The 57671-nt window shown below is 50.5% G+C and carries 50 protein-coding genes (2 of these 50 only partly in view); 15 read left to right on the plus strand and 35 right to left on the minus strand.

The genetic code is table 11. The annotated features are described in order from the left end of the window. The 3 genes in view from guaA to guaB are tightly spaced (at most 53 nt apart) and all read right to left on the minus strand, a layout consistent with a single transcriptional unit that may run on beyond the window. Positions 1–248 carry the start of a glutamine-hydrolyzing GMP synthase gene (gene guaA / locus AC07N2_RS15230; RefSeq protein ID WP_494779014.1) on the minus strand. It extends 1372 nt beyond the left edge of the window, so only the first 248 of its 1620 coding nucleotides appear in the window; it begins with the start codon at positions 246–248; the stop codon falls past the left edge of the window. 53 nt (positions 249–301) lie between these two features. Continuing rightward, the gene (locus AC07N2_RS15235; RefSeq protein WP_494779015.1) at positions 302–772 is read right to left on the minus strand and encodes a GAF domain-containing protein; all 471 of its coding nucleotides are present in this window, start codon (positions 770–772) and stop codon (positions 302–304) included. A gap of 11 nt (positions 773–783) precedes the next feature. Beyond that, positions 784–2244 carry an IMP dehydrogenase gene (gene guaB / locus AC07N2_RS15240; protein ID WP_076591083.1) on the minus strand — a complete coding sequence of 487 codons (1461 nt, stop codon included), beginning with the start codon at positions 2242–2244 and terminating at the stop codon, positions 784–786. Positions 2245–2406: 162 nt separating this feature from the next. On the opposite strand from guaB, the gene AC07N2_RS15245 reads away from it, so the two are divergent. After that, positions 2407–2904, plus strand: coding sequence for a DUF4124 domain-containing protein (locus AC07N2_RS15245; RefSeq protein ID WP_494779016.1), 498 nt, complete (start codon positions 2407–2409; stop codon positions 2902–2904). Between the two features lie 30 nt (positions 2905–2934). Here AC07N2_RS15245 and AC07N2_RS15250 read toward each other — a convergent pair whose 3' ends face one another. Both AC07N2_RS15250 and AC07N2_RS15255 read right to left on the minus strand, forming a co-directional pair. Continuing rightward, positions 2935–3243: an RnfH family protein gene (locus AC07N2_RS15250; RefSeq protein ID WP_494779017.1), complete on the minus strand. Its 309-nt coding sequence runs from the start codon at positions 3241–3243 to the stop codon at positions 2935–2937. After that, the gene (locus tag AC07N2_RS15255; RefSeq protein ID WP_076591080.1) at positions 3236–3667 is read right to left on the minus strand and encodes a type II toxin-antitoxin system RatA family toxin; all 432 of its coding nucleotides are present in this window, start codon (positions 3665–3667) and stop codon (positions 3236–3238) included. The genes AC07N2_RS15250 and AC07N2_RS15255 overlap by 8 nt, the downstream gene beginning before the upstream one ends. Positions 3668–3703: 36 nt before the next feature. Here AC07N2_RS15255 and smpB point away from each other — a divergent pair, with 36 nt between their 5' ends. Further along, positions 3704–4180 carry an SsrA-binding protein SmpB gene (gene smpB, locus AC07N2_RS15260; RefSeq protein WP_269457251.1) on the plus strand — a complete coding sequence of 159 codons (477 nt, stop codon included), beginning with the start codon at positions 3704–3706 and terminating at the stop codon, positions 4178–4180. A 46-nt stretch (positions 4181–4226) separates the two neighbouring features. On the opposite strand, the gene AC07N2_RS15265 is transcribed toward smpB, so the two are convergent. The 3 genes from AC07N2_RS15265 to ppsA form a co-directional block, all read right to left on the minus strand. After that, entirely contained in the window at positions 4227–5159 is a 933-nt protein-coding gene (locus AC07N2_RS15265) for an SPFH domain-containing protein (RefSeq protein ID WP_494779018.1), read from the minus strand. Between the two features lie 10 nt (positions 5160–5169). Further along, positions 5170–5628: an NfeD family protein gene (locus AC07N2_RS15270; protein ID WP_494779019.1), complete on the minus strand. Its 459-nt coding sequence runs from the start codon at positions 5626–5628 to the stop codon at positions 5170–5172. A 172-nt stretch (positions 5629–5800) separates the two neighbouring features. Continuing rightward, positions 5801–8239, minus strand: coding sequence for a phosphoenolpyruvate synthase (gene ppsA / locus AC07N2_RS15275; protein ID WP_494779020.1), 2439 nt, complete (start codon positions 8237–8239; stop codon positions 5801–5803). 191 nt (positions 8240–8430) lie between these two features. Here ppsA and ppsR point away from each other — a divergent pair, with 191 nt between their 5' ends. Then, on the plus strand, positions 8431–9276 hold the full coding sequence (gene ppsR, locus AC07N2_RS15280) for a posphoenolpyruvate synthetase regulatory kinase/phosphorylase PpsR (RefSeq protein WP_494779021.1): 846 nt from the start codon (positions 8431–8433) through the stop codon (positions 9274–9276). On the opposite strand, the gene AC07N2_RS15285 is transcribed toward ppsR, so the two are convergent. From AC07N2_RS15285 to rpsB, 16 genes are all read right to left on the minus strand, one after another. After that, complete coding sequence (locus AC07N2_RS15285; RefSeq protein WP_494779022.1) at positions 9273–10073, minus strand: TrmH family RNA methyltransferase; 801 nt, start codon at positions 10071–10073, stop codon at positions 9273–9275. The genes ppsR and AC07N2_RS15285 overlap by 4 nt on opposite strands. A gap of 17 nt (positions 10074–10090) precedes the next feature. Further along, positions 10091–10723, minus strand: coding sequence for a ribonuclease HII (gene rnhB / locus AC07N2_RS15290; protein WP_494779023.1), 633 nt, complete (start codon positions 10721–10723; stop codon positions 10091–10093). Positions 10724–10751: 28 nt separating this feature from the next. Then, positions 10752–11930, minus strand: a complete 1179-nt coding sequence (gene lpxB, locus AC07N2_RS15295) for a lipid-A-disaccharide synthase (protein WP_494779024.1) — start codon at positions 11928–11930, stop codon at positions 10752–10754. Beyond that, positions 11914–12702, minus strand: a complete 789-nt coding sequence (gene lpxA / locus AC07N2_RS15300) for an acyl-ACP--UDP-N-acetylglucosamine O-acyltransferase (protein WP_494779025.1) — start codon at positions 12700–12702, stop codon at positions 11914–11916. The genes lpxB and lpxA overlap by 17 nt, the downstream gene beginning before the upstream one ends. Next, complete coding sequence (gene fabZ, locus AC07N2_RS15305; RefSeq protein WP_076593882.1) at positions 12702–13172, minus strand: 3-hydroxyacyl-ACP dehydratase FabZ; 471 nt, start codon at positions 13170–13172, stop codon at positions 12702–12704. Before fabZ ends, lpxA begins: the two co-directional genes overlap by 1 nt. 8 nt (positions 13173–13180) lie before the next feature. Continuing rightward, the gene (gene lpxD, locus AC07N2_RS15310; RefSeq protein WP_494779026.1) at positions 13181–14233 is read right to left on the minus strand and encodes a UDP-3-O-(3-hydroxymyristoyl)glucosamine N-acyltransferase; all 1053 of its coding nucleotides are present in this window, start codon (positions 14231–14233) and stop codon (positions 13181–13183) included. A gap of 15 nt (positions 14234–14248) precedes the next feature. Beyond that, positions 14249–14767: an OmpH/Skp family outer membrane protein gene (locus tag AC07N2_RS15315; protein ID WP_494779027.1), complete on the minus strand. Its 519-nt coding sequence runs from the start codon at positions 14765–14767 to the stop codon at positions 14249–14251. A gap of 56 nt (positions 14768–14823) precedes the next feature. Then, positions 14824–17232: an outer membrane protein assembly factor BamA gene (gene bamA / locus AC07N2_RS15320; RefSeq protein WP_494779028.1), complete on the minus strand. Its 2409-nt coding sequence runs from the start codon at positions 17230–17232 to the stop codon at positions 14824–14826. 56 nt (positions 17233–17288) lie between these two features. Beyond that, positions 17289–18653, minus strand: coding sequence for an RIP metalloprotease RseP (gene rseP / locus AC07N2_RS15325; RefSeq protein ID WP_494779029.1), 1365 nt, complete (start codon positions 18651–18653; stop codon positions 17289–17291). Further along, positions 18650–19822 carry a 1-deoxy-D-xylulose-5-phosphate reductoisomerase gene (ispC, locus tag AC07N2_RS15330; protein WP_494779030.1) on the minus strand — a complete coding sequence of 391 codons (1173 nt, stop codon included), beginning with the start codon at positions 19820–19822 and terminating at the stop codon, positions 18650–18652. The genes rseP and ispC overlap by 4 nt, the downstream gene beginning before the upstream one ends. Before the next feature lie 7 nt (positions 19823–19829). After that, positions 19830–20648: a phosphatidate cytidylyltransferase gene (locus AC07N2_RS15335; RefSeq protein WP_494779031.1), complete on the minus strand. Its 819-nt coding sequence runs from the start codon at positions 20646–20648 to the stop codon at positions 19830–19832. Continuing rightward, on the minus strand, positions 20642–21406 hold the full coding sequence (uppS, locus tag AC07N2_RS15340; protein ID WP_494779032.1) for a polyprenyl diphosphate synthase: 765 nt from the start codon (positions 21404–21406) through the stop codon (positions 20642–20644). The genes AC07N2_RS15335 and uppS overlap by 7 nt, the downstream gene beginning before the upstream one ends. A 49-nt stretch (positions 21407–21455) precedes the next feature. Then, the gene (gene frr / locus AC07N2_RS15345) at positions 21456–22016 is read right to left on the minus strand and encodes a ribosome recycling factor (RefSeq protein ID WP_076591063.1); all 561 of its coding nucleotides are present in this window, start codon (positions 22014–22016) and stop codon (positions 21456–21458) included. Between the two features lie 53 nt (positions 22017–22069). Further along, positions 22070–22786: a UMP kinase gene (pyrH, locus tag AC07N2_RS15350; RefSeq protein ID WP_076591062.1), complete on the minus strand. Its 717-nt coding sequence runs from the start codon at positions 22784–22786 to the stop codon at positions 22070–22072. 171 nt (positions 22787–22957) lie between these two features. Continuing rightward, entirely contained in the window at positions 22958–23839 is an 882-nt protein-coding gene (gene tsf / locus AC07N2_RS15355) for a translation elongation factor Ts (RefSeq protein WP_494779033.1), read from the minus strand. 129 nt (positions 23840–23968) lie between these two features. Beyond that, positions 23969–24715, minus strand: a complete 747-nt coding sequence (gene rpsB / locus AC07N2_RS15360) for a 30S ribosomal protein S2 (RefSeq protein WP_076591060.1) — start codon at positions 24713–24715, stop codon at positions 23969–23971. Positions 24716–24986: 271 nt separating this feature from the next. Between rpsB and map the strand changes: the two genes are divergently transcribed. The 4 genes from map to AC07N2_RS15380 all read left to right on the plus strand — a co-directional run bounded on the left by map (position 24987) and on the right by AC07N2_RS15380 (position 30443). After that, positions 24987–25820 carry a type I methionyl aminopeptidase gene (gene map / locus AC07N2_RS15365; RefSeq protein WP_494779034.1) on the plus strand — a complete coding sequence of 278 codons (834 nt, stop codon included), beginning with the start codon at positions 24987–24989 and terminating at the stop codon, positions 25818–25820. A gap of 6 nt (positions 25821–25826) precedes the next feature. Further along, positions 25827–28379, plus strand: coding sequence for a [protein-PII] uridylyltransferase (locus AC07N2_RS15370; protein ID WP_494779035.1), 2553 nt, complete (start codon positions 25827–25829; stop codon positions 28377–28379). A 65-nt stretch (positions 28380–28444) separates the two neighbouring features. After that, positions 28445–29191, plus strand: coding sequence for a pseudouridine synthase (locus tag AC07N2_RS15375; protein WP_494779036.1), 747 nt, complete (start codon positions 28445–28447; stop codon positions 29189–29191). Positions 29192–29459: 268 nt separating this feature from the next. Beyond that, positions 29460–30443 carry a porin gene (locus AC07N2_RS15380; RefSeq protein WP_494779037.1) on the plus strand — a complete coding sequence of 328 codons (984 nt, stop codon included), beginning with the start codon at positions 29460–29462 and terminating at the stop codon, positions 30441–30443. Positions 30444–30519: 76 nt separating this feature from the next. Here AC07N2_RS15380 and def read toward each other — a convergent pair whose 3' ends face one another. From def to smc, 5 genes are all read right to left on the minus strand, one after another. Further along, positions 30520–31056 (minus strand): peptide deformylase, encoded by a 537-nt coding sequence (def, locus tag AC07N2_RS15385; protein ID WP_076591055.1) that lies wholly within the window; start codon positions 31054–31056, stop codon positions 30520–30522. Further along, positions 31053–31928, minus strand: coding sequence for a UTP--glucose-1-phosphate uridylyltransferase GalU (galU, locus tag AC07N2_RS15390; RefSeq protein WP_494779038.1), 876 nt, complete (start codon positions 31926–31928; stop codon positions 31053–31055). Before galU ends, def begins: the two co-directional genes overlap by 4 nt. Beyond that, positions 31915–34002, minus strand: coding sequence for an NAD-dependent DNA ligase LigA (gene ligA, locus AC07N2_RS15395; RefSeq protein ID WP_494779039.1), 2088 nt, complete (start codon positions 34000–34002; stop codon positions 31915–31917). The genes galU and ligA overlap by 14 nt, the downstream gene beginning before the upstream one ends. A gap of 2 nt (positions 34003–34004) precedes the next feature. Next, a complete protein-coding gene (locus AC07N2_RS15400; protein WP_494779040.1) occupies positions 34005–35102 on the minus strand; it encodes a cell division protein ZipA C-terminal FtsZ-binding domain-containing protein in 1098 nt (365 codons plus the stop codon). A 350-nt stretch (positions 35103–35452) separates the two neighbouring features. Continuing rightward, positions 35453–38980 carry a chromosome segregation protein SMC gene (gene smc, locus AC07N2_RS15405; RefSeq protein WP_494779041.1) on the minus strand — a complete coding sequence of 1176 codons (3528 nt, stop codon included), beginning with the start codon at positions 38978–38980 and terminating at the stop codon, positions 35453–35455. A 229-nt stretch (positions 38981–39209) separates the two neighbouring features. On the opposite strand from smc, the gene dapC reads away from it, so the two are divergent. The 8 genes from dapC to AC07N2_RS15445 all read left to right on the plus strand — a co-directional run bounded on the left by dapC (position 39210) and on the right by AC07N2_RS15445 (position 48051). Then, positions 39210–40436 carry a succinyldiaminopimelate transaminase gene (gene dapC, locus AC07N2_RS15410; protein WP_494779042.1) on the plus strand — a complete coding sequence of 409 codons (1227 nt, stop codon included), beginning with the start codon at positions 39210–39212 and terminating at the stop codon, positions 40434–40436. 41 nt (positions 40437–40477) lie between these two features. Next, complete coding sequence (gene dapD, locus AC07N2_RS15415; protein ID WP_076591049.1) at positions 40478–41302, plus strand: 2,3,4,5-tetrahydropyridine-2,6-dicarboxylate N-succinyltransferase; 825 nt, start codon at positions 40478–40480, stop codon at positions 41300–41302. Positions 41303–41351: 49 nt separating this feature from the next. Further along, complete coding sequence (locus AC07N2_RS15420) at positions 41352–42479, plus strand: PilT/PilU family type 4a pilus ATPase (protein WP_494779043.1); 1128 nt, start codon at positions 41352–41354, stop codon at positions 42477–42479. Between the two features lie 2 nt (positions 42480–42481). Then, a complete protein-coding gene (locus AC07N2_RS15425) occupies positions 42482–42835 on the plus strand; it encodes an ArsC family reductase (RefSeq protein WP_494779044.1) in 354 nt (117 codons plus the stop codon). Between the two features lie 3 nt (positions 42836–42838). Next, positions 42839–43966: a succinyl-diaminopimelate desuccinylase gene (dapE, locus tag AC07N2_RS15430; protein ID WP_494779045.1), complete on the plus strand. Its 1128-nt coding sequence runs from the start codon at positions 42839–42841 to the stop codon at positions 43964–43966. Positions 43967–44080: 114 nt separating this feature from the next. Further along, a complete protein-coding gene (prmB, locus tag AC07N2_RS15435; protein ID WP_494779046.1) occupies positions 44081–44971 on the plus strand; it encodes a 50S ribosomal protein L3 N(5)-glutamine methyltransferase in 891 nt (296 codons plus the stop codon). A 257-nt stretch (positions 44972–45228) separates the two neighbouring features. Next, positions 45229–47199: an ATP-binding cassette domain-containing protein gene (locus AC07N2_RS15440; protein ID WP_494779264.1), complete on the plus strand. Its 1971-nt coding sequence runs from the start codon at positions 45229–45231 to the stop codon at positions 47197–47199. 18 nt (positions 47200–47217) lie between these two features. Further along, a complete protein-coding gene (locus AC07N2_RS15445; protein ID WP_494779047.1) occupies positions 47218–48051 on the plus strand; it encodes a Rossmann-like and DUF2520 domain-containing protein in 834 nt (277 codons plus the stop codon). 23 nt (positions 48052–48074) lie between these two features. Here the strand turns inward: AC07N2_RS15445 and AC07N2_RS15450 are convergent, their stop codons facing one another. The 6 genes from AC07N2_RS15450 to AC07N2_RS15475 all read right to left on the minus strand — a co-directional run. Then, positions 48075–48731, minus strand: a complete 657-nt coding sequence (locus AC07N2_RS15450; RefSeq protein WP_494779048.1) for a DUF1345 domain-containing protein — start codon at positions 48729–48731, stop codon at positions 48075–48077. Positions 48732–48852: 121 nt separating this feature from the next. After that, entirely contained in the window at positions 48853–49419 is a 567-nt protein-coding gene (locus AC07N2_RS15455; protein WP_494779049.1) for a hypothetical protein, read from the minus strand. A gap of 15 nt (positions 49420–49434) precedes the next feature. Beyond that, entirely contained in the window at positions 49435–49890 is a 456-nt protein-coding gene (locus AC07N2_RS15460; protein WP_494779050.1) for a hypothetical protein, read from the minus strand. Positions 49891–49942: 52 nt separating this feature from the next. Then, positions 49943–50329: a hypothetical protein gene (locus AC07N2_RS15465; protein ID WP_494779051.1), complete on the minus strand. Its 387-nt coding sequence runs from the start codon at positions 50327–50329 to the stop codon at positions 49943–49945. Beyond that, the gene (locus AC07N2_RS15470) at positions 50326–57126 is read right to left on the minus strand and encodes a hemagglutinin repeat-containing protein (RefSeq protein WP_494779052.1); all 6801 of its coding nucleotides are present in this window, start codon (positions 57124–57126) and stop codon (positions 50326–50328) included. The genes AC07N2_RS15465 and AC07N2_RS15470 overlap by 4 nt, the downstream gene beginning before the upstream one ends. 63 nt (positions 57127–57189) lie before the next feature. After that, a protein-coding gene (locus AC07N2_RS15475; RefSeq protein WP_494779053.1) for a ShlB/FhaC/HecB family hemolysin secretion/activation protein crosses the window boundary here: on the minus strand, positions 57190–57671 show its 3' portion. 1267 nt of this gene lie beyond the right edge of the window; only the last 482 of its 1749 coding nucleotides appear in the window; the start codon falls outside the window, past its right edge — the gene reads right to left on this strand; its stop codon occupies positions 57190–57192.

Consider the following 57671-nt stretch of genomic DNA (forward strand, 5'->3'; position numbering starts at 1 on the left):
TAGCAAATGCCCAGTACTGGCACGCCCAGTTCAAATACTGCTTGTGGCACACGTGGCGTATCGTCACCTTCGATGACTGAATTCGGGCCACCGGACAAAATCACACCAGCCGCGCCGTAATTGCGCACGAACTCATCGCTGACATCGTATGGATAGACTTCAGAGAAAACACCCGAATCACGCACACGACGTGCGATCAGTTGGGTGACTTGTGAACCGAAATCGAGGATGAGAATTTTCGAGTGCATGAGATTAAATGGCTGAGAACTTCAAATAATGAGTCAATGTGGAATAACAATTTTTAGCTAAGCGGCGTTACATCCGAATGCGCTGGCAATGAAGATGTGCGGAAATGCAATTCTCGCTCGAACAATGCGACCAGATCGACTAAACAATGTTTATCGCCATCGGTGAACATACGCGACCGCTCATGGATCAACGCCATTCTGCCAACGATTTTTCCAGTGCTATCGCGTAGTGGCTGCAAGGCATAAAAGCGCACTTCAACATTATCAAACTTGCCCAAGGCAGCCTGGAATGGTGATGACTTGTCCGGCACCACCTGCAAATCATCAGTCAACGATAACTGTGCGCAAAATTGATGTGCTTCCGATGCTACCAGCAATTCTTTTTCCGTATGCAAGCAGACAACGCAGGCCGATACGCCGAACAGATGTTTCCCAAGCCGCTCGATGCGTGCAACCGCTTGAGAAAAATCTTCTTGTCCGCTCACCGTTGGGCTATTGCAGACAAGGTTCGGAGATAAGGCCATTACAAACGACCTTATTCAGCGCGATAGTTCGGCGCTTCCTTGGTGATTTGCACATCATGAACGTGCGACTCACGCATACCGGCCGACGTGATTTCCACAAATTCAGCCTGCTCGCGGAACTCGTCGATGGTTGCGCAACCGCAGTAACCCATCGAGGAACGTACGCCACCGACCAGCTGATACAGAATCGCGACCATGCTGCCTTTGTAAGCAACACGACCTTCGATACCTTCCGGCACAAACTTGTCGACGTTATTCGCTGGGTCCTGGAAGTAACGATCAGCTGAACCATCCGCCATCGCACCCAAGCTACCCATACCGCGATAAGCTTTGTAGCTGCGGCCTTGGAACAGAATCACTTCACCCGGCGCCTCATCGGTACCGGCAAACATGCTGCCCATCATGACGCTGGAAGCACCAGCTGCCAACGCCTTGGAAATATCACCGGAGAAGCGTATGCCGCCGTCAGCGATACATGGAACGCCTGTACCCTTGAGTGCTTGCGCCACGTTGGAAATCGCGGTGATTTGCGGTACACCAACACCAGCGACGATACGTGTGGTGCAAATCGAGCCTGGGCCGATACCGACCTTGACACCGTCTGCGCCGTGCTCAACCAATGCCAGTGCAGCTGCTGCGGTAGCAATATTGCCGCCGATGACATCTACACCCTTGTAGTTATCCTTGATCCAGCGCACGCGATCCAGCACGCCTTGGGAATGGCCATGCGCAGTATCAACCACGATCACGTCCACACCTGCCTTGACCAGCAAGTCAACGCGTTCGTCGTTATCTGCACCAACGCCAACTGCAGCGCCTACGCGCAATTTACCCTGGCTATCTTTGGATGCCAGTGGATGTTCAGTCGCTTTTTGAATATCTTTGGCAGTAATCAAGCCACGCAGTTCGAATGCATCATTGACAACCAATACGCGTTCCAAACGATGCTTGTTCATCAAGCGCTTGGCCTCAACCAGATCCGCACCGTCCGGCACGTAAACCAGCTTTTCCTTAGGCGTCATCTTGCTGCTGACAGGCGCATCCAATTCGTTTTCGAAACGCAAATCGCGGTTAGTGATAATACCGACAACTTTTTTGCCTTCGACCACAGGGAAGCCGCTAATGCCATGTTGTTGCGACAAAGCGATGACATCGCGAATCTTGGTGGTTGGTGGAATCGTAATTGGGTCACGAACCACACCGGATTCGAAACGTTTGACTTTGGCAACTTCGCGCGCCTGCTCGGCGGCAGTCAGATTCTTGTGAATAATACCGATACCGCCCTCTTGGGCCATCGCAATCGCGAGTCGTCCTTCTGTCACGGTATCCATCGCTGCGGACAGCAAAGGGATATTCAACGTGATATTGCGGGATAAGCGCGTAACGAGTGAAGTATCTTTAGGGAGAAGATTGGAGTAAGCCGGAACCAGCAGCACGTCATCGAATGTGAGTGCTTTTTGTAATAGACGCATAGCATTTTCCTAGTGGCGCAAAAGCGAATTATACAGAAATCCGTTTCTTGCGTCCTGACCTTGCGAAAAAGGTTTCTGCAAAATCCTCGTATTGATTGACATCAAGCAGGAAGCATGGCGAAATCGCACAACTGTTTGCCGTCTTTCTCACAAGGATTTTCCATGCGCTCCACTGGTTTGAAACGTCTTGCCGCCGTACTCGCATTATCCTGCTGTGCCTCTGCCGCTTACGCACAATATGTCTGGCTGGATGGAAAAGGCGTCAAACAATATTCCGACGTGCCGCCGCCAGCATCAGTGCCGAACAGCAAAATCCTGAAATCGCCCGGCATGACATTGCGCGCGGTACCAGAACAAGCATCCGAAAACACGGGAAAAGATAGCGATACGACAAGGCCGCAAACCATAACGGAGAAAAACGCAGATTTCCAGAAGCGCCGCATGCAACAAGCGGAAAAAGACAAGGAATCTGAGCAAAAAGCCAAGCAGGCAGTAGACAAGAAGAATAGCTGCGATCGTGCAACTGCCTACAATCGCGTGCTGGAATCCGGTCAGCGAGTCAGTCGCATGGATCAATCCGGCGAACGTGCGTATTTGAGCGATGAAGAGCGCGCGCAGGAAATCCGTGAAAACAAACGCACCTTGGATGACTGCAGATAGAATCCAACGCCCGAATAAGCAAGCGCCGTATTAATCTGTTTTCTTGGCGTTTTTATGATCTGCGCGCTTGCGGCGTGAATCTTTGGGATCGGCGATCAAGGGTCTGTAGATTTCCACCCTATCATGTTCGCGTAATACCGTATCCAGCGTTTTAATCTTGCCGTAAATACCGACACGCCAGACGCTCACGTCAATTTCCGGCGCTTGCTGAATAATTCCGCTATTCTGGATCGCTTGCTGTATGGTGGTGCCGCTGGCGACCGTCTGATCCAGCAAAAACTGCTGATCCGGCCGAGCGTAGCAAATTTGAATGTGGATAGTGGAAGCTGTATCAGCCATAGACTGCATCCGCTCTTTTGCTGAATGAATCGACAAAACTGCTCGCAATCATATTGAATACCGGTCCGATGATCGATTCGATCAAGCGATTGGAAAATTCATACTGCAGATCAAAGTCAATTTTGCAGGCATCTTCCCGCAGCGGCTTGAACGTCCAGGTACCATGCAATTGCTTGAATGGTCCTTCCAGCAAACGCATGGTCATGGAGACGGGACGCACATTGGTATTCTCAGTCGTGAAGCTTTGCTTGACGCCGTGATAATTGATCATGATGCTCGCCACGAGCCGATCTGCATCCCGCTGTTTGACATCAACACCGCCGCACCATGGCAAAAATTGAGGATAATCCTCAACTCGGTCTACCAGCGCAAACATTTGTTCAGCGCTGTAACCCAACAAGACTGATTTATGTACTACCGCCATCGAATATGAACCGTTTGATAGAATCGCGAAGTTCCCATTTTAACCGACCACCAGCCGAAACTCATGAGCATTATTGATAACAGAAAAGCGTTCCACGATTACTTTGTCGAGGAGCGCTTCGAGGCCGGCATTGTTTTGCAAGGTTGGGAAGCCAAGGCTATCCGCGCCGGACGCGCTCAATTGAAGGAAGCCTACGTCATCGTGCGCAATGATGAGGTGTTCCTGTTCGGCTCGCATATCAGCCCGCTGGCGACCGCTTCCACCCACATCACGCCTGATCCGGTACGCACACGCAAATTGCTGCTGAAATCCGAAGAGATCAAGAAACTCGTCGCCAAAGTCGAGCGTGCCGGCTACACGCTGGTACCGCTCAATCTGCACTATAAAGAAGGCTATATCAAATGCGAGATTGGTCTGGCCAAAGGTAAAAAACAACACGATAAACGCGATACTGAAAAACAACGCGATACCCAACGTGAAATTCAGTCGGTCATGAAACAGAATCGACGATAAAAAAACGGCGCTCTTAAGCGCCGTTTTTTATTGCCTGCAAATCAGATTACGATTTGGCAGACGTTCCTTGCGACTTCACAACTTGCATCGCCGTTGCGATCAAGCCGCTCATATCGCCCAGATTGGCTGGGATAATGATCGAGTTATTCGTCTTCGCCAGTTTGCTGAAAGCCTCGACGTATTGCTCAGCCACTTTCAAATTCACCGCATCCGAGCCGCCTGGCTCACGAATCGCTGATGCCGTTTTACGGATCGCTTCGGCAGTTGCTTCTGCAATCGACAGAATGGCCGATGCTTCACCTTGCGCACGATTGATCGCTGCCTGCTTCTCGCCTTCCGAACGCGCAATCGATGCTTCACGCTCACCAGTTGCAATATTGATCTGCTCCTGCTTGCGCCCTTCTGATGCAGCAATCAGCGCACGCTTTTCACGTTCAGCCGTGATCTGCGATTGCATCGCATGCAGAATTTCTTTTGGTGGTGTCAGGTCCTTGATCTCATAGCGCAAAACTTTAACGCCCCAGTTCGCTGCCGATTCGTCGACTGCGCCAACCACACTGTGATTGATCAGATCACGTTCTTCAAAAGTTTTGTCCAGCTCCATCCGGCCGATCACGGAACGTAAAGTGGTTTGCGCCAATTGCGAAATCGCAGAAATGTAATTAGATGAGCCATACGATGCACGCATAGGATCGGTCACCTGGAAATACAAAATACCGTCAACTTCCAGTTGCGTATTGTCCTTGGTGATACAAACCTGCATAGGCACGTCGAGCGGGATTTCTTTCAACGAGTGTTTGTATGCAATGCGGTCTATGAATGGCAAGACAATCTTCAAGCCTGGGCCAAGCGTCGCGTGATATTTACCAAGACGTTCAACCACCCACGCGTGCTGCTGCGGCACGACATTGATAGTCTTGACGACAAAAACAATGGCGACGAAAAGAATGATGATGGTGGTACTTGTAGCATCGAACATAGAAGCTCCCTTATTGTGCGTGACCAGTTGCGTCACTGTTGATGACGATTAAACGGCTGCCATGTACTTCCTGTATGACGAATTTTCCCGGTGTCGCGGCTTCCCCCTCTGCCAGCTCAACATCCCACAAGGCTCCGCGATACATCACGCGCGCTGTATAGAAAGTGCCGGCTGCATTGCGCCATTCAGCGACTTCCAGCGTTTGTCCGATATCGAGATTGACATTGGGATCGCGCGCAGCATTTGTATTGTCTGGCCGGCCGAACTTACTCCGACGTAATGCATAGGTAGCCAGCGCGGCAACCGCTGCCGCAATAATGCATTGCCATGTACCTGCCACGCCACTCAAGGCTGCGACACCGCCAGCCGCCGTACCGATGGCAATCATTAGCAAGTAAAAGGTACCCGTTACCATTTCCAATATGACCAGCACGCACGCCACCGCAAACCAAATCATCCAGTCCGTCATGTGCATTCCTTTCTGCTCAAAAACAAAAACCCTCGGGTCCGATGGACAACGAGGGTTAAGAAACCACGATAAGACTTGTTCAGTTTTATCCAGTCGGGTGCACACAGTCTAGACTAAAAAACTGTATGGGAAAATAATTTCACACACCCGACTGTTTTACAGCTTTAAAACATTACAGACGTTTGGCCAGATTCTGCCATGTCTCGATCACTGAATCAGGATTGAGTGAAAGCGATGTAATGCCTTCCTTCATCAACCATTCGGCAAAGTCAGGATGATCCGATGGACCTTGGCCGCAGATACCGACGTACTTGCCTTGCTTGCGACATGCAGCAATCGCACGCGAGAACAAAGCCAACACTGCAGGATCACGTTCGTCGAAATCGGCAGCCAGAATTTCCATGCCGGAATCGCGATCGAGGCCCAAGGTCAACTGCGTCAAATCGTTGGAACCGATAGAGAAACCATCAAAGTAATTCAGGAACTCTTCCGCCAGAATTGCGTTCGATGGGACTTCACACATCATGATGATGCGCAAGCCGTTTTCGCCGCGCTTCAAACCGTTTTTCGCCAGCAGATTGATGACTTTTTCAGCTTGGCCCAGTGTACGAACGAAAGGCACCATGATTTCGACGTTGGTCAAACCCATCTCGTCACGCACGCGCTTCATCGCCTTGCATTCCATCTCGAACGATTCAGCAAAATCCGGTGCCAGGTAACGTGCAACACCACGGAAGCCCAACATTGGATTTTCTTCATCCGGTTCGTAACGGGAACCACCGATCAGCTTTTTGTATTCATTCGATTTGAAATCGGACAAACGCACGATCACAGGCTTGGGCCAGAATGCAGCACCGATGGTGGCAATACCTTCCGCCAGCTTGTCGATATAAAACGCTTTCGGCGATGCATGGCCGCGTGCAACCGATTCCACCGCTGTTTTCAGATCAGCATCGATATGCGGGTATTCCAGAATTGCTTTTGGATGGACACCGATATTGTTGTTGATGATGAATTCCAGACGTGCCAGACCGACGCCTGCATTTGGAATCGATTGGAAATCGAAAGCCAATTGCGGATTACCGACGTTCAAAGTGATCTTCAACGGCAGGTCAGGCAAGTCGCCACGTGCGAACTCGGTGACTTCAGTTTCCAGCAAGCCGTCATAGACTTTGCCTTCGTCGCCTTCGGCACAAGACACTGTTACCAAAGTCCCATCAGTCAGCAACTCAGTCGCATCACCACAACCAACCACAGCAGGCACGCCCAGTTCACGCGCAATAATCGCTGCGTGGCAAGTACGGCCACCGCGGTTAGTCACGATAGCGGAAGCACGCTTCATGACCGGCTCCCAGTTTGGATCGGTCATGTCGGCGACCAATACATCACCTGGTTGTACACGTTCCATGTCGGCTGCATCAAGAATGACGCGCACTGGACCAGCACCGATCTTTTGGCCGATTGCACGACCGACTGTCAAGACAGAGCCGCTACCTTTGAGCTTGAAGCGCTGCTGTACATCTGTTGCTTTTTGTTGCGACTTTACGGTTTCCGGACGTGCTTGCAAGATGTAGAGCTTGCCATCAATGCCATCCTTGCCCCATTCGATGTCCATCGGACGACCGTAGTGCTTTTCAATGATGACAGCATACTTGGCCAGTTCGACGATTTCATCATCCGTCAATGAATAGCGATTGCGCATGCCGATAGGGACATCGACGGTGCGTACTGAACGTCCGGCTTTCGCTTCATCGGTGAATTCCATCTTGATCAGCTTGGAACCGATGTTGCGGCGAATGATAGGCAGTTTGCCGAGTTCCAGCATAGGCTTGTGCACATAGAACTCATCCGGATTGACCGCGCCCTGCACCACTGTTTCGCCCAGACCATAGCTGGAAGTGATGAAGACAACATCCTTGAAGCCTGATTCTGTATCCAGCGTAAACATCACACCAGCCGCGCCCAAATCGGAACGTACCATGCGCTGCACGCCAGCCGACAAGGCAACCTCAGCATGCGTAAAACCTTTGTGTACGCGATAAGAGATAGCGCGATCGTTGTACAGCGAAGCGAAGACGTGCTTGATCGCTTCGAGCACATTATCGATGCCGACGACGTTGAGGAAGGTTTCTTGCTGGCCGGCAAACGACGCATCCGGCAAATCTTCTGCAGTCGCAGAGGAACGCACGGCAAACGACATTTCCTTGGAGGAATCTGCGGCCAGATCTTTGTAGTACTGCTTGATGTCTTGCAGCAATTGCGGCTGGAATGGTGTTTCCACTATCCATTGACGAATTTCCGCGCCGGCTTGCGCCAATGCACGCACGTCGTCAATATTCAAGCCAACCAGACGATCAGCAATACGTTGCGCCAGACTCAGCCCACCGTTTTCGCTGTACGTCAGGAAGTCCCTGAACGCCTGTGCCGTAGTGGCGAAGCCGCCCGGCACCCGAACACCAGCTTCTGCAAGCTGGCTGATCATTTCACCTAGTGAAGAGTTTTTACCCCCAACGGAATCCACATCGGACATCCGTAAACGTTCGAAGGAGACAACATAATTTCCTTCTACTGCCGGGTCATACTTGCTCCCTGTTTGTAATGCAATCGACATAACAACCTCTGCTTTGATGATAAGAAATCTTCATGCGTGCCTTTCATAGGCGACAGATAAGCTACAGTTTTTGTTATTCTTCGAGTGAGCCGCAACGTGTGTGAGCAATTGGCCGCCATTTTACAGAATCTATGAGAGATTCGCACTGCACTGCAACATTTTTTTAACTTACGCTATCCTTACACCATCCTATGACCAACTCTGTCGATCGCAGCACCGCCAGCGCACGTACCGTTTTCTTTGTATCTGATGGCACAGGCATCACTGCAGAAACCTTCGGTCATTCAGTATTAACGCAGTTTGAATTGCGCTTTAAACAAATTCGTTTGCCCTTCATCGACTCGCAAGACAAGGCCTATGATGCATTGCGGAAAATCAATGATGCATTTGCCACCGATGGACGACGTCCGATTGTTTTTTCCACATTAGTCAAAGCTGATTTATCAAGCATTGTGCGCCAATCCAAGGGCATGCACATGGATTTAATTCAAACTTTCGTAGAGCCACTGGAACAAGAGCTGGGCGTGAAATCGACGCATACGATAGGCCGCAGCCATACCAGCGCCGATTCCGAAGAATACAAGAACCGGATTGAGGCGATCAATTTTTCCTTGGCGCATGATGATGGCCAATCTCACAAGAATCTATCAGCCGCCGATGTCATTCTGGTTGGCGTCTCACGTTCCGGCAAAACACCAACCAGTTTGTTTCTTGCCATGCAATACGGCATCAAGGCAGCCAACTATCCGTTGATTCCGGACGATTTCGAGCGCGAGAAATTGCCTAGCGGCTTGCAAGATTACAAACACAAGATATTTGGTTTATCAATTGCAGCGGACAGGCTCGCAGAAATTCGCAATGAACGCTTGCCTGGCAGCAAATATGCAGCGTTAGAGAATTGTCGTTACGAGATCAATGAAGCAGAAAGAATGATGCGCCGCGAAGGCATACGCTGGATGTCATCGACCACAAAATCGATTGAGGAAATTGCGGCGACAATATTGCAAGAGATTAAATCAGATCAAAGGTTGAATTAATTCTTGCGGGATGTTTGCTGTCTGACTTGCTCAAAGAAGCAGACAGCAGAGCTGGCAGCAACATTCAAGGATTCAATTGCGCCTAGATGCGGAATCGATACGCGATGCGTCGCCAATGCAAGCAAGTCATCCGCCACGCCCTGCCCTTCATGCCCGAACAACCATGCAACTGGTTGTGTCAGATCCAGATCATAAAGCTGCTTTTCCGCATGCGAACTGGTTGCAATGACTGGAATATCTGCGCGGCCCAATAGATCGGCCAGATCGACGCCTTCGAATATCTCCAACAAGAAATGCGCTCCCATACCGGCACGCAATACTTTCGGCGACCATGCGAAGGTCGTGCCGGTACTGCAAAAAACTTGTTTGATGCCTGCTGCTGCTGCACTGCGCACGATAGATCCGAAATTACCCGGATCTTGCACCTTGTCCAGCAACACTGCCGACTGCGATAAACGCAGCGGCTGTTGCACTTCCGGCGTATCGATGACAAACAAAATATCAATGCCATGCTCAACCTGACTCAAGGCATGGAACAAGGCATCAGGCAAAACGATGCATTGTGTATGGCTATCGTTGCACTGCTGGACAATGACGGTCACTTCGCTGTTGAGCAAAGCTGTTTCGCCGACTATACACAAAGGCGGCGTACCAATTTTTTCCAGATATGCTTCGCACAAATGCACTCCATCCAGCAAGGTACGGCCGACTTTACGGCGCGCCTGTGAGCTACCTGCCAGGTGCTTCAACTCCTTGTAGAGCGGATTGTCGCGCGATGAAATGGTTTTGATCGTCATAATAGGTCTGCGTTGCTTTAACGCTTGTTGGCAACGGCAATATTGCCCAGCAATGCACGTACCGGCGCATACGATTTACGATGCACAGGCGATACACCATGCTCACGCAAGCGTTCAAGATGCAAAGCCGTTGGATAACCCTTGTGTTGATCGAAAGCGTAATGCGGGTATTCAATATGTAACAGGCCCAGAGCGTGATCACGAGCAGTCTTCGCCAGAATAGATGCCGCGGAAATCGCCTGCACCTTGTCATCACCTTTGATGATCGCCTCGGAACGCACTGACATCACCGGACAGCGATTGCCATCAATCAACGCCAATGTCGGTAAAACATGCAAGCCTTCAATCGCACGACGCATCGCCAGCATCGTTGCCTGCAGAATATTCAGCGTATCGATTTCTTCTTCCGAACACTGGGCAATCGACCATGACAACGCATATTGCTTGATCTCGATAGCCAGTGCATCGCGTTTTACTTCTGTCAGTTTTTTGGAGTCGCGCAAACCGTCTATCGGGCGCATTGGATCAAGAATCACCGCGGCGGCAAATACCGGTCCTGCCAGTGGGCCACGACCAGCTTCATCCACACCACAGATGATGTCCTCATCCAGACTACTGAACAATGAGAGGTTGGGATCTTCTTTTTTCACGGGAGTGGTCTTTTGTACTGCGTTTGTTTTACACGCTACCACTACGTGATTGCGCAATTAATTCCATCACGGCACGGGCGCTCTCGCCTGCCGTATCGCGCAGCAGCGTGTGGTGCATTTCGGTAAAACGACGCTGCAAGCGCTCACGGTGTGCGCCATCCTGCAATTGCTGCCACAAGGCATCAGCCAAAGCTTGCGGCGTCGCAGCGTCTTGCAGCAGTTCCGGCACCAGAAATTCCTGCGCCAGAATATTCGGCAAACCTATCCAGGGTTGATAACCCATGTGACGCAACACGTGCCAGGACGCGCGCATCATTTTGTAGGCAATCACCATAGGGCGTTTGAACAAGGCAACTTCCAGCGATGCTGTACCAGATGCGACCAATACTGCATCGGCTGCGGCCAGGGCGCGGTGTGATTGTCCATCTATGACCTGTATAGGTACATCTTGCAATCCAGCCCGCGTGATCAACTCATCGAAATACCGACGCTGCGGCGCGCCAGCCATCGGCGCTACAAAACGTAAAGTAGGATCACGCTGCAACAGCAATTTTGCAGCAGCGACAAAGGCAACCGCGTTGTACTTCAACTCAGACATCCGGCTACCCGGCAAGATCGCAACGACAGGCGCACGATGGGGCAAACCTAATGCCTCTCGCGCTCCAGCCTGATCCGGCTCCATTGGAATAACTTGTGCCAATGGATGACCAACATAAGTCGCGGGAATACCGGCCTTGCGATAGATTTCTTCTTCAAACGGAAAAATCACCAGCATGTGCGATACAGCACGCGCAATTTTCTTGATGCGACCACCACGCCACGCCCAGATCGAAGGACCGATGAAGTGCATGGTTGGAATACCTGCACTCTTTAGTTGTGCTTCCAAGCCCAGATTGAAATCAGGTGCATCGACACCTATGAAGACGGCAGGTCGCTCGATCAATAACTGATCGCGCAACGCAGTTTGAATTCCCTTGATTTCGCGATAATGCGCCAGCACTTCGAACAGGCCGCGCACCGACAACTTCTCCATAGGAAAATCGCTGACGAAGCCGTGTTGCTCCATATGTGGTCCACCGATGCCATGCATATAGGCATCAGGTAATTGTGGACGCAAGCCAGACAACAGACGACCTGCCAACAAATCACCGGATGTTTCACCGGCGACCATTGCGATCGCTGTTGCTGCGTTAGCGGATGATGCCACGAGGAGATGCTGCTATGAATTCACGCAACTGACGCAGATATTGCGCTGCATCCGGCGATTTTTCTTCTTCTGCCTGCAGGGCCAGTTTAGCCTCTTCCAATGGCAAGCCAGAACGGTAGATGGTCTTGTAGCCGCGTTTAATAGCCATGATCTGTTCGCTACTAAAGCCGCGACGTTTCAAGCCCTCATTATTGATACCAGCAGGTACCGCGCGATTGCCAGCTGCAGTAACAAAAGGTGGAATATCCTGGCTGACTGCAGCAGTAAACGCCGTCATCGCATGCGCGCCTATGCGACAGAATTGATGAACCGAAGTAAAACCACCGAGGAAAACCCAGTCTTCTAAATGAACGTGACCAGCCAGCGTTGCATTATTCGCGAGAATGATGTTATTGCCGAGTTGGCAATCATGCGCAATATGGACATAAGCCATGATCCAGTTGTCGCTACCCATACGGGTGATACCGACATCTTGCGTAGTGCCCAAATTAATCGTGACGAACTCACGTATCGTATTGCGATCACCGATTGTCAATAATGTCGGCTCGCCTGCATATTTCTTGTCTTGCGGTGCTGCACCGATAGAAGCGAACTGAAAAATCGTGTTGTCAGCACCGATGGTGGTATGTCCTTCTACCACCACATGTGGACCAATTTTGCTGCCAGCGCCGATAGATACGTCAGGACCAATCACTGTATAGGCGCCAACTTCAACGGTAGAGTCGAGTTGTGCCTTGGGATCAATAACCGCCGTTGGATGTATCAATGCCATTACTGCCCCGCAGCTGGACTCGCATCGTTAATCGTACGCATCGTGCACATCAGTTCTGCTTCCAGCGCCAATTGTCCATCGACAGAACCTGTCGCTTTGTACTTCCAGATACCACGTGCATTACGCAGGATTTCAACTTCCATTTTCAACTGGTCACCTGGTTCAACCGGACGCTTGAAGCGTGCGCCGTCGATACCGATAAAGTAGACCACGCTATTGTCGTCCGGCTTTTGACCCATGGTCAGGAAAGACAGCAAGGCAGCGGTTTGCGCCAGCGCTTCTATCATCAGCACGCCAGGCATGACTGGTTTGTGCGGGAAGTGACCATTGAAGAATTCTTCGTTGGCAGTAACATTCTTGATCGCGGTAATCGTTTTACCGGATTCCCAGTTCAACACACGATCAACCAGCAGCATAGGATAACGATGCGGCAAGTATTGCTTGATCTGATTGATGTCGAGTGTTTTCATTTCTGTATTCATTCTGATTTGTCGCCTAGCGATTTAATAATTTTTTCTAATTCGCGGATTTTCTCACGCATCGTCGGCAAATTGCGCACAATCACCGCAGATTTTTCCCATTCAGCATTTTTTGCCAATGGATAGAAACCGGTATATTGCCCCGGCTCACGAATCGAACGCGAGACCATACTACCGGATGAAATATGCACATGATCAGCAATGGTCAAGTGCCCCAATATCATCGCAGCACCACCGAAAGTGCAATATTTGCCAATCACAGCACTTCCCGCCACACCGACGCAACCAGCCATCGCCGTATGCGCACCGATATGACAGTTGTGGCCAATCTGGATTTGATTGTCGAGCTTGACACCATCTTCGATCACGGTATCCGCCAAAGCACCACGATCTATGGAGGTATTCGCACCGATTTCAACATCATCACCAATCTTGACTGCACCGGTTTGTGGAATCTTGATCCACGCACCACCTTCATTGGCAAAACCGAAACCGTCCGCGCCTATCACTGCACCGGGATGAATAATCCCTCGTGCACCGATTTTACAACCGGCCAGAAAGGTAACCCGCGGATAAAAATGCGTGCTGGCACCGACATGCGCACCGCGGCCGATAAAGCATCCCGCATCGATCACACAACCATCTTCAACAACTGCACCAGCCTCAATCGCGACATGTGGTCCTATAGACGCACTTGCTGCAACACGTGCAGTAGGGTCAACGCTGGCACTTGAATGTATTCCTTGCGGTGCGATATACGCATTCTGCGCCGCGAAGAACTGCGCTGCGCGGGCAAAATAAGCGTAAGGATTAGCCGCGACTATGCGCGCGCCTTTATAGTCAGCAGCAACGATCTCATCGTCCGCCGCAGACAAAATTAAAGCGGCCGCGTTTGTTTGCGCGGCCTGCCCTCTGAACTTGGGATTGGAAAGAAACGTGATGTGCGATGCACTTGCATCGTTTAACGGTGCGATGCCGACAACTACTATGTCCGCATCGCCTATCAACCGGCCCCCCAAGCGTTCGACTAATTCTCCCAGCCGAGTGCTCATCGTTGCCTTTTTATTTTATTTGCCCAGCGCTTTGATTACTTTATCGGTGATATCGATACGCGGGCTAACATAGGCCGCTTCCTGCAACACGATATCGTATTTTTCAGCTTCAGCGATTTGCTTGATTACTTTATTCGTACGCTCAATCGCACTTGCGGTTTCTTCGTTACGACGTTGATTCAAGTCTTCCTTGAATTCACGTTGCGTACGTTGGAAATCCTTGTCGACGTCAGCCAGTTCACGCTGACGTTTGACGCGATCCGAATCGGACAGCACTGGAGCATCTTTGTCGAACTTGTCTGCCAGATTTTTCAAGCGATTCGCCAAATCCTGCAATTCTTTCTGGCGCTTGGCAAACTCCTGTTCCAGCTTAACTTGTGCTGCCTTGTAAGGTGCCGCTTCGCGGAAAACGCGCTCGGTGCTGATAAAGCCAATTCTTGTTTCCTGGGCTTGTGCACCAGAAACAAAAAACAATCCTGCGACAAATAATGTCGCGCCTTTAGAGACCACTGACAGTTTAGTTAAAGACTTCAAAATAATTCTCCGTATTTCAAATTTCAATTACCAACTTCCTATTATGCACCAAGCGATTAAAAGCCTGTGCCCAACTGGAATTGGAATGCTTGTGTTCTATCATTTTGATTTGGATTACTGCTATCAGTCTTCGGATTTAACGGCTTACCAAAACTGAGCTTCAACGGCCCAATCGGTGATACCCAACTCAAACCAATACCAGCCGAAGCTTTCAAACCACCACCTCCGCCAAAACCATCAGCATACACATTACCGGCATCAAAGAAAGTAAACCAACGCAGACTGCGATCAAGACCCGATCCTGGGAATGGAAATTGCAATTCTGCATTGAGGATAATCCGTGATGAGCCACCTAATGGGTCGCCGTTATCAGCCTTTGGCCCAAGAGAGGAGCTTTCATACCCACGTACAGAGCCGATACCACCAGCGTAGAAGTTTTTAAAGATAGGATATACTTTCCCGCCTAGCCCTTTACCGTAGTTAATCTCACCATTCAAGGCCAGCGTTGTACTACCACCGAACAAAGGCTGGAAGTACTGATGCTGATAAGTGGCACGATAGTAATTTGAGTCACCCGCCGGAGAAATCTCGAAATTAGCGCGCTGATAACGACCTTTAGTAGGCACCAATGCACTATCGCGATTATCGCGTTGCCATGCGGCAGTCAAAGGCACACCTATCGCGGAAGCGTTGCCTATCGTACCGGGATAGCGGGCACTCGCCGGATTGCTTGGGTCATTAACAACACCATTGATACTATCGACATAGCGTGTGAATGCCAAAGGACTGTCATTGTAATTAGTTACACCTGTATAAGTTTGAATCTCAGTGCGTTCAACACCCGCGCCGAAAAATACTGTATCAAACTCAGTAAACGGCACACCAAACTTGATGTTACCGCCAGTTGTACGAATACGATAATCGCCAGTGTTAATGATAGGCGGTCTGGTGGTACGGATAAATAACTCATAACTACGACTAATGCCGTCATCAGTAAAATAAGGATTCGTACTGGACACCGCAATCGTGCGATTCAATCGACTGGTATTAACGTTCACACCGACTGTGTTACCACTACCAAAGGCGTTAGCCTGATTAACACCACCGCTCAAGGACAATTTCTCGCTGCTGGAGAAACCTGCACCCAGCATGATGTTACCAGTCGGTTTCTCTGTTACGCCAATATTGACATCAACCTGATCTGTTTTACCTGGAACATCTGGTGTTTCAACCGTAACGTCCGAAAAATAATCCAGACGATCAACCCGATCGCGTGACAATTTGATTTTTTCCGCGTCATACCAGGAATTTTCAAACTGACGCATTTCGCGACGAATGACTTCATCGCGTGTCTTTGTGTTGCCGCCAATATTGATATTACGAACATAGACGCGCTTGCCCGGATCGATCAATACAGTAAATGCGACTTCTTTTTTCTCACGATCAATTTGCGGATTCGCATTCACGTTCGCAAAGGCGTAACCAAAATTACCTAAACGATCGGAAATATTCTTGGTACTTGCAGTCAGCTTTGCGCCCGAGAAAACTTCACCTTTTTTCAATTGGACCAGCGATGCCAACTCAGCTTCGCGGCCAAACATCTCACCCTCAAGCTTGACATCAGAAACCGTGTACTTTTCACCCTCTTTGATATTGATCGTGATGAAAATATCTTTTTTGTCAGGCGTAATCGACACTTGCGTCGACTCTATCTGCATCTCGATATAGCCACGATCCTGATAAAAGGATTTCACTTTTTCAATGTCGCCAGCCAGCTTCTGTTTCGAATATTGATCTGCTTTTGAATACCAGGTAAACCAGCCTGGCGTACGTAGACTCAACATGCTGATCAGCTCTTTTTCGCTGAAAGCTTTGTTGCCGATAATATTAATGTTCTTGATGCGTGCCACATCACCTTCATCCACTGCGAAAGTGATCGCTACGCGATTACGCTCAATTGGTGTCACCGTCGTCGTGATTTGCGCACTGTATAAACCGCGCGAAAGGTATTGGCGCTTCAATTCCTGCTCAGCACGATCAACCAGCGCTTTGTCGAAAATACGCGATTCGCCTACGCCGATTTCTTTCAGCGCCTTGGTCAATTGATCTTTATCGAATTCTTTGGTGCCAGTGAATGTCACGCTTGCAATGGCAGGACGCTCTTCCACAAAAACAACCAGCACATCACCTTCAACTTCAATCCGTACATCCTTGAAGAAACCGGTCGCATACAGCGCTTTAATCGCTGCTGCACCTTTTTCGTCTGTGAATGTTTCACCGACACGTACCGGCAGATAGCTGAAAACAGTACCGGCTTCGGTACGTTGGATGCCTTCAACGCGTATATCTTTTACGGTGAAAGGATCCGCAGCATGCGAATAGCCTGAGCACAATGCAAAGGCTGCGATAGCGATAAGACGACGAGGGAGTATCGGCAAGGAGAAACGCTCTGAATATAATTTCATTGGCTATCGTTAATTAATTACTAGTCAGACCTTGGTCTGGAAAAGGCATGCGTCGCTCAGGAAATCAGGCGATTGATGTCATTAAAGACCGCTACCAGCATCAAGGTCATCAAGATCCCTATACCTGCTCGCTGAGCAATTGCACCAAAGCGTTCGGAGACTGGGCGACCTGTTAAAACTTCCACAGAATAATACAGCAAAAGCCCCCCATCCAACACTGGGATAGGTAGCAGATTCATTACACCTAAACTGATACTGACAAAGGCAATAAAGCTCAAATAACTGATCCAGCCAATACGCGCCGTCTGCCCTGCGTAATCAGCAATCGTGATTGGCCCCGTCACATTCTTCCAGGAAACCTCACCGATGATCATTTTGCCGACCATTTTGACCGTCAATACACTGGTATCCCAGGTTTTCTTCGTCGCTTTAACCAAGGCTGCAAACGGTGAATTATGAGCCGTCACCATATCCGGTGCCATCGGCACCTCAACCTTGATGCGACCAAAAACCTGCCCATCCTTAGTCGCCTCTTCCGGCGTAACGTTCACGCTCAGTGGCTGTCCGCGACGCATAAGATCGATTTTCAGATTTTTCCCAGGCGATGCTCGCACCAACTCAACCAGAGACAAACCATCTGGAATCGGCATGCCATTCACGCTGACTATCAAATCTCCTTGCTGCAAGCCAGCCTGCATCGCAGGACCATCCGGAACGATTTGCCCCAAGACTGCTGGAGGACGCGCCAAATCGATACCTAGCTTGCCAAGGAAATCGCCTTCCAGTTCCTCGGTAGAGATACTGTCAACAGGGATCGTGACCGTCTGCAAGAGTTTGCCAGAGGAATCTGCTGTCGCATGCTCAACGTCCAATGTAACTGGCTGCTTGTTGATGACAGATTGCACGATCAACCAGCGCAGGTCATTCCATACCTGAATCGGCTCGCCATTGACGGCAGTCACCATTTCATCGCCACGTAAACCGGCCTGATAAGCAATCGTTTTTTCTGCAGGCGCGCGCAATTTTGGTGCAGGTTCAGGAATGCCATAACTGTACAAACAAGCGAACAAGAAAATAGCCAATAGAAAATTGGCAAGCGGACCAGCGGCCACGATCGCGATACGACGCCACACGGATTGTCGTGTAAATTCGCGCTTCATATCTTCGGGCGATACTTCATCCAGATCGCCGTCACGCGCGTCGAGCATCTTTACATAGCCGCCCAACGGCAAAATCGAAATTGCCCACTCAGTCTGATCGGCACCAAAACGGCGCGAATATATGACTTTTCCCATACCGACCGAGAAGCGCAAGACTTTGACACCACACCAGCGTGCGACCAAATAATGGCCAAGCTCGTGCACGATCACCAATACGCCGAGCACAACGGCAAAAGCAAGAATAGTTTGAAGCAACATCATAGCTGGATAAGAGAGTTAGCTAAGTCACGTGCGCAGCGGTCTTGTTCGAATACCGAATCAATGTCGGTGATTGCCTCTGCAGGCAATGCATCCATCACACGTGCAATCAATTGATCGATTACGCGGAAACCGATACGACCATCAAGAAATGCCTGAACGGCAATTTCATTCGCTGCATTCATGATCGCAGGGGCAGAACCGCCTGCTTGCAAAGCATCATACGCCAGTTTTAGGCAAGGAAATCTTAAGAGATCCGGGCGTTCAAAGGTAAGTTGAGCAATTTGAACCAGATCGATCGGTTTAACACCAGACTGAATACGATCAGGATATGCCAGCGCGTGTGCAATCGGCGTACGCATATCTGGATTGCCGAGTTGCGCCAGCACCGATCCATCGACGTAAGACACCATGGAATGAACGACGCTTTGCGGATGAATCACGACTTCAATATGACTGGCCGGCACATCGAACAACCAATGCGCCTCGATCACTTCCAGCCCTTTATTCATCATCGTTGCCGAATCGACCGAGATCTTGCGCCCCATTACCCATTTCGGATGCGCCACAGCCTCTTGCCACGTCACCTGATCGAGAGTATCAACATCACGTTTGAGGAATGGGCCGCCGGATGCGGTCAACAGGATTTTTTCGACGCCATGCTCGGCTGGTGAACGCTGGCGAGCGCCAGGCATACATTGGAAAATGGCATTGTGCTCACTGTCGATGGGCATCAAAGTCGCGCCGCTAGCAGTCACCGCATCCATCAACAAAGGACCTGACATGACCAAGGCCTCCTTGTTTGCCAGCAGCACGCGTTTACCCGAGCGCGCTGCCGCCAAAGTAGGCGCCAAACCAGCCGCACCAACAATCGCCGCCATCACGCTATCGCACTCAGGCGCACTGGCAACCGCACACAATGCGGCTTCGCCGTATTCAACTTGCGTCTGCAATCCTTTTTGACGCAAGAGTGTTTGCAGCTTTTGCGCACCTTCGGCAGAGCCAACTACCGCAACTTTCGGTTTAAATTGCACGCACTGCTGCGCCAACTCGTCGACCTTGCTTTGTGCGGTCAAGGCATACACCGAATAGCGATCAGGATGACGTGCGATTACATCCAAGGTAGAAACGCCGATGGACCCAGTCGAGCCCAGAATAGTGATCTGCTGCATTTCTGCCTTACATCCAATAAGCGATAAGTGCGGCGAGCGGCAAGGTAGGAATCAATGCATCGAGCCGGTCAAGTACGCCACCGTGCCCCGGCAGCAAGCTGCTGCTATCTTTCATGCTGGCGCGGCGCTTGAGTTGAGACTCGAACAAATCACCAACAATGCTGGCAGCAACCATCAACACCAATACCGCGAGAAAACCAAGCCAACCCCATTTGAGATAAAGCTGCACAGCAAAGGTGTCATTCAGAGTCGGCACCTTTATCGTCGCTGCACAGGCCAGCAATACAACGATACCGCCGCCAATTGCACCTTCCCACGACTTGCCGGGAGAAATCGACGGTGCCAGCTTGCGCTTGCCGAAAGCCTTACCGCTGAAATAAGCCCCGATATCGGCCAACCAAACGATCGCCATGACAGAGAACATGTACAAGGTCGAATGATTGAACAAGACCAGTAGCGCAATGAAAGCACCCAGAATGGCGATACCGTAAATACCGGTCAGCAAGCGATTCGCCATTCCCGTCATCACAGGTAAACCGAGTGCAAGTGAAGGTGTCAGACGCAATGCCCAGATCGCGACGCAAATCGCAGACAAAAACACGCTTTGCTTGAAGCTGCCACTGTAAATCAGCCAGGCAAATGCCGCCGTCCAGATCGCAGCACCAAGGATAGGATTTTTATTACCGAACAGACGCAGGCATTCCCATGCTGAGGCAGCAAAGAAAACGATGGTCAATACGGCGAACGCGACAAAGGAACCGGAATAAATTACTAACAGCAGCACTGCCAGCAAAATCAATGCAGTGATAATCCGCGTTTTTAGCATTTAGCCACCGGCGATTGCTCGGTCAGTTGTGCGCTAGTACGGCCAAAGCGTCTTTCGCGCTGTTGATAGGAGGAGATAGCCGATTCCAATGCAGCAGCATCAAAATCAGGCCAATAGGTATCGGTGAAATACAGCTCGGTATAAGCAAGCTGCCACAACAGGAAATTGGAAATACGCTCTTCCCCGCCGGTACGAATGAACAGATCGGGTTCTGGCGCATACGCCAGTGCAAGATAGGGAGCCAACTGTGCTTCACTGAAATCGCTTGCACCAGGATGTGCAGCCACCATCTGATTGACCGCCTGCATGATGTCCCAACGACCGCCATAGTTGGCGCAGATAGTCACCGTCAAACGTGTATTGGTCGCCGTTTTACGTTCGGCTCCAGCGATCATTTTTTGTAATTTATCGTCGAAACGGCTGAGATCGCCAACGATTTTCAGACGTATGCCATTGGCATGCATCTTGGAGACTTCACGTTCCAGAGCGGTTACGAACAGACGCATCAACAGCGTCACTTCGTCTTCAGGACGACGCCAGTTTTCGGAACTGAATGCGAAGAAGGTAACGTATTCGACGCCCTGCTTCGCGCACGCTTCGACGATGCCACGCACGGCCTCCACGCCTTTGACGTGACCAGCTACGCGCGGCATGAAGCGTTTAGTGGCCCAACGCCCATTGCCATCCATGATGATGGCAATATGGCGCGGCACCAGCGACACTTCCGGCACGATCTGAGTTGAACTCTGCGACGTCATGGATGGGCGACCGGAAATAGAGAGATAGGCAAAAGAATGAAAAGCCGACTCAAACCGTCAGCACTTCTTTTTCTTTTTCCACAACCAGCTTGTCCACTTCAAGCACGGCTTTGTCAGTCAATTTTTGAATTTCATCTTGCGCACGACGCTCGTCGTCTTCCGAGCAAGCTTTTTCCTTGAGCAGTTTTTTCAAACTTTCATTCGCATCGCGACGAATATTGCGAATCGCGATCTTTGCATCTTCTGCTTCGCTCTTGACCAATTTGACCATTTCCTTGCGGCGTTCTTCAGTCAATGGCGGCGTTGGCACGCGTATCATCTCGCCTTGAGTTGATGGATTCAAACCAAGGTCAGCATCGCGAATGGCTTTCTCAACCACTGCGACCATTTTCTTCTCAAAAGGCTGTACGCCAATTGTGCGTGCATCAACCAGAGTCACGTTAGCAACCTGAGTCAAATTGGTCGGGTTACCGTAATACTCAACCATCACGTGATCAAGAATACCGGTATGCGCGCGGCCAGTACGTACTTTTGCCAGATCAGCTTTCAAAGTCTCGATAGACTTCTGCATCTTTTGATCGGCAATCTTTTTTGCATCTGCAACAGTCATTACTGTTCTCCTCTTTTACAACGAGTTAAACCTGAATAGAATTTCAGCGGAATTTATACGTGTACCAAAGTGCCTTCGTCTTCGCCCATGATGACGCGCTTGAGTGCACCCGGCTTGACGATGGAAAACACCTTGATCGGCAGTTTTTGGTCACGGCACAATGCGAATGCAGTTGCATCCATCACTTGCAAGTGTTTGGAAATCGCTTCATCAAAGGTGATGGTCGAATAACGCGTAGCGTCCGGATCCTTGTTTGGATCGGCACTATATACGCCATCAACCTTGGTCGCCTTCAAAACAATCTGAGCACCGATTTCCGAACCACGCAGAGCAGCGGCCGTATCAGTGGTAAAGAATGGATTGCCAGTACCTGCGGCGAAGACCACAATCTTGCCCTCTTCCAGGTACTGCAATGCTTTAGGACGGACATACGGCTCAACGACCTGTTCAATGGCAATCGCCGACATGACACGAGCGGTGATACCGGCTTGACGCATTGCATCTGCCAGCGCCAGTGAATTCATGACCGTTGCCAGCATCCCCATGTAATCGGCAGTTGCGCGATCCATGCCTTGCGCTCCGGGCGCTACGCCACGGAAGATATTGCCGCCACCGATGACGATAGCCAGTTCCACACCCAATTTTGCTACTTCTGACACATCCGCCACCATACGTTCGATAGTGGCACGGTTGATACCGTAAGGATCGTCTCCCATTAACGCTTCACCCGAGAGTTTGAGAAGAACGCGCTTGTAAGCTGGGGTTGTCATGGGCTGGATTCCTTGTTTTTGTCTGGTTTTTACTGGGATACAGTTCTTACCTGATTTTCATTCGATCTCGCCATATTGATGAAGGCGTACGAATGAAATCTTAATCTGTCAGCACATCAAAGGATACTTGATGATGCTAAAAAAACGGGCCTTTCGGCCCGATTTTTTCGCTTACGCCTGTTTTGCTGCTGCTACTTGTGCTGCCACTTCGGCAGCAAAGTCATCCTGCTTCTTCTCAATGCCTTCACCAACAACAAACATCGTGAACGATTTCACTGTCGATTTAGTATCTTTCAACATTTGTTCAACGGTTTGCTTGTCGTTCTTGACGAACGATTGATTCAGCAAGGAAACTTCTTTCAGGTATTTCTGTACCGAACCTTCAACCATCTTGGTAACGATCTCAGCTGGCTTGCCCGATTCAGCAGCTTTCAACTCAGCAACCGAACGCTCTTTAGCGATCAGATCTGCTGGCACGTTGTCCGAAGACAGTGCAACTGGTTTCATCGCAGCGATGTGCATCGCAACGTCTTTACCAACTTGTTCGTCAGCGCCATCAAAATCAACCATGACGCCGATACGGGTACCGTGCAGGTAGGAAGCCAGTTTGCCAGTTGTTTCGAAACGAGCGAAACGACGGATCGACATGTTTTCACCGATACGGCCGATCAGGGCAGCACGGGTTTCTTCAACAGTCTTGCCTTCCAGTGGCAATGCGCTCAATGCAGCAACGTCAGCAGGATTTTTCTCTGCGATCAATTTTGCCAGAGCATTCGCGAATGCGAGGAAGTCGTCATTTTTTGTTACAAAGTCGGTTTCGCAGTTAACTTCGAGCAAAGAACCAACATTGCCAGCTACGTAAGCAGCAACGACGCCTTCAGCGGTTACACGGGAAGCTGCTTTCGAAGCTTTGCTACCCAGTTTAACGCGCAGAATTTCTTCTGCCTTGACTGGATCGCCATCGGCTTCCGTCAATGCTTTTTTGCATTCCATCATCGGCGCATCGGTCAGCGCACGCAGTTCACCAACCATCGCAGCAGTAATAACGGCCATTACAATCTCCTAACAAACGGACGTCCGTCAGACGTCCTCAATCTTATTACGTTCAAAATGCGCTCGAAAAAAAGGGGCGAACCGCTGTTGCCCCTTTTATTCTGACGCTCAATCCATCAGAGGCAGGGTTTAAGCCTGCTCGTTGACCTCAACAAAGTCGTCGCCGCCTTTGATTGATTCAACCAGATCGTTGGTCGCGCTAGCACGGCCTTCGAGGATCGCATCTGCAACGCCACGGGCGTACAACATGATCGCTTTGGAGGAATCGTCATTACCTGGAATAACGTAGGTAACGCCTTCTGGCGAGTGGTTGGTATCGACTACACCGATAACTGGGATGCCCAATTTCGCTGCTTCAGTGATCGCACCTTTGTGGTAACCAACGTCAACCACGAAAATTGCGTCAGGAATGCCGCCCATATCCTTGATACCGCCGATTGCTTTTTCCAGCTTGATTTTTTCACGATCAAACATCAGCGCTTCTTTTTTGCTGAGTTTTTGTACGGAACCGTCTTCGATCGAAGCTTCCATTTCTTTCAAACGCTTGATCGATGTTTTGATCGTTTTGAAGTTGGTGAGCATGCCGCCCAACCAGCGTTGATCAACGTAAGGCATGCCAGCGCGCGCTGCTTCAGCGGCAATGGTTTCACGCGCTTGACGCTTGGTGCCGACGAACAGGACGGTGCCACGATTGGAAGACAATTGTTTGATGTACTTCATCGCCTCCTGGTACATGCCCAGGGTTTTTTCCAGATTGACGATATGAATTCTGTTGCGATGGCCGAAAATGTAAGGGGCCATCTTTGGGTTCCAGAAGCGTGTTTGGTGACCAAAGTGGACGCCAGCTTCCAGCATTTCGCGCATTGTTACGGACATGATATCTCCAGGGTTAAGGTCTGGAATCTGCTCAGTTACCGGGATCATTTGGCTGATTTCAGCTCTGATCGAGGCACCCTTTTCGAACGGATTCGCGATTTACAAAAAAATTTGCTTAAAAGTTAATTCAGGCAAGCCCGAGATTCTACCTCAGAATTGCCACTAGTTTCAAGTGCCACACCACATTGCCCGGCGAATAAATGGGCGCTCGTCTATAATTCCTCATCAATCAATTTTTTCATGCTGTCATTTCAGCAATTTTCGGCTTCCTATGAGCAATATTTCAATTAAAACTGCAGAAGACATACAAGGCATGCGCGTCGCAGGTCGACTCGGCTCTGAAGTTCTCGATTACATCACCCCATTCGTCAAAGCAGGTGTAACGACTGGTGAGTTGGATCGCCTGTGCCATGAATACATGGTAAATGTGCAAGGAACCATCCCGGCACCGCTGAATTACTGCCCTCCTGGCTATACACCTTATCCAAAAGCAATTTGCACATCTGTCAACGATGTGATCTGCCACGGCATCCCAGGCGACAAGGTTTTGAAGAATGGTGATTCAGTCAATCTGGACATTACCGTCATTAAAGATGGTTACCATGGCGACAACAGCCGCATGTTCCTGATCGGCGAACCTTCCATTCTGACGAAGCGCTTGAGTGAAATCACCTACGAATGCATGTGGCTGGGCATCTCGAAAATCAAACCAGGCGCGCATCTGGGCGATATCGGCTACGTGATCCAGCAACACGCAGAAAAAGCCGGCTATAGCGTCGTACGCGAATTCTGTGGCCACGGCATCGGCAAGGTATTCCACGAAGAACCACAGGTATTGCACTACGGTCGCCCCGGCACATTGGAAAAACTCGAGGCCGGCATGATTTTCACGGTAGAACCTATGATCAACGCCGGTCGCCGCGAAATTCGTGAAATGGGTGATGGCTGGACCATCAAAACAAAGGATCGCAGCCTGTCCGCACAATGGGAACACACTGTATTGGTGACTGAAACAGGTTACGAAATCCTGACCCAATCGGCCGGCACGCCACCGCCACCTTCCTTTATCGTGCCACAAACCACTACCCAAGCAATCAACGCCTAATCATCCATGCCGTCTCTTGCCATCGCATTAAAAGAAGAACTCAAAGCCGAACGACAAATCGTCATTGACCGCTTTTTGAAGGATGGCAAGGCAGAACATCTGCTGACGCAACTAAGGATCAACGTCGATGCCGCCATGATCAAGGCGTGGACGGCATTTGATCTGCCCGAAACCGCAGCCTTGGTTGCTGTTGGCGGTTATGGACGTGGTGAGTTGTTCCCACATTCCGATGTCGATGTCCTGATCCTGCTGCAAGAAGCGCCGAATGCCGCGCTTCAGGCCAAACTGGAAGAGCTGGTTCAGCTATTCTGGGATATGGGCCTCGAAATTGGCCATAGCATACGCACCATAGACGAATGCCTGTTTGAAGCAGAAGCCGACATTACTGTGCAAACGAGTCTGCTCGAAGCACGTCTGGTCATCGGCAACAACAAACAATTCCAGCTACTGAAAGTACGCTGCAATGCAGCGATGGATCCGCAAGCATTTTTCCAGGCCAAAACACTGGAATTACGGCAGCGTCACGCCAAGTACGAAGACACACCTTACAGCCTGGAACCGAACTGCAAGGAAAGTCCCGGCGGCTTGCGCGATCTGCAAGTCATTCTGTGGGTATCGAAAGCTGCCGGCCTCGGCAATTCCTGGCGCGAACTGGCCGTACACGGATTGATTACGCCGACTGAAGCACGCCAACTGACGCAAAAAGAACGCTCGCTCAAAGACGTACGTATCCGCTTGCATATAGTCACCAATCGCCATGAAGATCGCCTGGTATTCGATGTGCAGACAGCAATTGCAGAATCTATCGGGTTCAAGACAACGGAAACGCGACGCGCCAGTGAATATTTGATGCAGCGTTATTACCTTGCTGCCAAAGCGGTCACGCAACTCAATATGATTTTGCTGCAGAACATCGAAGCGCAACTGTTCCCGCAGATGACTTCGCCGGTCGCGATCAACGAGCACTTCAATGAAGTAAATGGCTTCATCGACATAGCCAATGACGACACCTTCGATGTCACGCCGTCTACGATGCTGGAAGTATTCCTGCTGCTATCGCTGCATCCAGAATTAAAAGGCATGACTGCACGCACCTTCCGTTCGCTCTGGAATGCACGCTTCAAGATAGACAATCAATTCCGCCAGGATCCGGTCAATCGCGCGCTGTTCATGAAAATTCTGCAGGCCCCGCAAGGCATCACACACGCATTGCGCCGTATGAACCAGACCAGCGTCTTGGGCCGTTATCTACCCAACTTCCGCAAGATCGTCGGCCAGATGCAGCACGACCTCTTCCACGTTTATACCGTCGATCAACACATCATGATGGTAGTGCGTAATGTGCGCCGCTTTATGCTGAGTGAACACGCACACGAATATCCATTTTGCAGTCAACTCGCAGCCAACTTCAGCAAGCCGTGGCTACTGTATATCGCCGCCCTTTTCCACGACATAGCCAAAGGTCGCGGTGGCGATCATTCGCAGTTGGGTATGGAAGACGCCCAAGTATTCTGTATTGATCACGGTCTGTCTGAAGAAGAAACCGAACTGGTGGTATTCCTCGTCGAAAACCATTTAATGATGTCGCAAATCGCGCAGAAACAAGATTTATCCGATCCTGCCGTCATCAGTAGTTTTGCCAAACTCGTCAAAGACGAACGGCATCTGACTGCACTGTATTTGTTGACCGTCGCCGACATCCGCGGTACCAGCCCGAAAGTCTGGAATGCATGGAAAGGCAAGTTACTGGAAGACTTGTACAACATGACTTTGCGTGTCTTCGGTGGCGATGCGCCATCAACTGATCGCGAGCTGAAGAACCGGCAGGAAGAAGCATTAAAAACCTTGCGCCTGTATGGCTTGTCTGCGCACGCGCATGAAGCATTGTGGAAGCAGCTCGACGTCGTCTATTTCCTGCGTCACGACGCAGGAGATATCGCATGGCAAACGCGCGCGCTGTACGAAAAAATTGATAGCCCGGTGCCTGTCGTTAAATGTCGCCTGGCACCGATAGGTGAAGGCTTGCAGGTAACGGTTTATGTGAAAGATCAAACTGATTTGTTCGCGCGTATCTGCAGCTATTTTGATCGCAAGAATTTCAGCATTCTCGATGCAAAAATTCATACGACCAAACATGGTTATGGCCTGGATACTTTCCTGGTTACCGAGCCTGCATTCGCCGATAATTATCGCGATCTGATCAGCTTGATCGAGCACGAGCTGACCGAAGTATTGACCGAGAAAGTCAACTTGCCATCACCGTCCAAAGGACGCTTATCGCGTCTGTGCCGCAACTTCCCTGCGACACCGACTGTCGATTTACGTCCCGACGAACGCGGACAATATTATCTGCTGACGATTTCCGCCAACGATAGAAACGGCTTGTTGTATTCAGTTGCCAATATTCTCGCGAAATACAAAGTCAATCTGCACACAGCCAAGGTCATGACCTTGGGCGAACGTGTAGAAGACGTTTTTCTGGTCGATGGCTCTGCACTCAATAATCCTCGCAATCAAATTCAACTGGAAACCGATTTGCTTGATGCTTTACGCGTCTGACGACGTTACACTCCGTCGCATCGATTTCCATTTTTTCAAACTACGATTTAAAGAATTACACTGCCATGACTGAACCACTTCGCCTTTCCAAACGTATGTCCGAACTCGGTCTTTGTTCGCGGCGCGAAGCCGACGAATGGATCACGCGCGGCTGGGTACGCGTCGATGGCAAGGTTGTCTCAGAATTGGGCAGCAAGGTATTGCCAACACAAAAAGTAACGGTCGAACGTCAAGCCGCAGCAGAACAATCCAAGCGCGTCACAGTCTTGATCAACAAACCTATGGGTTATGTCAGCGGTCAGGCGGAAGATGGCTACAAACCAGCTGTCGCACTGGTCAATGCTTCCACCCGTTGGAGTGAAGATCAAGCACCTGTCCAATTCCACCCTACGCAATTGCGTAGTCTCGTACCCGCCGGCCGACTGGATATCGACTCAGTAGGTTTGCTGGTGCTGACGCAAGATGGTCGCATCGCCAAGCATTTGATAGGTGAAGACACCTCGGTAGAAAAAGAATATCTGGTGCGCGTGCAATACAGCAAGCCAGGCAAGCTACCTGAGTCAGAATTAAAACGTCTGAACCATGGCTTGATGCTGGATGGTAAAAAACTGCTGCCGGCTAAAGTGAAATGGCAAAACGAAGATCAGTTGAGCTTCATCCTGCGCGAAGGCAAGAAGCGCCAAATTCGCCGCATGTGCGATATGGTCGGATTGAAAGTCGTAGGCTTGAAGCGCGTACGCATCGGCAACGTCAAACTCGGCGATCTGCCAGTTGGCCAATGGCGCTATCTGCGCGAAGACGAACAGTTCTGATACTGGGTGGTCTGCCCCACCCAGCTCCCCGCATCGCATGGATTTGTTGACTGACGTCAACTGTGTGAATAAATCACCACTATCCGCGATATTAGTTCAGTATTAGCCAATTCCACCTTGCTCAAACTCGGCATACAGCTGCAAACTAAGAGCTGAAATCGCACTATTCAGAAAATGCTGTTGATTTACATTTAAAGCTATCCTCGTTTTAGAACACAAGCCAAGTCACCGGATCGTTGTTTCAACTGAAAACAAAGGGAGTGGATAAATGAAAAGAACTCTATTCGCATTTTCACTGTTGACGTCGATGGCAGGCATCACCTACGCGCAGAGTAGCGTCACTGTTTATGGCGTGGTCGATCTTGGCTTGAAGATAGAGAACGACGGTGCCGGCAGAACGGTCGGCATCGCCAGCGGCAATCAAAGTGTCAGCCGCGTCGGCTTCAAAGGCACAGAAGATCTCGGCAACGGATTGAAGGCCAACTTTGTGCTGGAGGCCGGCATCAACGCCGACAATGGCTCACTCAGCGACGCCACCCGCTTCTTTAATCGTCAATCCTATGTCAGTCTGGCGGGCGGTTTTGGCGAAGTCAAACTGGGCCGCGTCCAGACCATGGTCTTCACCAATTCTGCCGTATTCGATCCGTTTGCCGACACCCTCGCCGGTGATTCAGTGCGGATCTTCAACTACGGTGGCAACCGCATAGACAATACCGTCAACTACAGTTTTGCAGCAAAGAACGGTATCAATGGCCAGGTAGCCTATAGCTTCGGCGAAGTGGCCGGCAACACCAGCGCCAGTCGCACGGTAGCCGGTGCCATAGGTTATGCATCCGGTCCGCTGGCTACGGTATTGACTTATCAGGATACCAAGGACGTGACAGGTACCGACAGCGCCAAGACGACGCTGATCGGCGGTAACTACAACTTCGGCTTGCTGCAACCCTTTATCGCCTACGCCATTAACAAAGGCTTCGGTACGCTCGACACGCGGGATTCCCTGATCGGCCTGAAGATCAACCTGACGCCAGCCGATACCATCATGACGTCCTTTATGTACAAGCAAGACAAAGTCAACAACAATGCCAACGCACGCCAGATTGCGATCGGCTATACGCACAATCTGTCGGTACGTACCAATTTGTATACCAGCTGGGCACTCCTGAGTAACGATGACAATGCCAACTATAGAGTGGCAGCCGCCGGCAAGAATGACAATCTGTTCAACGTCGGTATCCGCCACAAGTTTTAAACCAGGGCAGGAATAAAAAAGGGCGACCTCAAGTCGCCTTTTTTGCATTTCTATCTTCGCTTATCGCTGTTCGCGCTCAATCGTCGTCGTTCGGATCAAGGTCCGGGAACAAGACATCAACGTAACCAAACTGCGATAAATCAGTAATCCGCATCGGGTACAGAATGCCGTCCAGATGGTCGCATTCATGCTGCACCACACGGGCATGAAAGCCATCCGCATCACGGCTAATCACATTGCCATACTGATCGAAACCTTCGTAATGCAAGGCGGTGAAACGCGGCACCACGCCGCGCAAACCAGGTACCGATAAACACCCTTCCCAAGCCTCATCCATTTCTGCCGACAAGGGACGCAATTTAGGATTGATCAAGACTGTTTCCGGCACCGGGGGAGCATCGGGATAACGCGTGTTTTGCTTGAAACCGTAAATCACCAAACGCAGATTGACACCAATTTGCGGCGCAGCCAAGCCCGCACCATTTGCCGCATGCATGGTGTCAAACATGTCGGCGATCAGCGCATCCAGTTCGGGCGTGCCGAATTCCTTGACCGGCTCAGCTACACGCAACAAGCGCGGGTCGCCCATCTTCAAAATTTCTCTTACTGTCATTTCAGTGTTTTCAAGTAATCAGTAAAGGCTGCGCCGGTTTCCGGATGCTTGAGTCCCATCGCTACCATAGCCTTCAAGTAACCTAGTTTGGAACCGCAGTCATAACGCTGACCATCATAACGATACGCCAGCACCTTCTCGGCTTGCATCAAGGCAGCGATGCCGTCCGTCAATTGTATTTCACCGCCGGCACCTTTGCCGAGAGTCTCAAGGTAGTCAAAAATCTTGTTGGTCAATACATAGCGACCAACTACCGCCAATGTCGATGGGGCGACGTCAGGCTGGGGTTTTTCCACAATCGCATTCACCAGTTCCAGTTGCGGCTGGTATGCAGTCGCACTGACGATACCGTATTGCTTGGTTTCGGCGCGCGGTACATCCTGTACTGCCAGTATGCTGTGGCCTTCGCGCTGGAATACATCCGTCATCTGCGCCAAGACTGGTTTGGTACCGGCTTCTGTATCCATGAAGTCATCCGCCAGCAAAACTGCGAACGGCTCATTGCCAACCACCGGACGGGCGCACAAGACGGCATGACCGAGACCTAACGGTGCTGACTGACGTATATAAATGCAATTGATATTCTTGGGAATCACATTGCGTACGAGACCCAGCAACACTTCTTTATTCGCCGCTTCCAGTTCGGCTTCCAGCTCATAAGCTGTATCAAAGTGATCTTCAATCGCGCGCTTGTTACGGCCGGTAATGAACACCATTTCCGTGATGCCTGCAGCCACAGCTTCTTCAACTGCGTATTGAATCAAAGGCTTGTCGACGATGGGCAGCATCTCTTTCGGCTGCGCCTTGGTAGCCGGAAGAAAACGACTGCCCAAGCCAGCCACGGGGAAAACGGCTTTTCTAATTATGTTCATTTGTATCCAGTAATTGAAGCAATGCTGATTCATCCAGTATAGCGATGCCGAGCTCTTCTGCTTTGGCCAGCTTACTGCCGGCTTCGGTACCAGCCACTACATAGCTGGTTTTTTTAGAGACGGAACCGGCAACCTTGCCACCTGCTGCCTCAATTTTTTCAGCAGCGGCATCGCGACTCAAAGTCGGCAAAGTACCAGTCAGAACAAACGTTTTGCCAGCGAATGGCTTAGGTTTGTTCTCCACTACATGTTCCGGCCATCGGACACCAGCGGCCCGCAATTGTTCAATCAACTCTGTATTTAATGGATCGTTCAAGAACGCCATGATCGATTGTGCAACGACCGGACCGATATCTGCGACCTCCAGCAATTGCTCTTCAGACGCTTGCAACAAGGCATCCAGATTGCCGAAATGACGCGCCAGTTCCTTCGCCGTCGCTTCGCCTACGTGGCGTATGCCCAGTGCATAAATGAAACGTGCAAAAGTCGTCGATTTGGATTTCTCCAGTGCAGCCAATACATTCTGCGCCGACTTGTCCGCCATTCTGTCCAGTTCGGCCAGCGCGCGAAAACCCAGCTTGTATAAATCAGCCGCCGTTGTAATGATGTTCTTATCAACTAATTGCTCAACCAGTTGATCGCCCAAACCTTCCACATCCATTGCACGACGTGAGACAAAGTGCAGCAAACCACCTTTGCGTTGCGCTGCACATTTCACCCAACCGCCGGAGCAGCGTGCAATCGCTTCATCTTCCAGTTTGACTATCGGTGAATGACATACCGGGCAAGTGGTCGGCATGACAAAAGGCTGCGCACCCGCCGGACGTTTCTCAGGCACATAAGCCACTACCTCGGGAATCACATCGCCAGCACGACGCACGATGACGGTATCGCCGATTTGGATATCTTTGCGTCGCACTTCATCTTCGTTATGCAATGTTGCGTTTGTCACCGTGACGCCGCCCACCAATACCGGCGCCAAACGCGCGACAGGTGTAATCGCGCCGGTACGACCAACTTGAACTTCAATATCCAACACTGTCGTTAATGCTTCTTCTGCCGGGAATTTATGCGCGATGGCAAAACGCGGAGCACGCGAAACGAAACCGAGTTGCCGCTGCAAATCGACACGATTTACTTTATAAACAACGCCATCAATTTCATAAGGAAGGGAAGCGCGTTTTTCGCCAACAGCTTTGTAGAAAGCCAGTAAGCCCGCAGCACCTTTCACCACAGCACGCTCATCACAAACCGGTATACCAAGTTCTGCATACCAATCCAGTAATGCAGAATGCGATGCTGGCATCTCCGCACCTTCCAGCATGCCTATGCCATAAGCAAAGAAACGCAAAGTGCGCTGTGCCGTAATGCGCGAATCCAACTGGCGCAAACTGCCTGCTGCCGCGTTACGTGGGTTGGCAAATTCCTTGGCACCGGCATCACGCTGGCGTGCATTCAATTTTGCTAAATCAGCCTTGTACATCATGACTTCACCGCGCACATCCAGCACTTTCGGTGGCTTAGCAGTATGCAGGCGCAAAGGAATTGCACGCACCGTGCGTATATTCGTCGTGACGTTTTCACCAGTCGCACCATCGCCGCGCGTCGCTGCTTCCACCAACACGCCATCTTCATAGCGCAGATTGATCGCCAAGCCATCGAACTTCAACTCAGTCGCATACTCAACCTCCACCGTACTGTTCAAGCCGTCGCAGACTCTACGATCAAAGGCAACAATGTCTTCATCCTCAAAACCGTTACCCAGCGACAGCATAGGTACTGAATGCGTCACTTGTGGAAAGGCAGACAAAGCCAATGCACCTACACGTTGCGTAGGTGAATCAAAAACGAGTAATTCAGGATGGGCTACTTCCAGTGCTTGCAGCTCGCGGAACAGCTTGTCGTATTCCGCATCTGGAATAGAGGGATTATCGAGGACGTGATACGCGTAATTATGACGGTTCAGTTCATCGCGTAACCATGCAGCGCGCGCAGGAGGATTACTGGCATCCGGCTCTTCCTGTTTCGCGCTTGAGCCAACTTGTGATGCCGTAGAAAACAAATCCGGCTGCATAATCAGTTAAATAAACGTAAGGCCCGGTTGGAACCAGCAGGAATATCCGCCGCTTCCATATCGGCGTAGAACACTTCGAGTTGTCCGGCGATTTCGTTCAAGGAAGCATCTGATAGTGGTTGGCTGCCATCGTCCACGACGGTGCCATCCAGACGTGCGGCCAAAGAACGGGCGCATGCTGTCATTGCACCAAAACCATCGCGCGCAGGCGACACGGCAGGAACATCGAGCAGCAGCGTCAAGCGGCTGGTCGTTTCTTCCGCCAGCGTTACATTGGTAGACAGCGAGAACAACACACCACCATCGCCGTCAGGCATCACCAAACGGCCTTCTGGACGCACGTCGAAACCTTGACGCTCCAACGCCGCCAGCAAGGTCGTGACCGACCATGGCGCGCCATTGGTTTGTACATTCACGCTCAGCTTCGCATCGTATTCAGTCACGAAATGGTGCAAGGAACGTGCAGTGACCATTACCTCAGCCATATCAGGCACATCCGGATCTGCATCAAAGTCATCAGCGATCTGGCGCAGGCGCATCACGAATTCGGAATATTCCAGCTCGTTCAAGGCGTTGCTGCGATTGGCCAGCTGCACACCTGCCATCAAGGACTTATAAATGCCGCCATGTGTCACGGCTTCCCAACCGCCATCAATGTGCTGCCCAGCGAAATGCACCGGCTTGCTGCCGACATGACGCAAGGATTGCAAGGCAGGGAGAATTTTTTCGCCACGTAGCTGCGTAGACAATGCCAGTGGGATTGTGCAGTCAATCAGATAATCAACCGGCAATTCCTTTTCTTCCGCGGCTTGCATCAGATCAACCGGTGCATCACTTTCTGCTTCTACATGCGCTTCTTGCTCTGCATGGGTGACTGGAGCTGCATCGTCGTAATCAGTTGCAGTAAATGTCGGTTCATGGCGCTCGGTATCTGACGCTGGCGCGCGATCTTCTGTCGCCATCAGCACATCATCATGTGACGAAGAAAAAGCGCGCTCAACGCTTTTCTTGGCCTTGTGTTCTTGCCATTTATTGTAGGAAATAACACCGACGACAATCGCGCCGCCAATAACAATCAAACTTGTCTGAAGATCGGTCATGCTGCACCTGCCATCTGAAACGATGCGAGGGAGAGTCTGCTCAGCGTCGCACTACGCGCAACGCGAGAAAAATAAGGGAAAACGGTTTGGGTCATAAAAATCCAAAGGTTCGACGGCCGTACCAGCATCCAATAAAACACGCGCCTTAAATCAGTGGCGACCAGCGTTCTTGAAACCGCGACGACCCATGTGCCAAGGCACTCAGGTTAAATTTAGCAAATCAGCTTGTCAAGCCAACCTGCTCTCTGAAAAACACCGTTGAAAACGCATCATTTTACGGATTTCAATTCCGCCAAATCGTTCCGCTTCCACGGTTAAAGCCATTACATTTATTTACTGCCGGCAAACAATCAAGCCGTCTGCGCTTCCGATGCAAAGCTGGCTGCCGATTCCATATCAACTGCCACAATTCGCGACACGCCCTGCTCTTGCATCGTGACACCAATCAACTGCTGCGCCATTTCCATCGCAATCTTGTTATGCGAGATGAACAGGAACTGGGTATGCGCCGACATGCGTTTCACCATATTGCAGAAACGTTCGGTATTAGCATCATCCAGTGGTGCATCAACCTCATCCAGCAAGCAGAACGGTGCAGGATTCAACTGGAACATCGAGAACACCAATGCCGTTGCCGTCAGCGCTTTTTCACCGCCGGAGAGCAAGTGAATCGTTGCATTTTTCTTGCCAGGAGGTTGCGCCATCACTTGTACGCCAGAATCCAGAATTTCTTCGCCGGTCATCGTCAGTTTTGCCTGGCCACCACCAAACAGGATCGGGAACAATTCGCCGAAGTGATGATTGACCTTGTCGAAGGTATCTTGCAACAGATCGCGCGTTTCCTTGTCAATTTTGCTGATGGCATCCTGCAAAGTGTTGATCGCTTCGGTCAAATCAGCATTTTGTGCATCAAGGAAGTTTTTACGTTCTGATGCCGTCGCCAGTTCATCCAGCGCCGCCAGATTGACTGCGCCCAATGCAGCAATCGCATTCGTCAAACGTGTCACCTCACCTTGCAGATATGAAGGACGTAGATCGCCATTGAGCTTCTCTGCCAGCGCAGCTTCGTCAGCCTGCGCTTCGATCAGTTGTTGCGCGTATTGCTCTTGATTCATGCGCGCAGCTTGTTCTTTCAATTGCAACTCGGTAATGCGATCGCGTTGCGGTTGCAGGCTACGTTCCGCTTGCATGCGCGCCTCGTCATGACCGCGCAGTTGCTGCGTCAGTTGATCCAGTTCGTGACGTGCATCGGCCAATGCGCGTTCCTGATCTGTGCGTGTATCGAGCAAGGTTTGTAAGCCGGCTTGTGCAGCTTGATCATCCAGGCTTTCCAACTCCAGACTGCCTTGCTGCATATTGGCAAACAATTGTGCAGCTTGCTCCAGTGCTGTCGCAATACTGCGCTTCAATTCTTCAATCTTGTTGCGTTGCGACTTCTCGGCAAATGCCGTTTCCTGTGCTGCGCGTTCCAACTCGCGTACGCGTTGACGCGCATCGTTGAGTTGCTGCTCTTTGCTCAGATAATCGGTTTGACCTTCTTCATGCGTCTCTTGCAACTCACCCAACTCGGCATCGAGTTGTTCGAACTTCGCTTCCGATTCCGTCTTGACTTGTTGCTGCTCAGCCTCCTGCATTGCGATCTCTTCCAGATCGGTGGCGATCTGTGTGCTGCGTTGATTGAAGCGTTCCTGCACTTCGGACAACTTCATCACATCGATCTGCAAACCATGCACTGCCTGCGTCAAGGAATTCACCCGCTGACGAATTTCCTGCAGACGTTGTGTCGCTTGCGTCAATGCAGACTCAGAACGGACTGAACGCGATTTCGCTTCGTCGGCCAACATGTGTTGCGCGCGCAATTGCTTGGTGATGTTTTCGATTTCCTGCTGACGTGCCAACATGCCATCTTGTTCGGAATCGGATGCATAAAAACGCACACTCGATTTGCTGATGACATGGCCTTGGCGCGTCACGAAATAAGCGCCTGTCGGCAATTTATTACGATCGACAAATGCGGCTGCGGTATCTTCCGCGATATACACGTTGTGCAACCAATCCTGCATCAATGCACGCAGGCCGGGATCGTTCAATTGCAACAGGTTTAAGAAAGGCTTCAAGCCGGCCGGTGTTTCGATTACTTCCGACGATGTGCTATTCGGTGTGAACAGAGCCAGCTTGGCTGGTGGCGCATCGTTGAAGAAGGACTTGGCCCAATCAAGATTCGACATTTCCAATGCGGAAGTACGTTCGCGCAATACCGATTCCAGCGCAGTTTCCCAGCCTTGATCGATTTGCAGCTTCTGCCACAAACGCGGCAATTCGCCGAGCTCATGCTTTTGCAACCAAGGCTGTACCTTGCCTTGTGTCTGCACGCTCTCCTGCAACTGTTTCAAAGCAGCGAGACGTGCTTCCAGTTGTGCGTTATTCGCTGTTTCTGTATTGACTTGTTGTTGCGCGGCGCGGCGTTCTTCTTCCAACTTAGGCAACTGTTCTTGCGCAACTTCAAGCTGCTCAGTCGCTTCTTCCAAGGTTGCCTGCTTTTCTTCCAACTGCATTTTCAAGTTGGAAAGATGCGTGGTGTCTGGCAAGTTCAAGCCCTGCTTTTCTTGCGACAAACGTTCACGACGTACCGTCAAGCCAGACAAAATATTGGATGCGTTACGTTGATGCGCAGACTCCAGCTCGATCTGCTGTTGCGCTTGCATAATCTTGCTGCGCGATTCCGTCGTTTTCAGTTGCGACTCACGCCATGCTTGTTCCAACGCAGGCACTCTATCGTTCTCGCGTTGCGCAGCTTCTTGCGACTGCTCGACACGCATCGCCTGCTCTTCCAGATGCATCTCGGCCTCAACCAGATCATCCTGGAATTGCGTGCCTTGACGTTGCCATTGATCGCGCTGTGCAGTCAGCGAATTCAGTTGCGATTGCAGACGTGTGCGCGATTCGATGACGAACTTGATCTGCGCTTCCAGGCTACCAATTTCTGAATTGGTTTTGTACAGATGGCCTTGCGCTTGATGCATGCGATCGCCGGCAGCGTAATGCGATTGACGCATGTGCTCCAGCTCGGTTTCTACATGGCGCAACTTGGCTGTTTGTTCTTCCAGATCGACTTGTGCTTTTTCGATATCACGGAAAAATTTGTCCTGCTCGGCTTTGGCTTCATTCTTGCGCAACAGCCACAGCAGTTTTTGCTTCTCATCCTGATCGGCTTGCAGTTCATGGAATTTTTGCGCAACGGCAGCCTGGCTTTGCAGCTTTTCCAGATTGGCATTCAGTTCGCGCAAGATATCTTCGACGCGCAACAGATTCTCGCGTGTATCTTGCAAGCGATTCTCGGTTTCGCGACGACGTTCTTTGTACTTCGAAACACCGGCAGCTTCTTCCAGGAAGATACGTAGCTCTTCCGGGCGCGCTTCGATAATGCGCGAAATCATGCCCTGTCCGATGATCGCGTAAGCGCGTGGACCGAGGCCGGTACCGAGGAAAATATCTTGAATATCGCGACGGCGTACCGCCTGATTATTGATGTAGTAAGTCGAGGTGCCGTCACGCGTCAGTGTGCGCTTGACCGCGATTTCTGCGTATTGGCTCCATTGACCGGCAGCCTTGCCCTCGCCGTTATCAAACACCAGTTCGACCGATGATCGACCAGCCGGTTTGCGATGCGTAGTACCGTTAAAAATAACGTCTTGCATCGATTCGCCGCGCAACTCGGAAGCCTTGGATTCACCCAAAACCCAGCGCACAGCATCAATGATGTTGGATTTACCGCAACCGTTAGGCCCTACGACACCAACCAATTGACCCGGCACTTGAAAATTCGTCGGATCAACGAAAGACTTGAATCCAGATAATTTAATGGAAGTTAAACGCACGTTATCGACCGTTCCTAGAATATGCAGCTCAAATTAAGTATCCAGCCAAGTTGGCGGACGCGGCAAAAGAGGCCGTAAAAGGGGCTAATCATAGCATTTGGAACAACGATTCCAAGCATTTGAAGTAACACTTTCCACATGCAGCGGTTCTGTCGCCATGGGCGGTATAATGTTGCCACTTTGAACCTCGTGCGAATTAACACTTTCCACACATTTTTAGCTCTCCGCCGTGAATCCACTTCTGAATCAGCTACAACCGTACCCATTCGAAAAACTGAAGCAATTGTTCGCGAGTGTCACTCCGAACGCTGCTTATCGCCCTATCAGTCTGGGTATTGGTGAACCCAAGCATCCAACGCCGGCTTTCATCCAGAAAGCTCTGGCAGATAATCTGGATGGTTTGGCAGTTTACCCGACCACCGCTGGCACAGAAGCGTTGCGCGCCACGATCGCTGGCTGGCTCGAGCGTCGCTATAACTTGCCTAAACTGAATCCAGTCACGCAAGTGCTGCCAGTCAACGGTTCGCGCGAAGCCCTGTTTGCGCTGGCGCAAACCGTGATTGACCCAAGCAAGCAAGCATTGGTGATTTGTCCTAACCCGCTTTACCAAATTTACGAAGGCGCCGCCTATCTGGCCGGTGCCGAACCATATTTCGTCAATTGCGATCCTGCACGCAACTTTGCGCCTGACTTTGCCAGCGTTACGCCGGACGTCTGGTCGCGCGTGCAATTGGTTTATATCTGCTCGCCGGGCAATCCTGCCGGTGCAGTCCTGACACTCGAAGACTGGGCTGAATTGTTTGCATTGTCGGATCGCTACGGTTTTGTCATCGCCGCAGATGAATGCTATTCCGAGATTTACTTCAAGGCAGAGGCACCGCTGGGCGGTTTGGAAGCTGCACACAAGCTGGGACGCACTGGTTATCCACGCCTGATTGGCTTCTCCAGCTTGTCCAAACGCTCGAACGTGCCGGGCATGCGCTCAGGCTTTGTCGCTGGCGATGCAGAAATTCTGAAGCAATTCCTGCTGTACCGCACCTATCACGGTAGCGCAATGAGCCCATCTGTACAAAGCGCATCTATTGCCGCATGGAACGACGAGCAGCACGTGATTGAAAATCGTGAAAAATACATCACCAAATTCAAGCAAGTCACACCATTACTGCAAGAAGTGATGGATGTTGCCCTGCCGGACGCCGGTTTCTACCTGTGGGCCAAGGTCGACAAGCTCGTAGACATCAGCGATGTTGAATTCGCGAAGCGCCTCTATGCCGAATATAATGTCACGGTATTGCCGGGCAGTTATCTGGGCCGCGAAGCGCATGGCATCAATCCGGGACAGAATCGCATCCGCATGGCGCTGGTCGCCGAGGTGGATGAATGCCTGGAAGCAGCACAACGCATCGTCGAATTCGCGAAAAACTTAGTTATACAAAATACCAATACTTCCGCGTAATTTTCTTAGTAATCATTTCTTTCAACTGACAAGACCATCACATGACTCAACAACTCGAACAGATCATCGACCAAGCGTGGGAAAACCGTACCGATTTCTCCCCTAAAAATGCACCTGCAGACGTACGCAATGCAGTCGCTCAAGTCATCGCTCAATTGAACGAAGGCACACTGCGCGTTGCGCAAAAAGACAGCGGCGCATGGGTTGTCAATCAATGGGTCAAGAAAGCAGTTTTGCTGTCCTTCCGTCTGGAAGACAACATCACCATGCCATCCGGCGACCACATGCAGTTCTACGACAAGGTTCCAACCAAGTTCGCTAACTACACCGCTGAAGATTTCGCTAAAGGCGGCTTCCGCGTAGTTCCACCAGCAGTTGCACGTCACGGCAGCTTCATCGGCAAAAATGTCGTCATGATGCCTTCCTTCGTCAACATCGGCGCTTACGTCGATGAAGGCTCGATGGTTGATGCATGGGCGACTGTCGGCTCCTGCGCACAAATCGGTAAAAATGTTCACTTGTCCGGTGGCGTTGGTATCGGCGGCGTGTTGGAACCTATGCAAGCCAACCCAACCATCATCGAAGACAACTGCTTCATCGGCGCTCGTTCGGAGATCGTTGAAGGCGTGATCGTTGAAGAAAACTCGGTCATCTCGATGGGCGTGTATATCGGTCAATCGACCAAGATTTACGATCGTGCAACCGGCGAAGTCACATACGGCCGTATCCCTGCAGGTTCCGTCGTGGTATCGGGCAACTTGCCGTCCGCTGATGGCAAATACAGCTTGTACTGCGCAGTGATCGTCAAACGCGTCGATGCAAAAACACGTGCAAAAACCGGCATCAATGAATTGCTGCGCGACTAAATCGAGATCGCCACAACACGCGTTTTCATTTATCTGACCTGGGACAGCTATGGCAATGGATCGGTTATTTCTTCTGATGAAGGAAAAAGCAGCATCTGACTTGTTTATTGCAGTCAACTCGCCGATCCATATCAAGATCAACGGCAATCTGGTACCCGTCAATCAGCAAAAGCTGGACCAGAATGCCGTGATGTCCTTGTTGGGCGAAGTTGTCCCTGCTGCCAAGCTGGAAGAACTGGAACGCGAGAACGAACTGAATATCGGCATCCCTGTTGCTGGTGTCGGCAGTTTTCGTTTATCGGCGTTCCGCCAGCGCGGCAGCATCTCTGCCGTGTTGCGCTATGTTCCTGGCGAAATTCCGGCATTGAATAGTTTGGCGCTGCCGCCGATTTTGGCGGACATGATTATGGAAAAGCGTGGCTTGCTGCTGGTAGTCGGCTCTACCGGTTCCGGTAAGTCGACCACGATTGCAGCGATGCTAGATCATCGCAATGCGCTGAGTACCGGTCATATTCTAACCCTGGAAGATCCGATCGAATTTTTGTTCAAAAACAAAAAATCCATCGTCAACCAGCGTGAAATAGGCAGCGATGCCGCTGACCTGTCTATCGCGTTGAAAAATGCATTACGTCAGGCACCCGATTGCATTTTGATCGGTGAGATACGTGACAAGGAAACCATGACGGCGGCACTCGCGTATGCGCAGTCTGGCCATTTGGTAGTTGCAACACTGCATGCGAACAATAGCTATCAAGCATTGACCCGCATCATCAATTTTTACCCGATAGAACATCGGCAATCATTGCTGGCAGATTTATCGTCAACTTTGCGCGCAATCATTTCGCAGCGTTTGATCGGCGCAATTGATGGCAAGCGTCGTGCCGCAGTAGAAATCATGCTGAACACGCGCCACATTGCCGAGCTGATCGAGCAAGGTGAGATTACGCAGATCAAGGAAGCAATTGAAAAGAGTTTGTCACCAGGCTCGCAAACTTTCGAGCAGGCATTGATGCAGTTGATCAAGGATGACATCGTGACGCAAGATGAAGCCTTGGCCCATGCAGACTCTGCCAGTAATTTATTCTGGTTGTTGAACAACTCGGCACAAAAAATCGAGATCGATGAACCAGAAGAAGAACAAGGCGCAAGCTTTACCGAATTCACGTTGAAGATGTAACCATGACGATTACCCTATACGGCATACCGAACTGCGACACAGTCAAAAAAGCCCGCACCTGGCTCACCAACAATGGCACCGACTTCGTCTTCCATGATTTCAAGAAAGACGGCATCAACGCCGACCTGATTAAAACCTGGTTACGCGACGTCCCTTGGGATGTATTGGTTAATCGCAAAGGCACAACCTGGCGCAAGCTGCCGGATGAACGCAAGGCCGCGATTGTCGATAACGCCAGCGCAACTGTACTGATGCTGGAATCACCATCAGTCATCAAGCGTCCGGTTTTATTCAAGGACAAGAAATCCAGCGTTGGTTTTTCCGACGAACTTTATCAACAAATTTTTCAAGACTAATTTATGAGCAAGACGCTCGCACTGACCGAAGAACTGATCGCGCTCTCCTCCGTTACGCCGGAAGATAAAGGCTGCCAATCGCGCCTGATCGAATTGCTGGAACCGCTGGGCTTCGTTTGCGAAACCATAGAATCCGATGGCGTCACCAATCTGTGGGCGCGCAAAGGAACGGCACAACCGCTGCTGGTGTTTGCCGGCCATACCGACGTCGTGCCTACCGGCCCGCTCGATCAGTGGACTTCGCCGCCATTCGTGCCTACGCAACGTGACGGCAAGCTGTACGGTCGTGGCGCAGCCGACATGAAGACATCGATTGCAGCCATGGTCGTTGCAGCGGAAGAATTCGTAGCAGCACATCCACATCACAAAGGTTCGATCGGCTTCCTGATCACCAGTGATGAAGAAGGCCCTGCGACCGATGGCACTGTGATCGTCTGTAATGCATTGAAGGCACGCGGCGAACAACTCGATTACTGCGTGGTCGGCGAACCGACCTCTTCCGATGTGTTGGGCGATACGATCAAGAACGGCCGCCGCGGCAGCATGTCCGGCAAACTCACCGTCAAAGGCATACAAGGTCATATCGCGTATCCGCAATTGGCACGCAATCCGATTCATCAATGTGCACCTGCACTGGCAGAACTGGTTGCAGAAAAATGGGATGACGGTAATGAATACTATCTGCCGACTTCATGGCAAGTATCGAATATGCACGGCGGTGCCGGCGCATCGAATGTCATCCCGGGCAATGTTGTCATCGATTTCAATTTCCGTTTCTGCACTGCCAGTACGGTAGAAGGCTTGCAACAACGTGTGCATGCCATCCTCGACAAGCATGGTCTCGAATACGATTTGAAATGGTCGATTAGCGGCTATCCATTCCTGACGCCTAAAGGCAGCTTGAGTGATGCGATGAGCAATGCGATCAAATCAGAGACTGGCGTGACTACGGAGCTGTCCACCACTGGCGGCACGTCTGACGGTCGCTTTATCGCGCAGATTTGCCCGCAAGTAGTCGAATTTGGCCCACCAAACGGCAGCATTCACAAAATTGATGAACACATCGAAGTGCGCTTCATCGATCCACTGAAAAACATCTATCGCCGTACGATGGAAAACCTGCTGCTGTAAAGCAGCTATATAACTGAACAAGCGATTTGCCACACCCGGCAAATCGCCTGAATACCTTCCTGATCGCATCGTCGTCGCATCAGACATCATCCTTTTACTTTGTTGCACAGAACCATGCCTATCAAGCCTAACGATCTCTCTACCATTCGCGACCTGCTGCGCTACGCAGTTACCCGCTTTAATACCGCGAAGCTTTTCTTCGGCCATGGCAGCACCAATGCACTGGATGAAGCCGCTTACCTGATACTGCACACGCTGAAACTGCCACTCGACAAACTCGATCCATTCTTCGATGCGCATTTGCTGCAAGAAGAAGTTGATGCCGTCTTGCGCGTGATCGAACAACGTGCCGATGAACGTCTGCCAGCTGCCTACATCACCAACGAAGGTTGGCTCGGCGGTTACCGCTTCTTCGTGGATGAGCGCGTGATCGTGCCACGTTCATTCATCGCTGAATTGATCCCTGAGCAATTTTCCCCATGGGTCAGCAATCCGGACAAGGTCACCAACATACTTGAACTGTGCACTGGCTCCGGCTGCCTGCCTATCATGCTGGCTGATGCCTTCCCGAATGCGCAAGTCGATGCCGTTGATATCTCCACCGATGCGCTGACCGTTGCACAACGCAATGTGGATGAATACGAATTGCAGGATCGCATCAAACTGATCGAGTCTGATCTGTACACCAATGTGCCGGAATACAAATACGACCTCATCATTACCAATCCGCCTTACGTCAACTCAGGCTCCATGGGCAAACTGCCACCGGAATATTTGCGTGAACCGCAAATCGCGCTGGCCGGCGGCGAAGATGGCATGGATTTGGTACGCAAGATCGTCGCAGGTGCAGGCAAACGTCTGGCACCAAACGGTTTGCTGATGGTCGAAATCGGCAATGAACGCGCCTTCGCAGAAGCCGCATTCCCGGAACTGAATCTGACCTGGTTGACCACCAGTGCCGGTGACGACATGGTATTCCTGGTTACTGCAGATCAATTGCAGTAAGGCTTAGAACGATGGCATCGATATGATGCCTTGATCGTTTTTGATAGTAGCCAAGTATGTTTGGATCGACCGTATGCAATTTTGTCGATCCCTCGCCGCTCCCGCGCATTCAATTGAAATGCCGTGGGTTGCGATTTCGGTTAGCAGTATCATTTTTCGCTAACCATTTTTAAATCATTCACTGAAGAAGCAAAGCCGATAACGTCTAGCGCTGTCGGCTTACAAACCACATGATCCGTTTTCAACAAGTTTCTCTCATGCGTGGCATCAAGCCACTTCTCGACAAAGTCGACGTTACGCTCAATCCGGGCGACAAAATCGGCTTGATCGGTGCCAACGGCGCAGGTAAATCCAGTCTGTTCGGCCTGCTGCGCGGTGAGTTGCATGCTGATTTAGGCACAATCGACTTTCCTTCTAAATGGCGCGTCGCTTATGTAGCGCAAGAGACACCGCCACTGGAGCGTTCCGCCATCGATTACGCAATCGACGGCGACGTGACCTTGCGCCGTCTGGAAGAAGAACTCGCATTCCTCGAAAGTGAACCAGACACGACGGACAATGGTGTATTGATCGGCGAGTTGTATAGTGCACTGGCCGATGCCGATGCCTACACCGTGCGTTCGCGTGGCGAACAATTGTTGCTTGGTCTGGGCTTCACCATGGCGCAGATGGAACAACCGGTTGCCAGCTTCTCCGGCGGCTGGCGTATGCGTTTGAATCTGGCGCAAGCTTTGATGTGCCCATCCGATTTGCTGCTGCTCGATGAACCAACCAACCATTTGGACCTGGACGCCATCATCTGGCTGGAAGACTGGCTCAAACGCTATCCGGGTACATTGCTTGTCATCTCACATGATCGCGACTTCCTTGATGGCGTCGTCAACGTCATCGTGCATATCGACGAACGCAAACTGAAACGCTACTCGGGCAACTACTCCGGCTTCGAACGTCAACGTGCAGCGCAAATGATTCTGGCGCAAAGCGCGCTGGAAAAGCAAACACGCCAACGCGCCCATCTGGAATCCTTCATCAACCGCTTCAAGGCGCAAGCCAGTAAAGCGCGTCAGGCACAAAGCCGGATGAAGGCTTTGTCGAAGATGGAAGAACTCGCGCCTTTGCGTGCTGCTGCTGAATTTTCATTTGAATTCCGCGAGCCAGCTGCTGCACCAAATCCATTGCTGGTCATGGAAAACGTCGATGCCGGTTACCGCATCGAAAATGAAGATTACTCGATCACGGAAAAGAAGATTGTTTCCAACATCAACTTCTCTTTGCAAATTGGTCAGCGCATCGGCCTGCTCGGCGTCAACGGCGCTGGTAAATCGACACTGATCAAAACCATCGCAGCAGAACTGGAACCGTTGAGCGGCGTATCGGAATTCGGTAAAGGCCTCGCAATTGGTTACTTCGCCCAGCATCAGGTAGAAATGCTGCGTCATGAAGAATCACCACTGTGGCATCTGGCACACATTGCACCAACTGTACGTGAACAAGAGCTGCGCAACTTCCTCGGCAGCTTCAACTTCAACGGTGCCATGGTCACCAGCAAGATCGCGCCATTCTCCGGTGGTGAAAAAGCACGCCTGGCGCTCGCACTGATCGTCTGGCAACGCCCTAACCTCTTGCTGCTCGATGAACCGACCAACCATTTAGATCTGGAAACACGCGAAGCATTAACGATGGCACTGGCGCAATTCGAGGGCACGCTGGTCGTCGTCTCGCATGATAGACATCTACTGCGCGCCACCACGGATGAATTCATCATCGTCGCAGATGGCAAGCTGCAACCATTCGACGGCGATCTGGACGATTACAAAGATTGGCTGTTCAAGACCAAACTGGCCACCAAGAATGCCGCAGCCGGCAATGCAGCACTGCCAGCCGTCAAGGAAAAATCCGCCAGCGTAGTTGCGCCATCAGCTCCTGCAGCAGCATCAGTAGACAAGCGTGAACAGAAAAAACAGGAAGCGGAAGATCGTCAAAAACTGGCTGCACGCAGAAAACCGATAGAACTGAAGATCAAAAAACTCGAAGAACAGATCGCCAAGCGCAATGCACAGAAAGCCGTAGTAGAAACAGCGCTTGCCGATCCCTTGATCTACGACGCAGCGAAGAAAAAAGAGTTGAAGCAGTTGCTGGCCGACCAAAGTTTTTATACCAAGGAAGTCACGCAGCTTGAGGCGGAATGGCTGGAACAACAGGAAGCGTTGGAACAAGCCAATAACTGACAAGCAGGATAAACACCCATGAGCAAGCCGAAATCACTCTCCATCATCGGTTGCGGCAAAGTCGGCCAGACGCTGGCGCGCTTGTGGGTGCAGCATCAAACTGTCCAGATTCAAGACATCCTCAACACCTCGATAGAAAGCGGCACACGCGCTGCCGCTTTTGTCAGTACAGGTCGCGTCGCAAGCAACTATGCTGACTTGCTGCCAGCAGACATTTTCCTCATCGCAGCGCCAGACGATGAGATTGCTGCATGCTGTATGGCTTTGGCAAATAGCGGCCACTTATCAGCAAGCAGCATCGTCTTCCACTGCAGCGGCGCCCTGCCTTCATCCATACTAAACAGCGCTAGCCAATGCGGTGCGGCCATCGCCAGCATCCATCCGATACGCAGCTTTGCCGTGCCCGAGAAGGTCGTAACGGACTTTGCAGGGACGTATTGCGGCGTAGAAGGCGACAAGACTGCGCTCGATGTACTGAACCCGCTATTCAGCGAGATAGGTGCGCAAACGGTTTCTATCCAAGGTGATACCAAGGTGCTATATCACGCCGCGGCGGTGTTCGCCTCCAATTATCTAGTAACGCTACTGGATACGGCCGTACAAGCCTATGGCAAGGCCGGCATACCGCAAGACGTCGCATTAAAGATGATGGCGTCACTGGCAAGGGAAACAACTGAGAATGTTTTACAGATAGGTCCAGAACAAGCGCTGACCGGACCAATTGCACGCAACGACATTGCGACCGTCATCAAGCAATATCGCAGCGTCAGTGCGTGGGACAAACGCTATGGAAAGCTCTACAAGCAACTGGGGAAGTTGGCTGCCGATCTAGCACGGCGTCGAAAGAAATAATACTAGTCAGCAGATCAATACTATTAGGTCCCGATCAAACCCGCTGCGATATTAATTGATAAGCCAATGATGGCCGCATTGAACAAAAAGCTAAGCACCGATTGCGCCAGCACAGCCTTACGCATTCCAGCTGACATGACCGATACGTCAGAAGTCTGAGCAGCCACGGCGATCGTGAAAGAAAAATAAAGGAAATCCCAGTAATCCGGATTACTCTCAGCATCAGGAAAGCGCAGCGCCCTTCGATCTGCAGGTGATTGGTAATACAGACGCGCGTAATGAAAGGTATAAATCGCCCCCAACAGCAGCCATGAACCAAGTACCGTGCTGCCAGTGAACACGTAATGCGAGAACTTCAATGCGCCAGATAGACCTTTAGCTGACGTCAGCTCAAGAATGATCGCAACCAAACTCAAAGTCGCCACGATAGACAAAATCCCTACTACTGTCACTGCACCCGCATCCTCACGCTCCGCAATTGCCTTGACCCGTGCACGGCTGGACGTAGTCATCAACCATCCCATCTGCAGCAGATTCGCCCATACTGCGACATTCCACCCTACCAAAGCTCTCGTCACCAGTTTCCATGAATCCGGCGTAGCGATTCCGACAATGATGCCGATCAAGACTATCGATGTCAGGCGCAAATGGGAACGAGTAAGACGGGATATTTTAGACATGAACAGAATTACTGTGAATATCGAGGAAATTTCTATTTCAGGCAGTTCCTTATAACGATGAATATACGCCGATTAAAAAGGTACGTATGAGCATTACATCAAACAGACCTTAAGTTAGAAACTAACGACACTCACGAAACGGAAGGCCATCCAATGGTGCCGGGACAGTATCGGCTTTCCCATTTTCACCAATTACCAATTTACGCACTTCCATGCCTTTGCAAACGCCCCAGCTGAATTTCATTAAGGTGTCGTAGTCCTGCCCAACTTCTGGAGTAAACATCTGATAAAACGGACCACAATAATCCCAGGTGCCATTCGCTTTCTGAGCTTGCCAATACATGTTTACCGTAACCGGCCTGCCAGCCGGAATCACGTATTCATTGTATGAAAATGGCAGATCATCCGTCGCAGGCATTCCTATTTTTTTATTTGCTACAAAATAGGAAAATCCCCCTACTCCGGCATGAATAACTGGATGAGCACTATGATCGCAAATATCACCCAGATGAAGGTAAGCCGCGGTTCCATGAAAAACACGAATACGCGCCTGAGTGGCGGGATCATATGTAACTGGCATCTCAGGTGCAGTTGCGCACCCTTGCAATATCATTACAAACAAAAATGAAATGGATATCTGACTCGGCCCGATAAGTGATTGAAGAAAGCATCTGCTTAAATGCTTCATACCGACAGATATCATTTAACGATTTGGGACTGCTAAGAATGAAATTTTCGCTACATCTGCTGCAGCCCGCAGTCCCGGTTCAAATTGCGCATCGCCAGCAAAACATAAAGGCTCTTTAGAACGCACTGTCGCCTGAGGTAATTTACCCAGTGCGGCTTCTACAGTTGCAGCAGTCACTTCATCGTTATCACCGACAACAACAACTGCATGCCTAGTAGAGAGTGATAGAACACCAACTAGAGAGTCAACAGCATTGGAACCCGTTGCTTTTACTGTAGCAACAATCATCTTATTGCTAATAAAGCTCCCTGTCGCTGGAACATCAACGATTAATAAATTCGAATGCTTAATCGCCGTCATACAAACTTCAACATCCGTCTTTTCCCCAGACGATTTACGAGTTCCACTACTAGTATTGGCACAACCTGTGAGTAAAAAAATGACAAAGAAAGAAAGAAAAAATTTATGCATAATTTATTTATTAGATAGATATGAACAACTTGTTTAGTTTTAGAGGTATCGCTTACTGGCGCAAATTAACTAGTGTCTGACATGAAGGATAGTGCTGAATATCTGGCCAGCGACAACGACCACCATTCTTATTTTCTTGATAGCCTTTAGGCTTATCCTCATAAGAAAATCCATTTGACAGCATACATTCCTCAGAAAATTTATTGATCTCCTCCCATTTCACACTTAACGACTTTAAGTCCCTTCCAGGGTTTTCTTTCACGAATGATCGATACGTTTTGTATCCACAAACCTGCCAAAGAAAGTAAGTTACATTTTTCTTCGTATAACCTGGCTTGCGCCAAAAATCTTCTTCAGAAGCTGAAGGCAAATCCATATAAGTTATGGCGCAAGAGGTCATAAATAGTCCGCCAAAAATAAGAAAAAAATATCGCTTCATGGAAAAATCCTAGCAGGCAAAGATAAACTATTCACCCCTACTCCCCAAATCCTATCTGCATCTGCATCCTTCACGTTCGGACCATAACTTCCATGGGAGTCACCAAAACTGCTTGTTAAACCACCGGTTGCTGGATTGCTACCAAAGAACGTACTCACAAAATCATTCTTATGCGTCGATTGAAATACGCTTGCAATTGATCCTGTAGCTGCATTTAACGCCAACTGTGCAGCCCCTGCATTAACAGGGGAGCCATTCATCTGTACCGTGCTTATTGGCACATCCGTCTGCCCCATATTGATTTGCGCCTGTGTCGCGTTATAACTTGTAATGTTCCCGCGGCTATGATCGACCTCAACAATCGTTCCACCAACAGCTTTGACTTGATCACGCAAATCAATGTTCGCTTCACTCGCGTTACTGATACCAAAAGTTGGTGCACCAACTGTGTCCCACGCCGCATACATTACCTCTGCAAGAGCACTGCCAGTGTGTGGATTAATCACGACATATACTCCTTGCTCAAGTGCATTTGGATCGCTTTGCCTTACTGCATTATCCAGAGCCTCCCGTTCTGTATTCATGATCCCATGGTTAAAAACATATACTTGACCATTAGGCCCAGTCACGATCTTATGAGTGTTCATATCAACCTCCACTGAACTACAGTCCTTCCCTTGTCCATTACATTTCTGTAAGAGTATTTTTTTAGGTCCCGTGGCTGATCTATAAATTGCATCCGTTACTATCGTAGTTTGCTTGAATGCCTCTTGCTTGATCGCACGTTCTGCCTCTACTGTTTCTAGTAATGCACCGACATCTAGCTTCCGCGCAGCATGCTGTGCATTGGCTGTATCGCGATTCAAACTGGCAATCGTTTCATCTGCCGTTTTTCCAGTCAATGCCTGTTGTGCCGTTTCATCGGTAAGTACAATAAGACCTGACTCGACCGCGCTACGAGTAACACCCGTTGAAGAGTCTGACTCTTTACCGTTGTTCATCAACGTTCCGATCACGCCTTTGGCTATGCCGTAACTACCTTGTGTTGCCATGTCGCTTGAAAGACTAATACCACTACTTTTTGCACTAGCCTCGGCATGATTCGCAATGTCGCTAGCAGTAAGACTTGCTGTAACAAGAATGTTCTTATCATCTAATACCGCCTGTTCTGTGCTGGCAATGACGGCACCTTTCAGATCAGTATTACCACCTACCTTGATTTGGAATCCATCATCACCGGCTTTAATACCTGATTGTTCCGTTACGCTTGCATAATCACTATTAGCGCTACTCTTACTGTAACTAATGCTGCCAGACATACCAGCACCAATGGTGACACTGCCACCAATGTTTTTCTGCTTGCTATCGTATTTGCTGGTGTCTTGCAAGCTTTCAATATTCAAATCCCCACCTACATTCGCTATTACTTGTTTGCCACTAACTACCGCACCAATCAAATTGGTATCACTGCCTGAAACAAGCGCAAGTTGATTTCCCGCATTGACATGGGTGTTGGTCCAGCTTACGTCACTACCATCAGCATTGCCACGACCGGAGCTTGCCGATGCCGTCACGCCAAAACCGCTAGTACCAATACTGAGACCGATACTGCCGCTGCTGCTTTTGTTGGTGCTGTGCTGCTCATCCGTATTTTGTGCGGCAATCAGATTTATTTCGTTTTCTGCTGCGATGAGCACATTGCTACCGGCGCTTATATTCGAACCATGAACAGTAACATCTGAATCCCCCCCTGCTCCACTAGCAACAATACTTACATCACCTCCTGCCATGACGCTCGATCCGGCTGCTTGTGTGCTGGTCTGAGTAGTCTTGCTCTGGCTGCTAGAGGCACCAATACTGATACTAAGATTGACCCCGCCAGCCTGCTCAGCAACCGTGGCATCGCGACTGGACGGATCGCCATTAGCGTCTTTCATTGGCATCTGATTGTCTTTACCACCTATCGTCGTCCCCTGACCTCTCTGAATGGCATCATAAGCATTGTTTACTGCCAACGCAGACGTAGCGCCAGCCAGAGCTTGCATACGACCATCTTGCGTTTTACTCGAAGCATCTGCCATGTGTTGCACAGTCTGAATAGCACTAATCACCGGACTGCTAATAGCGAGCGTGAGCCCACTTTGCTTGAAGCGCTGCTCGGTAGTATTGGAGTCTGTATTGGTAGCGGCAACAATATCAACCTTTTTTGCTGCGATCATGATGTCGCCCGCTGGAGCCAGCACATCACTACCAATTTGACTATAGGTCTGTCCGGCTACTAGCTTGACGTCACCACCGATACTGCCCACTGTACTAGCTGAAGCGGTAGTGGACTGTCTTTCTTTATCAACATTCAGTTGCTGCTTGCCGAGTGTGACACTCAGTCCTCCTCCGCTAAAGAGGCCACTCTTTTTCGACTCGTAGAAACTGCTGGACTGACTGGTATTGGTCGCCGCCTCGATGGTGAGATTTTCACCTGCAACCACGGTAGTGTCTTCGTCACCAATAATGCTGGAACCACGAATTAAAGTATCCCCTCCTGACACAAGCGTAATCGTCTTGCCTCCGAAGTTGCTGCCAATAGCGCTATCACTCAAGCTTTGTTCGCGGCTTTCTGTACTGGATGAAGAAAGAAAGCCTTTGCTCTTTGCATAGCGGGCATCATCGCTTTGGCTAATAGCACGACCTTCAGTGATCTGGATATCTCCTTCGGCACCGACTACCAAATTCCCCTCAGCATTAACAGAGGCCGCCCGGGCATTGAAATCATTGCCAGCCACAAAAGTAGTATTACCGCCAGAGACGATCTGACTACCAACCTCCTGCGTACCCGACGCACGCATGTAGTTACGATCATTAGCCGTGAGGTCGCTCTTATATGAAGTATCTACCGTGCCAAGATTCACGTTATTACCCGCAGTGACTTGAATATCACCGGTGCTGGAAAGCACGCCTGCCAGAACGCTAAAGTCGTTTCCTGCGCTGGCAACGAGTATGCCCTTATCGCCAGTAACATATAGACCGGCCACGCGATCGATCTGTGTGAGACTACTATTGGAACGGCCCGATGTAGCGGATCCCGTGCTGGTTGTGCTCTGTACAATAAGATCCCGGCCTGCCGCGGCGATGAGCCCCTCTTCAGCAATAATACGGCCACCGAGATTGACCAAATCCTGCTGTGCAACCACGCTGACTGCCTTAGCTGCGATGTCACCCAAATTCTGCACGTTATTTGCGTTGATCTGCGTTACGTTGCGTCCAGCGATAGTCCCGGAATTCGTAAGAGCTCCAGAGAGTTGGATATTGACGTTCTGCCCAGCTAACAAGGAGCCATTGGCGGCAAGATCTCCTTCCCTTGGCATAACATAGACTTGCGGCACCAAGGCTATTGTTGTACTTCCATCCGGTAGCACAACCTCCTGTGCTACGAGCCAGACAATGTCACTGGTGAGTTGCGCCATCTGCGCAGGAGTGAGGCTCACGCCTGGGACCAGTTCCCATTGTTTGGCATAGGCTACCCCTGCTTCCATCAATGCATGGTACTGAGCTTCATCACTGGCATAGCCATCAAGGAATCTACGTCCAGTGAGTTCTGCAACCTGTTCACGCACGAGCTTCTGCTCGTAAAAGCCATCACCTAAACGTTTTTGCATTGTGTTCGGATCGGCGGCTAATTCCTGCAGCATGTAGTCACTGGAAAGCCATTGCTGACTAGTGAAACGAGGATCAACCTGATAAAGAGCGGTGGCCGCAGGATCATGCGTGTAACGGATGAGACTGCTGGTAGGTGCGCTGAGTGCGGTGCGGCCCTCCACTTGTGTACCACTTCCAGTCGTGCTGATATTACCTTTGGCAACCGAGGTATCGAGTTTGGTAGTTACACTTTCAACCACTTCGGCGTAAGCACCACTACCGAAGTAACCTGCATGTATGCCATACCCTTTGTATTTCACGCTATCACCGCGGAATGAACCGAAATCAGTAACTACCCGCTGGCCTGACGTTTCAGTATTGGTCAGACTGCTACCAGTGATATCAAGATTACCACCGGCCAGAATCTGGCTATTGTCATTGAGGATGCCGCCACCCGAGAGTGTCATCCCTCCACCAGAGATGATGCGTCCAGGTGCCCCAGGATTGTCCACAACAGTCTGTACGATCTGCGTACTCGTTACCCAGATTTGGTAGAAATCTCTATAAGAACGAGAAATCATATTCTGGTTATAACTGAGAAGACGACTTCTCAACGTTACCTGATCACCCACTGGCACGTTAAAGAGCGTCCACACAGAACTGTTTGTTGGATAATCATAATTTACGTAATCCCCAAGTTCGGGATCTAAGTAAGTGAGTTGATAAGGCACGCGCGAATAACCTGCCTCAAAAGGATATGCGCTACTCGGAGCAACGTACTCCAAACGCGGAAGGCTAGGATCACCGCTATCAAATCTGTCCGATGCACATTTGAAGCAGCGACCCAATGCACTCTCAAGGTAGCGAGTCCCGCCCAGTCGAACATAATGGACATAGGTAGCGTTACTGCTCGTGTCCGTCCTCGTACTGAAATCAGGATTGATGTTATTAATCTGCTGCGCCGAGATCGTTACTCCACCCAGCGATTCAATAGTGGCAGCCTTATTATTGATCGTACCTGCCGTACCGGTAGCATGTGCTTGCGCATCAAGACTGCCGCCAACATTAAGAGCATCTACTCCTGTACCCGCACTGAAGAGCAACGCATCATTTCGATTATCGAATGTTCCCACACCGAGATCTAGTCGCTCACGTGCAGCAATCACCGCATCTGAACGAATGCCGTTGGTAGTTTCCGTGTCGTTAGTAAGAGCCTCCGCTGCAATACCGAGATGATCGCCATAGATACGGCCAGTGCCGATATTGTCCAACGTTCGCGCCTGAAGCAAGGTCTCATTGCCATCGATCAGTCCCCGGTTGGTAAGGCTGCGGGTGGACGTAATTGTGGTCATGGCACCGGCAATCTCACCTGTGGCCGCGTTGTCTATGTCTACGACGTTGACAGTAATGGCTTCATCTGCGACAAGCCTACCCGCATTGACCACTGACTCAGCCGTAATGACGAGCGTCTTGGCACTAGCTATCTCACCAGTTGCCGCGTTGCCTATGCTCTGCGCACTTATGGTTGCCACTTCACCTGCACCGAGCTTGCCTGCATTGTTCACTGAGTCAGCAATGATGGTGAGCGTCTTGGTACCCGCTATCTCCCCCGTAACAACATTATCTACGCTCTGTGCACTTACAGTTACAGCTTCGCCTGCGACCAGTCTGCCTGCATTGCTTACTGAGTCCGCAGTGATGGCGAGCGTCGTAGCACTCGCTATCTCCCCCGTAACAGCGTTATCTATGCTCTGTGCACTTACAGTTACAGCTTCGCCTGCGACCAGCCGGCCTGCATTGCTCACTGAGTCCGCAGTGATGGCAAGCGTCGTGGCACTCGCTATCTCCCCCGTAACAGCGTTATCTATGCTCTGTGCACTTACAGTTACAGCTTCGCCTGCGCCGAGCTTGCCTGCATTGCTCACAGAATCAGCCGTCACAATGAGCGAACTCGTCGCATCTATCCTGGCACCAACGGTGTTGGTCAGAGCTGCCGCCGTAATCGTCGCGTGCTCCTGCGCACTGATAACAGCAGTTGCACCGACGTTATTGATAGAGCCAGTCGTCTCAATTCTGAGATTGCCGCCACTACCATTCGACGATACGGCTTGAATTGCTCCTTCGTTTGTCAGAAAACCGTTCGACAAGAGAACCAGATTACCGCTTGCTGCATTCATGACGCCTTGGTTGCGTACGCCCAAACCATTCTCGCTGCCTACCAGATAGATATGGCCTGCATACATCCCGCCCAATGCAGCAACATCGAGACTGAATTGCGGGGTCGAGCCAGTTGCAGCAATCGGCGTAACCTGCACCATATTCCCTGGGTAGTCTGCGCTATTGGTGCGGACCTCGTTAGCGCCTGTAACAACATGCAGGCGATCAGCCCAAATACCTGCATTGACCTGAACGGATCTTGCAAGAATATCGGTATAGCTCGCGGTACGCGTATCCAGACCAAGACCATCGACACTGACCACACCTTGTGAAATCCGATAGCTATCCAGCGATCCGTTTGCAGGGTTCATGACTGCCTTACCGGTCGTCAACGTGACACGGTCAGCATTGATGAAACCACCGCCATTGACCTGAATGCCTGCTGGATTAGCAATGATGACTTCAGCTCTTTGCCCTGCTACCTCAACGAACCCTCGTAACTGACTGGGATTACTGGAATTAACTTCGTTCAAAATTACACGCGCGGTTCCATTTACCAACCACGGGTTGGCTTGTACCCAACCGCCTGTTTGCGTTTGTACGTTGGTCCGGCTGTTGTTGAGAATGGCGCCATTACTCTGTACATCGAACTGACTGTAGGTATTGCGAGAAACACCTGCAGCAGACGGCGTCTGGATATTGACCTGTGGCAAGCCATTTGCTGTCTCAAGAATGGTAGGACGTTGATTATGTGGGGCACTTGGATCAGCGACGATCTGTGCATGTGCCAATGGCATGATCAAGCTCATGACACCAGCAGCAAGCTTTGCTGCAAAAGATATCTGCGTAATTTGCATGCAACGCTGCATCCCGCGCAGCACCTGTTTGGTGATACTGGAAGTTAATGGAGCAGCATCACCCTTGCCCTGCGCAGATGTGTTCTCTGCGACCACCATCAAGATGCCGCGCGCTTTATTAAAGACGATGCGATATAGATTCTTGTTCATGTCTGCTCCCTGCTTGATTTATTAAATATGAGAACGGTGTAGATGCAAATCGCATCGATCGTATTAATAGCTCCAGTTAAGATTGAAGCCCGCCGTGGTATTGGCAGTCCTGAATCCATCCGGTTTTTTTATAGGTTGTCCGACGAAGATGTCGTATGAGCCACCAAGAAAGCCACCACGTAGGCCAAGCGCCATACCGGCCAAGCGTGTACCAAGCAAATATCGACTGGATTGGCCACCTACTTCGCCATAATCAAGGCCGAGGTAAAGTTCTTGTCCACTGCTTCCGAGCAGCAGGCCAACATCATTACGTAACGTCCATCCATGATCTGCCGACAAAATCATGTCACCATCAAACCCACGCACCGTATACCGCCCACCGATGGCGAATCTATCTTGAGGAACCAATGGCGTATCGTTCGACTGCACACGTAATGCACCTAAATAACGAAGGTTCTGTTGCGCAAGTTGGAATGGCACCGACAAGGACACGTCAGCATTCCAGACTTTGGGACGGGAAGCACCTTCCCCAAAAAGATCTTCCG

The sequence above is a fragment of the Herminiimonas sp. GW821-FHT09C12 genome (assembly GCF_059416385.1).

Excerpts from the sequence above, each read along its gene's own strand:
- AC07N2_RS15235 (WP_494779015.1), bottom strand. The coding sequence starts at position 772 with ATGGCCTTATCTCCGAACCTTGTCTGCAATAGCCCAACGGTGAGCGGA.
- guaB (WP_076591083.1), bottom strand. The coding sequence starts at position 2,244 with ATGCGTCTATTACAAAAAGCACTCACATTCGATGACGTGCTGCTGGTT.
- AC07N2_RS15245 (WP_494779016.1), top strand. The coding sequence starts at position 2,407 with ATGCGCTCCACTGGTTTGAAACGTCTTGCCGCCGTACTCGCATTATCC.
- AC07N2_RS15250 (WP_494779017.1), bottom strand. The coding sequence starts at position 3,243 with ATGGCTGATACAGCTTCCACTATCCACATTCAAATTTGCTACGCTCGG.
- AC07N2_RS15255 (WP_076591080.1), bottom strand. The coding sequence starts at position 3,667 with ATGGCGGTAGTACATAAATCAGTCTTGTTGGGTTACAGCGCTGAACAA.
- AC07N2_RS15265 (WP_494779018.1), bottom strand. The coding sequence starts at position 5,159 with ATGTTCGATGCTACAAGTACCACCATCATCATTCTTTTCGTCGCCATT.
- AC07N2_RS15270 (WP_494779019.1), bottom strand. The coding sequence starts at position 5,628 with ATGACGGACTGGATGATTTGGTTTGCGGTGGCGTGCGTGCTGGTCATA.
- ppsA (WP_494779020.1), bottom strand. The coding sequence starts at position 8,239 with ATGTCGATTGCATTACAAACAGGGAGCAAGTATGACCCGGCAGTAGAA.
- ppsR (WP_494779021.1), top strand. The coding sequence starts at position 8,431 with ATGACCAACTCTGTCGATCGCAGCACCGCCAGCGCACGTACCGTTTTC.
- AC07N2_RS15285 (WP_494779022.1), bottom strand. The coding sequence starts at position 10,073 with ATGACGATCAAAACCATTTCATCGCGCGACAATCCGCTCTACAAGGAG.
- lpxA (WP_494779025.1), bottom strand. The coding sequence starts at position 12,702 with ATGGCATTGATACATCCAACGGCGGTTATTGATCCCAAGGCACAACTC.
- fabZ (WP_076593882.1), bottom strand. The coding sequence starts at position 13,172 with ATGAAAACACTCGACATCAATCAGATCAAGCAATACTTGCCGCATCGT.
- lpxD (WP_494779026.1), bottom strand. The coding sequence starts at position 14,233 with ATGAGCACTCGGCTGGGAGAATTAGTCGAACGCTTGGGGGGCCGGTTG.
- bamA (WP_494779028.1), bottom strand. The coding sequence starts at position 17,232 with ATGAAATTATATTCAGAGCGTTTCTCCTTGCCGATACTCCCTCGTCGT.
- rseP (WP_494779029.1), bottom strand. The coding sequence starts at position 18,653 with ATGATGTTGCTTCAAACTATTCTTGCTTTTGCCGTTGTGCTCGGCGTA.
- ispC (WP_494779030.1), bottom strand. The coding sequence starts at position 19,822 with ATGCAGCAGATCACTATTCTGGGCTCGACTGGGTCCATCGGCGTTTCT.
- AC07N2_RS15335 (WP_494779031.1), bottom strand. The coding sequence starts at position 20,648 with ATGCTAAAAACGCGGATTATCACTGCATTGATTTTGCTGGCAGTGCTG.
- uppS (WP_494779032.1), bottom strand. The coding sequence starts at position 21,406 with ATGACGTCGCAGAGTTCAACTCAGATCGTGCCGGAAGTGTCGCTGGTG.
- frr (WP_076591063.1), bottom strand. The coding sequence starts at position 22,016 with ATGACTGTTGCAGATGCAAAAAAGATTGCCGATCAAAAGATGCAGAAG.
- pyrH (WP_076591062.1), bottom strand. The coding sequence starts at position 22,786 with ATGACAACCCCAGCTTACAAGCGCGTTCTTCTCAAACTCTCGGGTGAA.
- tsf (WP_494779033.1), bottom strand. The coding sequence starts at position 23,839 with ATGGCCGTTATTACTGCTGCGATGGTTGGTGAACTGCGTGCGCTGACC.
- rpsB (WP_076591060.1), bottom strand. The coding sequence starts at position 24,715 with ATGTCCGTAACAATGCGCGAAATGCTGGAAGCTGGCGTCCACTTTGGT.
- map (WP_494779034.1), top strand. The coding sequence starts at position 24,987 with ATGAGCAATATTTCAATTAAAACTGCAGAAGACATACAAGGCATGCGC.
- AC07N2_RS15370 (WP_494779035.1), top strand. The coding sequence starts at position 25,827 with ATGCCGTCTCTTGCCATCGCATTAAAAGAAGAACTCAAAGCCGAACGA.
- AC07N2_RS15375 (WP_494779036.1), top strand. The coding sequence starts at position 28,445 with ATGACTGAACCACTTCGCCTTTCCAAACGTATGTCCGAACTCGGTCTT.
- AC07N2_RS15380 (WP_494779037.1), top strand. The coding sequence starts at position 29,460 with ATGAAAAGAACTCTATTCGCATTTTCACTGTTGACGTCGATGGCAGGC.
- def (WP_076591055.1), bottom strand. The coding sequence starts at position 31,056 with ATGACAGTAAGAGAAATTTTGAAGATGGGCGACCCGCGCTTGTTGCGT.
- galU (WP_494779038.1), bottom strand. The coding sequence starts at position 31,928 with ATGAACATAATTAGAAAAGCCGTTTTCCCCGTGGCTGGCTTGGGCAGT.
- ligA (WP_494779039.1), bottom strand. The coding sequence starts at position 34,002 with ATGCAGCCGGATTTGTTTTCTACGGCATCACAAGTTGGCTCAAGCGCG.
- AC07N2_RS15400 (WP_494779040.1), bottom strand. The coding sequence starts at position 35,102 with ATGACCGATCTTCAGACAAGTTTGATTGTTATTGGCGGCGCGATTGTC.
- dapD (WP_076591049.1), top strand. The coding sequence starts at position 40,478 with ATGACTCAACAACTCGAACAGATCATCGACCAAGCGTGGGAAAACCGT.
- AC07N2_RS15420 (WP_494779043.1), top strand. The coding sequence starts at position 41,352 with ATGGCAATGGATCGGTTATTTCTTCTGATGAAGGAAAAAGCAGCATCT.
- AC07N2_RS15425 (WP_494779044.1), top strand. The coding sequence starts at position 42,482 with ATGACGATTACCCTATACGGCATACCGAACTGCGACACAGTCAAAAAA.
- dapE (WP_494779045.1), top strand. The coding sequence starts at position 42,839 with ATGAGCAAGACGCTCGCACTGACCGAAGAACTGATCGCGCTCTCCTCC.
- prmB (WP_494779046.1), top strand. The coding sequence starts at position 44,081 with ATGCCTATCAAGCCTAACGATCTCTCTACCATTCGCGACCTGCTGCGC.
- AC07N2_RS15440 (WP_494779264.1), top strand. The coding sequence starts at position 45,229 with ATGCGTGGCATCAAGCCACTTCTCGACAAAGTCGACGTTACGCTCAAT.
- AC07N2_RS15445 (WP_494779047.1), top strand. The coding sequence starts at position 47,218 with ATGAGCAAGCCGAAATCACTCTCCATCATCGGTTGCGGCAAAGTCGGC.
- AC07N2_RS15450 (WP_494779048.1), bottom strand. The coding sequence starts at position 48,731 with ATGTCTAAAATATCCCGTCTTACTCGTTCCCATTTGCGCCTGACATCG.
- AC07N2_RS15455 (WP_494779049.1), bottom strand. The coding sequence starts at position 49,419 with ATGAAGCATTTAAGCAGATGCTTTCTTCAATCACTTATCGGGCCGAGT.
- AC07N2_RS15460 (WP_494779050.1), bottom strand. The coding sequence starts at position 49,890 with ATGCATAAATTTTTTCTTTCTTTCTTTGTCATTTTTTTACTCACAGGT.
- AC07N2_RS15465 (WP_494779051.1), bottom strand. The coding sequence starts at position 50,329 with ATGAAGCGATATTTTTTTCTTATTTTTGGCGGACTATTTATGACCTCT.
- AC07N2_RS15470 (WP_494779052.1), bottom strand. The coding sequence starts at position 57,126 with ATGAACAAGAATCTATATCGCATCGTCTTTAATAAAGCGCGCGGCATC.